This window comes from Rhizobium changzhiense, assembly GCF_013087625.1.
Lineage (GTDB): Bacteria > Pseudomonadota > Alphaproteobacteria > Rhizobiales > Rhizobiaceae > Rhizobium > Rhizobium sophorae.
Genome location: NZ_JABFCQ010000003.1, coordinates 746828 through 804498 on the forward strand (window position 1 = coordinate 746828; position 57671 = coordinate 804498).

Below are 57671 nucleotides of genomic sequence, written 5' to 3' on the forward strand. Positions count from 1 at the left end.
AACCGCAAATTGCATCGAAACCCGGGGGGATCAGAGGATGAAAGAAACAGCAACTGCGGCGGGACACGCCTGTTCGACAGACTTGCCCGGCTTGTGACCGGGAAAGCCCTCATGACCGACCATCCTCAGGCTCGTCTGCAACACATTCTCGAAGAGCTGGCCAAGCATGGCCGGGTTACGGTCAAAGAACTGGCGACGGAATTTTCCGTCAGCCCGGAAACCGTGCGCCGGGACCTGAAGCAGCTGGAAATGGAAGGGCACCTGCGCTGCATCTATGGCGGCGGCGTGACGCCGCGTCGGGATGCCGACCAGCCGATCTCGCAACGTATGCGCGTCAATGCCCGTGAAAAGGCAAAAATCGCAACCCTCGCTGCCAGGGAGCTGCGCGACCATACCAAGATCTTCCTCGATAGCGGCACGACGATGCTGGCGCTGTCGCGTTATCTTGTCGATCGGCCGCTGATCAATATCTACACCAACTCGCTGGATATCATCCAGACCTTGTCGGGGGTGGAATCCAATAACGTGGTCGCGGTCGGTGGCGTTCTAAGGCCGAGCTACCGGGCATTTCTCGGCACCGATACGCTCAACGTGATCCGCGAACATCTCTTCGATATCGCCTTCGTCAGCGCGGTGACGGTCGATGTCAATCTCGGTTTCATGGATCTCGGCGAGGACGAGGCGCTGGTGCGCCGGGCGTTGCGCCGCCATGCCAAGCAGGTCGTGATGCTCGCCGACAGCAGCAAGTTCGGCCGCCAGGGTAATTTCTGCACCTATAATTTTCGTGACGTTGATCTGCTCATCACTGATGCGCCTCCGCGGGCAGATTTTCTTGAAAAGTTGGAAGAGGCGCAAGTGAAGGTGATTTATGCTTGAAACCCGTAGTGAGCCGGCATCCCTGCCTGAGGTCGATGCCGAAGCCCTGCACCGGATGATGGAGGAAGTCTCCGTCTTCGGCGGCGGGCCGGGTGGTGCGATGACGCGGCTGACCTTGTCACGGGAAGACAAAGCGGCACGTGACTGGCTGGCGAACTGGCTGAAGAATTCGGGCCTGCGCCTGGAGATCGACCCGATGGGCAACATGTACGGCTTTCTCGATTGGGCCGGGCCGGATGCACCTCTGGTCATGAGCGGGTCGCACCTCGACAGTCAGCCGAACGGCGGCCGTTTCGATGGCGCCTACGGCGTGATTGCCGCCTGCGCGGCCATCGATGCCATCCGCAAGCACGTTGCGAGGACCGGCATCGCCCCAAAGGTCAATTTCTGCATCGTCAACTGGACCAACGAGGAGGGCGCCCGCTTCCAGCCGAGCCTTCTCGGCAGCGGCGTCAATGCCGGCGAACTGACACTCGATTTCGCGCTCTCCCGCAAGGATGGCGACGGCATTTCTGTCAGGCAAGCTCTTGACGACATCGGTTATGCCGGTACCTCCGGCCCCGTTATCCCCGATGCCCTGATCGAGCTGCATATCGAGGGTTCCGCCGAGCTGGAAAAGAAAGGCATGCGCTTTGCCGCCTTCAACCGTTTCTGGGGCAATGTCAAATACCGGCTCGCCTTCATCGGCCGCCAGGCGCACACCGGCCCGACGCCGATGGCCGAGCGCCATGACGCGCTCCTGGCCGCGGCTTACCTGATCGCCGAACTGAAGGGTTTTGCCGACCAAGCCGGGATCGACCTGCACACCTCCTGCGGTCGTCTTGAGGTCTATCCGAATTCCCCGAACGTCGTGCCCGGCGAGGCGGTGATGTTCATCGAACTGCGCTCCGCCAAGCCAGATGTGCTTGCCCGGGCTGAAGCACAGCTCAACGAGAAAGCTGACCTCTGCGCCAAGAAAGCGGATGTCGGCTTCGAGGTCCGCTCGATCGACCGCCGCCGCGCCGGGAAGATGGATGAAGGGCTGGTTGCCCTGGCCCAGGATACGGCTGCCGGCTTCGGCCTTGAAACCTTGTTGCTCGACACCGTCGGCGGACATGACGCGGTCAGCATGACGGCCGTTTCCCCGGCCGTTGTCATCGCCGTGCCGAGCGTCGGCGGCGTCATCCACCACCCGACGGAATTCACCACGCCGGAAGACCGGTTGCTGGGCGCGGAAATCCTCAGCGCCATGCTGTGGAAATTCTGCCTCAACGGCAACATCCTGAAAACCATGGACTGAAGGAGTGGGAGCATGAAGGCACTCGGGCAAGCATCCACGGTGGATGAGAAGGCGGCGGAAGCCGCCATCTGCGCCGTTCCGGGCTGGGCAAACGCCGATATGCGTTATGCGCCGGGCATTGCGGGCGTCGCTTCGCCGACGCACCGCGCCGTCGATAGCCAGAACTGGTTCGTTTCCAGGGGAGATGCGCCCGCCACCTATTTCCTGAAAATTCTCCATACGGACCAGTCGGATTTCATCGATCTGGACAGATCCGTTAGCGCCGCGCGTCAGGCTTCAACCCTGGGTCTGACGCCGGCGCCCCTTTGGCACAGCCCGGAAATGTCGGCGGTCGTTTTCGACCGACTGCCGGAAGCCTGGCATACCGCCAGAATGGACGACCTGCGCAAGCGCGATGTTCTGGAAAGCGTCATCGCCGCCAAGAGCACCCTGCATGGCAGCAGGCCGCTTGGCGAAACGTGGACGGTGTTCGACCGCATCCGCGTCGTCGAAAAAGCGCTTGCCGATGCAGGCATCGTAGAGGTTGCCGCAGACGGGTGGTGGATGCGCGAATGCGTCGGAGATATCGAAGCGGCGATCATCGCCACCGGCTTCGATGAAAAACCAGCCCATGCCGACGGTCTTGTCTCCAACATCATGATCGCGCCGGATGGTAGAGTGCAACTGGTCGATTTCGACGAGGCCCGCAATGTCGATCCGTTCTACGATATCGGCATCCTGCTCAACGAGGCCTTCCAGTTCGACGACGAAATGCTGCCGGCGCTCGAAATCTTCGAGGGACAATTTCGCCAAACGTCGCTCAACCGCTGCCGCCTTTACGCCATTGCTGACGATCTCTTCTGGGGCATGTGGGGCATGCTGATGGACAGGGTTTCGCCGCGCGGCGGTATCGAATTCCTGAAATATGCGCAATGGCGCCTGTTGCGCTGCCGGATGGCGCTTCGCAATCCGCGTTTCGAATTCATGCTCCGCACACTCTGAGAGATCAAGCCATGGAAAAACGATTGGGAGAAGCGGCAAACGGGGCGGAAGCGGAGATCGAATCCCTGCTGCGTGAGATTGAGCCGTGGTCGGGACGCGAACTCCACTACAGTCCGGTGCACGGCGGTATCAGCAATTCAAACTGGCGGGTCAGGGTCGCAGGCGAATTGGGCGGTTTCTTCGTCAAGGTTCCTGGCCGCGGTACCGAGATGTTCATCGACCGCAACGCGGCGCTGGATGCCAGCCGCCGGGCGCAGGACCTCGGCATCGGCCCGAGGATCTACGAGTATCTCGCTGACAGGGGTGTCGAGATTGCTGACTACATCGAAGGCCGCCGCGCTTGCACCAACCGCGATTTCCAGGATCCGACGGTGCGCAAAGCCGTCGTCGGGCTCTACCGCACCTTCAATGATTCCGGCAGACTGCCGCTGACCAAGACGGTCTTCGACATGATCGACGAGCACATCGAGCAAGTGCGCGAACTGGGCGGCGCCTTTCCGATCGATTTTGCCTGGCTTTACAAGCAATACCGGCTGGCGCGTGCAGCTCTAGAAGCCTCCGGCATCGATCTCGTTGCCTGCTTTAACGATCCCATGGCGGGTAATTTCATGGTCGCCGACGACAAGTCGCTGATGCTCATCGACTACGAATATGCCTCCAATAACGACCGTTGCTACGATATCGGCATCTGGTGCGGCGAGATGTTCTTCTCCGATGCCGTGGAGGCAGAAGTCATAGAGGAATATTTCGGCCGTTTCGATCCGCGAATGAAGGCCCGTCTTGCTGTGCACCGGGCGCTTGCCGATGTGAAATGGTCGACTTGGGCCATGGTCCAGAATGTCGTCTCGGCGCTCGATTTTGATTTCTACAAGTATGGCGCTTGGAAACACATGCGCGCTCGCGCGGCCATGCAGGATCCGCGCTGGGTCGAGTATCTCAAGGCCGTTTGATCCGGTGGACTTTCAGATGATCGGCGGAAAGCCTCACTCGGACACGAAAGCTTGTCTCGCCCTAGGGGGCTGCAGTTCGTCTTGAAGCGACCGCAGACATGAGGCGAGCGCGTGCTGTCATGTCGGATCATTTACCTGCCTGGGCCATCTCTCCGACATCAATATGCCGATCAGGCCCGATATCGTGGATGCCGTTGCGAAATGCACTCGACCCGGCAAAGACACGGCAATTTCCATGATCGGTGTCGTGCTCCCGTCCTGCATCGGGTCACCCGGCTTTCTTCGATTTCAGCTCTGCGGCCACGGACTTTTTCAACGCATCCATGATGTTCACGACATTCGAGGCCGGAGGCGCTTCCGTCTTGCCCTTGGCCGACTTCTTGGCAGGTTTCAACGCCTTCTTCTTCTCGGCAATGATCTTCAGCAGGCTTTCTTGGATCGGGTCGCTGACCATGTCCGGGGACCACCGGGAGGTCTTCTGCTTGATCAACTGCTGGACTAGCGGGATCAGCTCGGGATCAGCCTCTTCATCGATTCCTTCGAAGTAGGATTCCTCGGAACGCACTTCGTCGCCGAACCGCAGCGTCCAGAGAACGATGCCTTCGCCGCGAGGTTCGAGCACGACCGCGCGCTCGCGACGACCGATTACAAGTTTGGAGACGCCGAGGACTTTGTCGGATGCCATCGCATCTCGAATGACGGCAAACGCTTCATGGCCAACTGGGTCGTCGGGCACCAGGTAGTGGGGCTTCTCGAGATAAACCCATTCGATGCTCTCGGCCGGGACGAACTTGTCGATGTCTATGGTCTTCACCGTATCGAGTGCCACGGCGTCGAGGTCGTCGTCCGTCAGGATGACATAGTCGTTCTCGCCGCGAGCGTAGCCCTTGGCTTCGTTTTCGTCCTTCACTGGTTTGCCGGTCACGGAGTCCACGTACTGTGAGACGACACGATTTCCTGTTTCCTTGTTAAGCGTGTGGAAGCGAACCTTTTCGCTCTCGCTTGTCGCGGGACTCATCGCCACGGGACATGTAACCAGCGACAGCTTGAGATAGCCTTTCCAGTAGGCGTGCGGCATGGATGATCTCCTCAACTCGCCTTACGCTGCGCGGCGGGCGCGGGCGCCGACTTGCCCGAGGCGCGACGGGCGTTGTCGTGGCCGGCACCGGCGTTGGCATTGGCTGCCGACCGCTTTGGTTTGCTATCCCCGGCCATCATCATCCCGGCGCTCTCACGAAGCGCCGCAAGAAGGTCGTTCGGTTTCGACACCTTGATTTCCTTCCGCTTCGGAAGCGCCCTGCCTTCGATCTTCGCCTTCACCAGTTCCGCCACGGCAGCTTCATAGCGGTCGTCGAAGGTCGCGGGGTCGAACTCGCCTTTCTTTGTGGAGATGATGTGCTTTGCGAGATCGAGCATCTCGCCGGTGATTTGGATCTTCGGCATTTCTTCGAAAGCCTTCGCGGACGAGCGGACCTCGTAGTCATAGTTCAACGTCGTCGCGATCAGACCCTTGCCGTGCGGTCTGATGAGGACCGTGCGCATCCGGCGGAACAGCACGGTCCGGGCGATTGCGGCGACCTTCGACTTCTTCATGCCGTCCCGCAAGGCTGCGAAGGCGTCTGCGCCCATCTTGTCGGGTGTCAGGTAGTAGGGCTTGTCGAAGTAGACATCGTCGACGTCGGAGCAAGGGATGAACGCCTCAATTTCGAGCGTTTTATTGCTCTCCGGGATTGTGGCCGCGACCTCTTCCGGATCGATGATGATGTACTGGCCGTTCTCGATTTCGAAACCCTTGGTCTGGGCCTCCTTGGGAACCGGATCCTCGGTCTCGCTGTCGATGAAGATGCGGTTGACCCGATTCCCTGTCGCCTTGTTGATGGTGTTGAAGGTGATGCGTTCCGAGGTGCTGGCGGCGGTGTAGAGCGCGACGCCGCACGACACCTCGCTGAATTTGAGGAAGCCCCTCCACTGGGCACGATGACCACCCGCCATGAATGTGTACTCCCGAATCGCTGAGTCGCGAATCAAGACTCGAAGAGCGGATTCGTTCCGACTCGAAACGAATCATTTTTCAATGGCTTACCCGCGTTGCTTAGGAAACTGATTCCGGTTAGGGATCGCCATCCGACAAAGCACTATCGGCAGTGTTATCCATTGCCGGAACTTCATGATTCTTCAGTCGTTTAGGATGAGCAACTCAACAGGAGGAATTCCCAATGGCAAATACCAGCCGGGGCCGCGCACAAGATCGAGCCCGTGTCGCAGGAGGACAGGATCACGAGGTCCGGTACGAGGCGGAAAAGGAAGGAGTCTCGAAGTCGAAGGTCAAGGAGACTGTCAAAAAGGTCGGCAACAGCCGCAAGAAGGTCGAAGCTAGCTTGGAGAAGTAGAGATAAGTTCACATTCAGGAACTCGTGGCTGACGAAAGGCGGAACCGGTATCGAGGCGCTGCCATTCGTGGCGGTCTGTTTCGAACATGCGAGCGGCCGCTCCGACCGCACCTACGAGACATGCTGGCCGGGGAGGACCGGCGATGTGAGACGTACCACTTCATCGACGCGCATGACGCGGCTGCCTACCTTAAGTTTCTCGTGATCCGTCGTCGCTGACTTTCAACATTCGTCCGACGTCGCCTAGCTGGCTCGTCGCACGAGGAAATCCCCGGGCGCTCCGCTGGCTGCACACTGCTTCGTTCGATGATAATCTAGCCGGAAGCAGCGGGAAAGATTGGGCATGATACCTCTTGGCAAGCCAATCGAACAAATTCTGGGAATCGGCGCCCTTCTTCTGCTTGCGCTCGGTTGCGCTCTTGTGCTTCAGCCATTCCTGTCAGCCATCCTGTGGGCGGCGGTGATCTGTTTCTCGACATGGCCGGTCTACAGGAGGTGCGAGCGGACAGTCGGTGGCAATAAAAGCGTGGCCGCCGCCATGATGACGGTGCTGGTCGCCCTCGTTCTGGTCGCACCGTTCGCCGTTATGGTGCCGACATTGACAGACAGCGTAGGCAACCTGCTCACGGCTGTGAACCGGATTCTCGAGCAGGGCCCGCCGACGCCGCCGCGCTGGGTCGCAGGACTCCCGGTCATCGGCGAGAACCTGGCTGTCTATTGGGACAGATTGGCCCACAATGCGCCCGCATTCACCATTGAGCTCAAGAAGCTGATCGGCCCCGCCACAAACTTAGCGGTAGCCGGCGGGACGGTGCTCGGCGCCGGGCTCCTCGAACTCGGGCTGAGCGTATTCATCGCCTTTTTCTTCTTCCTTCACGGCCGGCGGATGGCGGCCCACGTGCGCGCAGTCGGCGAAAGATTCGCCGGCTCTCGGGCCCGAGAGCTGCTTGTTGTTGTGGGCGCGACCGTCAAGGGTGTCATTTACGGCTTGATCGGCACGGCACTCGCCCAGGCCCTCCTCGCCGGCATTGGTTTCTGGATCGCCGGTGTGCCTCAGGCGCTGTTGCTTGGTTTCCTTACGTTCATCCTGTCGTTTGTGCCGGTAGGCCCCCCGCTCGTATGGGGCTCGGTCGCGCTATGGTTTCTTGTTCAGGGAGCCGTTTGGTGGGGCATCTTCGTCGCAGCGTGGGGCTTGCTTCTCATCAGCAGCATTGACAATCTCATCAGACCCTACCTCCTCGGAAAGACCAATAACCTCCCTGTGCTGCTCGGCCTCTTCGGGCTCCTTGGCGGCGTCATCGCCTTTGGCTTCATCGGAATCTTTCTTGGGCCAACGCTGCTGGCGGTCGCCTACAGCCTCTTTCGTGAGTGGACCATGGCCGAAGTCGAGGAACGCAGCCACCCCACCCCACCTTCCGACTCCGACTGAGCGAATTTAAGTGAGAATTTAACTGCGGCTCGGTAGGACGGCCCGGACAGTCCTGTTGAGTTAGGATTTCGCGGTTCGAGTCATCAAGGTGGTCGGTGGCGCCCGCCGGCGGATGGGGACGATCCGTCACCGCACTCTCTTCCAATGCAAAGTCATGGCCCGCCGTTACCATCTGGCATGGCACGTACTACCGTACGGTTCACTCCCGTCAATGCCGCAGCCAGTGTTAGGCAGTGGCTGGAGGTTCATGGCATCGGCGAGGCCAGCGGACGTCTGCAGGCGAAGCCCTGGGGCAGCCTTCAATCTTGGAAGGTCGGGGGAGCGGTTCAGGTTGCGTATTATTCTGTAAACGATTTGGGCCACGGCGTGCCCGTCAAGTCAGGCGCAGCAAGCAAGCTCAATCGAGCAAATGACCCGTTCGTGCGCCCGTCGGGAATCTCGGCGCCAATGGAACTCATGCGTTTGTGGGGCCTGAAGCGACTGCGAGAGGAAGGTTCGTGGGCGCGCTCCACGTTGTTCCGGAGTTCCCGGGCATTCGAGCTCCGTTCGCTGATCCAAACCCTCGCGCAGTGATCGCGGGACTAGGCATGGCGTCCGACCTCGAAAGGCTCGTCGGACTGTATCCGGCGGGCGTTTGTGGGCTTGGTTATGGGCTCCGGCAGATTTTGGACGCTCAGGCCACAAGAGGCATTTCGATCGACATCGTGGTTGTAAGCGGTGGCGCTGGCCAGGATCCGACAGTCCGCCAGATTCTCGCAGACGCTACCGGCACGGTCATTGCCTCCTCGAGGTCCCCAGAGCCCGTCCTGCTTGGTACGGCGATCCTGGCGGCAGTCGCCGCCGGCCGCTTCTCATCACTATCCGAGGCAATGCAAAGCATGTCGGCTTTTGGCGCGGCGCATTCTCCGAACCTGCGCGATCCCGAGTGGCACCGGCGGCGATACGCGGCTTCAAACTGCTGCAGCAGGCCGCAGGGCGGCGGGGTAATCTTAGCTGCCGCCTGCGAGATCTGCCTAGCTTTGGCTTTCGGCCAGATCTCAGGCCGCCACGCTTGATAAGGGCTTCGATCTCTGTTCCAAATCTTCGGGTAGAACGCTTGCGATTGGCGGTGTCCTGCGCGCCAGAACTGCCGCTGGGGGTAACAAGCCCCGAGAGGCCGATGCAACCGGGTTGGCGATGTCGATGATCACCTTGACGGCGGCCGCCCACACAAACCCGGACTTCGCTCTTTATGCTTCATGCGCAGCTGTGCATTCAGCGAGTTCCTTCATCCCACGTGAAAGTTACAACGGGGCACCGGTTCGTTATGGTTCAGGCGTAGGATCGAAACTGTTCCGGTCCCCGGGAGCGGTATATTAGCCATTCAGTTGGGCCTGTTGATCGATATGTATAGCGAAGCGCCCGCCTTTTCGGCCGCGGCCCTCAGGCGCTTGTCTCTAGTCCATAGGGCCGCGCGCCGGTCGAGAAGTACTGATGCCAGCAAGTGGGCATCTGTGTAACCAATACCAATGCTGAAAATGCTGTGGCGATCGATCATTGTCATGACTTCTTCGTGCGTTGCGACAACCGCTGAGCGTTGAGCGGCTAGAAAAGCCAATACACTGTCGCGATCCCGAAGGCTGCCGAGCGCGAGTTCGCCGATTACGCTCGGGTGGCAAAGCAGGCGGTCGTCCTCAATAACCTTACGCAGCTCGGCATCGACATGGCGAAAATGATCAATCCAAATCGAGGTATCAGCTAGTATCACTTGGCGGCGGCGCTCCGGCGGCGCGGGGCTGCTTCGGCATCGGGCATGGTTCCTCCAAGCGCGATAAGGCGTTTTCCGGACTCTACACGAACAAGCGTCTCCAACGCTTGGCGCACGAGAGCCGCCGTTTCCTTGGTGCCAGTTAATGACCTGGCCTTTTCCATAAGCGTGTCGTCGAGGTTGATAGTCGATCTCATGACCTGGCTTCCTTGTTGAGGCGCAAAAACTAGCACCAATTGGTGAAACATTCCACGCCTAATTCCGGCCCCAGGTATTCGCAGTCCGATGAATGAGCCGCACGACACAGTAAATTCTCGGACAACCGGATGTCCGCGACCTAATCCGTTGGCAGTTGATGCAACAGGTTCGGACGTCGATTGCCATTGCTTCTCCGGCGCGTCACATTGCCTGCCACCTTGAGGAACTTCATGCATACTGGGAGCGCTAAAGCGAGCCGGAACCGAGCCGGCCGCCGCAGGAGTGGATCGGTGCCTGCGTGCCACTTGGGCAGCGAAGAATAGCGCGGTTCCATAAAAGGCGTTATGCCCCGAAGTCCGTCCTCTGAAGCATTTAACCCATCCGGGTAAGGCGTCGCCGGTTCAGATCCCTTCAAGGCAAACCACCGTAATCCGCCACTCGATGGGGTTGCGAGAGTAGCCTCTATCTCCCTCCCAATCGATTGGCGGCAGAAGTCCGAAAGCATGCGGAACAAGGGAAGATCGCGGCGGATCAACATCCCGCCACGTGCAGGGCGCAAAACTTGAGGGAGCGAACTGGGAGAGAGGGAGAGGCGGGAAAGGGATTCCGTGACGGGTTAGGAGGTTCGGAGAGAGGCTCCGGCCGGCCCGCCACGGAGAAATGAAATGGCAAAGGCCGTTCAGAAGATCACCCTGAACCGATCGGAAGATATTCCTTTCGACAAGCTCGAACTCTCGCAGAGCAACGTCCGCAACGTCAAGGCGGGTGTTTCCATCGAAAATCTGGCGGAAGATATCGCTCGCCGCAAACTCCTGCAAAGCCTCAGTGTTCGCCCAATCCTCGACAGGGACGGTAAGGAGACCGGCAGGTTCGACGTCCCCGCGGGCGGCCGGCGATATCGCGCTCTCGAATTGCTCGTCTCGCAGAAGCGCATGGCAAGGACGGAACCTGTGCCCTGCATCGTCAAGCGGGACGGTGAGATCTCCGCCGAAGACGATTCTCTCGCCGAAAACGTACATCGCGCCGATCTTCATCCGCTCGACCAATACCGTGCTTTCCAGACGCTTCGCGAACAGGGTCTCGGCGAAGAAGAAATCGCCGCTCGCTTCTTCGTCTCGGTTGCGACGGTCCGACAGCGCCTGCGGCTGGCTTCCGTGTCGCCGCGACTGCTTGATCTCTATGCTGGAGACGAGATGAAGCTCGAACAGATCATGGCTTTCTCGATTACCAATGATCATGTTCGGCAGGAGCAGGTTTGGGACACGATCTCGCGCCAACACATCCGGGACACTTATTACATCCGCAGGCTCCTCACCGAGACGACCATCCGCGCAGGGGATCGCCGGGCGGTCTATGTCGGCATCGAGGTCTATGAAGCGGTCGGTGGCATTGTGATGCGCGACCTCTTTGAGCAGGACAACGGCGGCTGGCTACAGCACCCGGTTCTGCTCGAACAGCTCGTTGTCGAGAAGCTGAAGGCGGACGCCGAAGCCCTGAAGGCGGAGGAGGGCTGGAAGTGGGTCGAGGCTGCTTTCGACTTTCCCTATGGCCACACATCGGGTCTTCGCCGCTTCCATGGTAAACATCGGGAACTCAGCGAGGAGGAACTTGCTCGTCACGATGCGCTGAAGGACGAGGCCGACAAGCTCGATGCCGAATATGCCAAAGCCGAAGTCTCTTCCGAAGATATCGAGCACCGGCTCGAGGAACTCGGAAGCGAGCTCGATCAGCTGAATGATCGGCCCTATGTCTTCGACCGTCAAGACGTCGCCCGCGGTGGCGCCTTCATCTCCCTTGCCGCCAATGGCGAGTTGAAAATCGAGCGTGGCTTCGTCCGGCCCGAGGATGAGCCGCAGGTCGAAGGACACAGCGATGACGCGGAAGCGGGCAACGGCGATATCGGCGGCAACGTTATTGGATCATCGTCCGCGGGTGGCATCTCGGTGAACAGCAAGCCAGTCTCAGGTGACCCGGTGGAGGACGAGGACGACACGCTGCGGCCGCTCTCCGATCGTCTGGTGCTCGACCTGACGGCGACCCGCACGGTGGCGCTGCGCAATGCGCTCGCCAGCGATCCGGTCATCGCTTTCGTGGCGGTTTTGCATGCCTTCGTCCTGAAGACCTTCTATCTCTACGGCTCGGATTCATGCTTGGAGCTGACGCTGCAGAGCGCCAAGTTCAGCCAGACTCAGGGTCTCGGCGATACGGTCTGGGCAAAGGAGATCGATCAGCGGCACGAGGCATGGGGCCAGGATCTGCCGAAAAACCCTGACAACCTCTGGGGCTATCTAGTCGCGCTCGACGAGATCAGCCGGCAGGTGCTCTTCGCCCATTGTGCTTCCTTGTCCGTCAACGCGGTCATCGAGCCATGGAATAAGCGCACGCGTGCGATCGCCCATGCCGAACAAATCGCTCGCTCGATCGGTTTCGACATGGTCGAGGCCGGCTGGGCGCCGACGGTCGACAACTATCTCGGCCGGGTCACCAAGGCGAACATCCTGCAGGCGGTTCGCGAGGCCAAGGGCGAACAGTCCACCCAACTCGTCGACCATCTGAAGAAGCAGGATATGGCGCGCGAAGCCGAGCGCCTGCTTCACGGGAGCGGTTGGCTCCCCGGACCGCTCCGGACATCAGTCGATGCGGCTTCGGCCGATAATCTTGCGGCGGCGGTCGACAAAGCAAGCGACGACACCTCTGAGGCAGGAAGCAACGATCTTCCGGCCTCTCTGACGGAGGATGCAGATCTCGGCGATCCGAACCAGGCGGCGCAGCAAAGCGCCGGCTATCTCGACGCCGCCGAATAGACTCCACGCCGGATCATCGCAGCCCGGCGTCATCGCCGGGCTGTTTATCCATCCCACTCCTATCTCACACGCCCGGCCACTGCGCCGGGCTCTTTCGTTTTCAGGAGACAACATCATGAACACGACCCTTCCTACTCCCAATCCGGTTTCGTCCGGCTTCAAGGTCGATATCTCGCGCGGCCAGCGCATCGGCCGGGTTTCGTCCGAATGGTTCTCGCGGCCGGACGACGAACGGTATCTGTCGCTTTCCGAACTCCACCATGCGGTCAAGGCGCGGGCCGATCATGCTCGTGCGCGAACGGTGGAAAGCTCTGCCATCAGGGTCGAAGCCACCCGTGACAACGTCGAGCGCCTCGAGCTCATTGTCCCCGGTGACCGGCAGCCGATCGCGCCGACCCATTGGAGCTACGGTCAGCTATGCAGCTTGGTTGGAGCCCCAGCGACCTACATGCGCCAACTACCCGCGCCGCTCGCGGCCATCAATCTGCAGCACGGCTTGCTCAATCACTGTGCCGAATTGGTGAAAACCCTGGAGATGGACGACGGCCGCGTCGAGCTACGGGCGGTTACCGGTCCCGAATACGGCCGTATCTGGGACCACGAACTGGTGTCGGCGGTGATGAAGATTGCCGGCAATGGGACCGGCGACACCATCTGGAAGGTTCCCGGCCTTCTCGACTGGTCGAGCATGACCCACAATCCCTTCGTGGACATCACCAAGGATACGACGACGCTCTACGCCAGCGATCGCGATGTCTTCGTATTTCTTGTCGATGACACGCATCCGATCGAGGCGGGTCGGTTGCCGAATGGCGAGCCGGATCTCTTCTTCCGCGGATTTTATGCATGGAATTCCGAGGTCGGATCGAAGACGCTCGGCATCGCGTCTTTCTATCTGCGCGCGGTATGCGCCAATCGCAACATCTGGGGCTCGGAAAATTTCGAAGAGATCAGCATCCGCCATTCCAAGTTCGCAGCCGAGCGTTTCGCGCATGAGGCAGCGCCGGCGCTGACAAGCTTTGCCAACTCCTCGCCGGCAGCCTTCGTTGCCGGCATCCGGGCGGCTCGCGAACGCATCGTCGCGCGCAACGACGAGGATCGCCAGACTTTCCTGCGCCGGCGCGGCTTCTCGAAATCGGAAACCGGCAAGGTCATCGACATGGTCCTGTCCGAAGAGGGGCATCCACCGGAAAGTGTGTTCGACTTCGTTCAGGGCATCACCGCGCTGGCGCGCGACAAGACCCATCAGGACACTCGCCTCGAACTCGAAGGCAAGGCGAAGAAGCTTCTTGAAAGTGCGAGCTGAGCCCGCCCCGGCCCGTATCAACGCCGTCAAGCGACAATGCAGGCGGCCGAGAACCTCACTCGAACTTCGCTGCTGACACAGAAAAATAGGGCCACTGGAAGACCAGGGCCCTTTACGGTGTGAAGGTCAATAACCTCCAGAGGGGAACAGCTGACGCGAGGGCAATGGGAGGAAAACCATCAGCTGCATCAGATGAAGGCAATATGCACATATTTTGACCGGTTGGTAAACATTTATTGTGCGGTGCAGCTATGCAGAAAAGGGGAGTCACACAATACGGACATGGACGGAGCCCATGCTGATGGCTTCTTCGTACGCTTCGCCAGCATAGGCGCGCCGATGCAGAGCTGCTAGCGATCACGGCAGGCGCGGCATTTCTCCCTCGGCGACGCGCCAGATCCATGGCGTCATCTCCCGTCTCGCGGCAATCATCTCATTCAGGGCGAGTTCGTAGTCTTCGTCGGCACCTGTCGGGACGCTGAACATCGCGACAGGCGCCGGGCGTTGTTCCGGCAGGGTGACCGAGACCACCGGTTGCTCTCGCGAAAGATTGAAGCGCAGGCCTTTCACGCTCTTTCGCTTCAGCCTTGAAAGCCGTTCCAGGAGATGTTGCTCATGGATGCTCTCGAACGGGATCCAGTTCTCGTTGACCACCATCATGGCGATCTCCTCAATGGACGCGATCCCCGCGGCCGATATCCCGAAGGTGGCGATCATGATCAGATGGTAGTGTTCACTCGACCGCCAGAGCTCGAGCTCCGTCTCGTATCTGGCGCTCAACCGCTTCCATGTCCCGTCCTCAATCATGAAGGGGAAGGGGAGATGGCGAACGACGATTTTCTGACCGCCGCGAGCAGGAGTGAACTCCTTCACCTCCGCCACAGTCATCATCAGCTTCCGCGGCCCGGGGCCGGGGCCGGGGGCATGGGCAGTGGTCAAAGCTGCTGCCCGCCGCGAGGCTATTCCCTCGCGGTCCTCCTGATAAAAAACTTCCGGCACGAATAGAATGTCACTCAACGGTTCGCCGCGCGCGGTCATCTGTGAGGCGGCGTTTATGAGGCTCGTCCGCACCCGGCCCCAGCCGCGTTTGCCGGCCCATGACGAGCGCCATTCCGTCAGTTCTCCCGCTTCCCAGAGATAGTGGAGGACGGCGCGCAACGTGAGCCTCTTTGTCTCATTGCGCAGCGCCGGCTCAGTTGCGTCCGTGGAGGAAGCGGGCGCGCTACGAGCGCCTTTCTTCGTCAGGGGAAAATCCAGCTGCAGCGCAGCCTTTCCACTCGTGTCGATCTGGATCGCGTTGCCGATCAAGGATCCCAACCCTGATAATTCGTAGGGCGGTTCGTAGGACGGACATGCGGAGTCATGGTCCCGCCCCGAAAGCGGCATGCGCTTGATGACATAAAGATCGTCTACGCGAGCAATGTACATGGGAAGCGGCGGCTCTTTGCATCGGCAAAGTGGCCGCAGCTTCTGCGCGTAAGCATGTTCGAGCCGGACCGGAAGCTCGGGAGCGTCCCCATCGAACACCTGTCCGCCAATCAAAAACTGTCGCACATCGCCCCCATGAGGGTCTCTCCGGACCGGCTGACTAAAACCACCTGCGAATAGGTAGCACGAACTCTTCCAATTATACTATCTTAAAATAGGCAGTATATCGGTTGTACGTCCGAGCGATTGGAAACGGGTCATCGCCAAAGCCAGGAGAGAGCCGCTGCGGCAAACCGGTCGCCGACGGGGACGACATCGGTGCCGTCATAAAGGACGACTCCGAAGGGGAATTTCTAAATTGGAAGTCAACAAGCTGTTGATTGGAAGTCATAGATCCGAAATCTGGAAGTTGGCAACCGCATGAACTTTCCGCTGCGGACCAGCAGGACGCAGGCGCGCGGCCGTAGCGGAAGGGTAAGAGACGAGCCGGGAAAGGTTGGCTTGCCGGGGCTGGAGAGTGGCAGGCAAGTCGGTCCATCCCTCGCTCTCAACAGGGTTCCTATGAATGTAATCACTTCTCCGACCGCCGATGAGGCTGCTTCTGCTCCCCTGTCATCCGATCGCGCCAGCCGCACTGGTCGCATTTTCAACGCAGCCAAAGTGGTGGTGCAGCTTCTCAGGCAGCGACCATCAATCTCGATCGACGGCAGTGGCATCACAGCAAATATCTTTTGCGCCAGCGACCCTGCGGATGAGCCTCCGATCCTCGCCCGGCTGATGCAGCGCCATCGCCTTATCGCTGTCGCCAGCCGGTCATGACGGAGGTTGGCCATGTTATCCGCTTCCGAACTGGCGGACCGTCTTGCGCGCAATGCCGAGGCGGTCTGCCGTCACTATCTCTCCGCCGGCCGTCGGGCCGGCAATTACTGGATCGTTGGTGATGTTGCCAACAGCAAAGGCCGGTCGCTTTACGTACGTCTCTCCGGTTCTCGTGCCGGACATTGGACGGATGCGGCGACCGGCCAGTATGGCGACCTTCTCGATCTCGTGCGGGAAACCTCCGGGCTGGTCGACTTCTGCGATGTCGCCGACGAGGCTCGCCATTTCCTCAGCCTTCCCCAACCCGAACCGGTTTCGTCCCGTAGGGGCGAGGCCTCCGACCACCCGCCGATCGATAGACCGGCGGCGGAACGTGCAAGGCGGCTGTTTCGCATGACACAGCCGCTCATGGGAACGCTGGGCGACAGCTATCTGCGCCAGCGCGCTATCCTGCGGGCGTCTCTCCATCCCGCCCTGCGCTTCCACCCGTCCTGCTACTATCGGGATTTCGTGACCGGCCTGACGACCAGTTACCCGGCGCTCGTCGCCGCTGTGACCGATCGCTTCGGGCAGATCACCGGCGTGCATCGCACATGGCTCGATCCCGACGGAGACGGCAAGGCGAAGGTCGAGGATCCCCGCCGCGCGCTCGGCGGTCTTCTCGGCAATGCCGTGCGCTTTGGCTTTCCGCCCCATCAGCTCGTGCCTGTCATGGTCGCAGGCGAAGGCCTGGAATCGATCCTGTCGCTATCCCATGTGATGCCCGCGATGCCGATGGTCGCCGCGCTCACCGCCAACCACCTCGCGGCCTTCTTGCCGCCGGCGGGGTGCCTGCGCCTGTATATCGCCGGCGATGCCGATGCCGCTGGCCGGTACGGGATCGAAGGGTTGAGCCGCCGCGCGCAGGCGCTCGGCATCCTGCCACTCGTGCTCGCCCCTGAACTCGGCGACTTCAACGAGGATCTGCGCTGGCTCGGCCCGGACCGGCTGACGGCGAACCTGCGGGCGCAGCTCGTTCCGGAGGATGCGATGGTCTTTCTGCCGGCATGAGATGGGCCGAAAAGGCCGGCGGCGGTAGGGGCGACGCAGTTGGGAAGGCCTTCCATGGGCACTTCCTTCGGGTGGGCGCGCGCCCGCGGGCCTGCCGAGAGGCGACCCTTACCACGCGGCGGCCTGGCCTTCAGCGGGTCACTCAGGTTTCTTCCCCGCGCCGGCTTTGCCGGCGCTCCTCGCGGGTCAAGAAACCTTCTCGTCCCCGCCCGGCGCTACGCTGGGCCGCGGCACGTCGCGCCGCGGTTCCGGCCCGTCTCCGCGTGAACAGGGTTCGCCGTCAGGCCGCGAGAGGCGCGGCCACAACCGACGGAGACCATCATGAACTTGCCCCTTCCCATCGACGACCGCTTCGAGCCCCACCACGTTTCTTCCCCGACCGACCGTTTCATCTACGAAATGCAGATCTACGGCCACCGCCCTTTTCAGGACGAGCCCGATCCGCGGCCGCTCCCGGAAGAGCCGGTCGTTCAGTCGGCGCTGACCGCGATCTTCGACGCCCTGTTCGAGATGCTCGGCGACACGCGGTTGGAACCCGATCTCGAAGATCTGCTCTGGTCGACGGTCAACCTCTTCCACCGGGCCGGCGAGCGCATCCAGCGCGAACTTCAGCGAAACGAGGATGCGCAACGTTCCGGACAGCGGGAGCAGGACGGCTCGGAGGTCAAGAGCGTCGAGCTCGAGCGCCTGATCGCCGAAGGCATCACGTTTCTCGAGCGCCGCAACGCCTTCGAGTTCATGCGCGACTACGCAGCCGACCTCTTCGAGGCGAAGACCGGTTCGGCCTGGCGGCCCCGCACCGGCTCCAAAGTCAGCCATGCCAACATGACGGCGGCAATGATCGACTCCAGAGACTTCCTTTCCGCCCGCCGCCGTGTCGAGACCGAGGTGCTGATCCCGACCGGGACCAAGATCGCTTTCTCCGGCGGCATGGACTACAACGATCACCAACGCATCTGGGCGAAGCTCGACCAGGCACACCTGAAGCATCCCGATATGATCCTGCTCCACGGTGGCGCGCCGAAAGGCGCCGAGCGTATCGCCGCCTGCTGGGCAGAGGCTCGCAAGGTGACGCAGATCACCTTCAAGCCGAACTGGACAAAGCACGCCAAGGCCGCTCCCTTTCGCCGCAATGATGAGATGCTCTCGGTCATGCCGACCGGCGTCATCGTCTTTCCCGGCTCCGGCATCACAGGCAATCTCGCCGACAAGGCACGTCGTCTCGGCATCCCGGTCTGGCAGGCCGCGGAGGATGGCGCCTGAGCGCCATGTCCTTCGTGCCTGACGATCCTTGCAATGTAATGCGTTCTGCATTACATTCAGCTTCATCCAGTAAGGAACCAAACATGGCCGCTACCAGTGCTCGAAAGGAAACGCCCGTTTCCATGCGCTTCCGCGATGATGATCTCGCGATCATCGATCGGGGAGCGGCGCTGACCGGGCTATCCCGGACCGAGTTCATGCGCCGCGCTGCGGTGCAGGAAGCGCAGACGGCTATCCTCAACGAGAGTGTCATTCGCGTTTCCGCTGATGCCTTCGAAGCTTTTGTTGCGGCGATCGAAGCGCCGTCGGCCGCTGCGCCCGCCAAGGTGGCCGAGCGCCTGCAGCGTCAATCGCCCTGGGAACATTGAGCTTTGGGCCTGTCGCAGATCGAACCGCTTGCGGAGCGTCATCGCCTGGAGTCGTTCAGCTGTGGCAAGCCTGCGCTCGACGCCTGGCTTGCGACCTTTGCCCGATCGAACCACCAGCACGGTTTTACGAGGGTGTTCGTCATCCATGACAACGACGTGGTCGTCGGCTATTATGGACTTGCCCCGACGGTCATCGCGCCAAATGTCGTGACCCGAAAGATCCGAACGGGCCGTCCACCCGATCCGATCCCGTGTCTACTCATTGGTCAGCTGGCAGTCGATCGCCGCCATGTCGGTCGAGGTATCGGCACGGCGCTCGTCAAGGATGCCTTTCGCCGCTGCGTCGCCGGCGCCGATCTGGTTGGCGGGCGAGCGATTGTCGTTCGTGCCGTCGATGAAGAGGCGGAGCGCTTTTGGCAGAGCTGGGGCTTCATTCCGTCGCTCGACAACCAATCCATCCTCCTGCGGTCGATGACCGACATCAGAGCATGGATAGGGGCCCTCTAGACAGATACTCGATCTGCAGCGCCTGGTCCCATGCGTCGCCATGCGACCAGCTCGGTCCCCCGAGCGTCGCAGAAATGTCATGCACAGACACTGTGTTCGAGGCGATCGAGATGATCTACGACAAGCTCGACGCCAGCGGGCGTCCCGAGAAGGTCGATCGGGCGGTGCTGGTTTAGTCCGACCACCGGACGTGTCAGCCATCGTTCGGCTTCTGCCTGCGATCCGAAGATATCCGTTGCCCTTACGAGGATCTTGGCGAATTTCCACAAGCGGCCGCTCTGTTCACGGCTGAGCGGCTTGGAAGGGTTGTCCTTCCGCTGCTGCCAGGTTCGCAGGCTCATACCCACCGTCTTTTCGAGGAACTCGCTCTTGCCGATGACCACGAGCCTGCCGACAAGCCGATCCAGCGCGGAAGCAGGCAGGCCGCACAAGAGCAGTTCGTGGGCGTCGAGCACATCGGTCAGGCGACGCGCTAGGATGCCCGAGCCGCCGAGCAATGCTTCGATTTTTTGCAGTTTATAGCCGCTTGCTGCTAAGGAAGGTGCGTTGACGGCCATGATCTTCCTCTCGCATGATCTATCGCTCACCATACGTCATGTGTCGCGGTCGATTCAAGGATCGAGGGTGCATCCGGCGTATTCGCCGGACCGGGCTCTATTTCGCCGATGCGCCGGCTCCACGAAGCCTGCGGTGCAGTCTTCGCGCCTGAACGCGTGACGATCCCTTGCGCGGCGATGACCAAGCTGTTCTGGCGAACGATCATGTCTTCTCCGCCGGCATCGTAGCTTCGGTCGGTCTATAGCCCTTCCGATGCTTCCGGCGTGCAAGATCGAGAAAATGCACCACGGCTTCCTGTTCGGTTCCGAATACGTCGGTCCTCTCACCGCCACGCCTGCCGATCCGTCCCCAGCTACGCACGACCGCGGTTTCGCCAAACAAGGTCAGCTGGATCCCAAGCATGTAATAGCGCGCCATATTCCGGCTGGCATCAATTCGCTGGAAATGCAGGTGGAACGACATTCGGCTCATGTCGGGAATCATTTCTGCGGGGACCGGCCCTGTCCAACGAGAGTTTTGAATCCTTTGCGGCCGATGGATTCCGTTTTGTGATGTGTTGGCGCGTCATGGGCACTGCAAAGAATCCTCGATGAAGCCGGTCCCGATCGGTCGAGGCGGCCTAGGCGCCGAGGGTTGGGTGTCCGGCGGAATACTGTCGGATCCGTCAACGGCGCTGCCGAGTGTGTGGCCAAGGATCACGTATTCGATCTCGGAGTGAACAACTCCATTCGGCATTGCCGCACGACCTGCAGGCGCGAATGCGATCACGCTCGGTCCCGCCGGGCGACAACGTATGATGAGAGCAGCTGGCGGGCGAATCTCGCTTGCGGTGGTAAAAGGCGCGCGGGGGGGTGCGCAGAATGGCGGCGAGGCATTCCGAGAGCTTGGCCCTCTCGCGCAGCGCCGGATCGGGCTGCCATGATGGTTTGTCCCGCCCTTCGGTCGCACGAGACCATTTCCGTTCTCCATGTCGCCTTTCTAAGGGACCGGCCGCCATCAGCGTCAACCCGCAAGGGGTTCCCCTGCGCTGGCGCTCCGGTGACGCCTGCGGCTCGGCCCCTTCTTCGGGCGCCATCGGGAATGGTCCCGAGCAACCGAAGGAGACAATACCATGGCCACCACGATCGCAACCCTGACGCAGAAGACCGACGGCAGCTTCGAAGGCATCTTCGCCACCATCCGGGTCAATGCCCCGATCGCCATCGTCCCGAACGCCAGCAAGTCGAGCGAGGAAGCGCCCGACTACCGCATCATCCACCGCAAGACCGGCTTCGAGATCGGCGCAGGCTGGAACCGCATCGCCCGCCTGACCGGCGAGGAATACCTCTCCGTTAAGCTGGAGGCTCCAGAAATCGGAGTGATCTTCGGCAACCTCGCACAAGCCCCCGGCGGTGAGCCGAACCGCAAGGTTATCCTCTGGAACAACCCGAACTGAACGACCAGCAGTCGGCCTCGAGGGATCGGGGCCGACTTCCGCGGTGTCGGCACCTGAGGCGGCCGGCTTTGCCCGCCGCCTGTTTTCTGGTGCCAAACGAAACGTGGATTGGCTGCTCAGATCGCCAAGTCTGCCATGAGGACCGTGCCGCCTCAAGGTCGCGCGGCCCCTCCAATATTGCCTCCACTGCGTTGCACTCCGCTCCGACAAAATCGTCTATGGGGCGGGCTACGCTCTTGAATACCACGATTGACCTCCGCATATCTTAGTCTCTGACGGGCTACAGCGGCACAGGCGACTGGACCGCCTCCGGATCTAAAGGCGGGCTCCTAAACGGTTCAGCGATAAGAGGGAGCCGTCGGAATCGGCATGAATTTTTCGTGCGCCCCCCGCCGCACTACAGTCCTGACCTCGTTCCGGATCTGGGACCTAGCTCCCGTTGATAGTGCGAGATGTCATGACGCCTCGTTGCGAAGGGCAGCAATGACACGATCGGCCATGAAAGCACAGCGGGCGCCATCGAAGGGGAAGAGGGCCGAGAATGCGCCGGAAAGCTGTTTTTCGATCGATTGCCGCATCAGCTTTCGCGCCCGGTGCAGCCGGGTCTTGGCCGTTTCCGGTCTTATGCCGAGGTAAGATGCGGTCTCGTCCGTGCTCATGCCCTCGACATCACGCAGCACGAACACGGCGCGAAAATCATCGGGAAGGTCGTCGACGGCATTTTCGAGGAGATGCCGCGCCTGGCTCCGCGACAGTTCCGCTTCTGGATCGGTTGCCGACAAGGAGGACGGAAACTGTAACACTTCGCCACCCGGCGCCATCGTCTGCATGTCGATTTCTTCGAGCCCGGTGGTGTTCTTTCGGGCCCGCACACGGCCCAGCGCCTCGTTGAGCGTAATGCGGGTCAGCCATGTCGAAAGTTGCGCCTTGCCTCGGAACGCCGCCAGATTGGTGAATGCCTTGATATAGGCGGCCTGGACGACATCTTCCGCCTCCGCATCGTTGCAAATGATGGCGCGCGCTGTCCGGAACAGGCGCTGGTTGTGACGCTGAACGATGGCGCGGATGGCGGGCTCGTCGCCTGCTTTTGCCAACAGCACGAGATCGGCGTCGGACAGTATCGACATCTGCTGCCGGTGTCGCTCGATGGTAACCGGAATGGCTGTCATGGGGAATTCTCCGCCCGCTCGCCCGTCTTTCGGTTGGAGCCCGGCCTACGGCCGGACGTCCAGCTTGCCCGTCATGGCGGGATGAAAACGACAATAAAAATCAATCGCTCCCGCTTGGGTGACCGTCATGCGGCCTTCCGATTTCGCCGGCAGGTCGATATCGAAGCTTGTTTCGCGAGCGGTTGCCGTGTGCCGGAACATATCATCGTTTCTCCAGACGATCACATCGCCGACATGCAGCTCGGGAGGCGGCGAGCTGAATTTCATGCCGGTGATGGTGATCTGATGGTCCGCCGCCGAGGCAACCCCGTTGCCTGCACAAAGCAGTGCAAAGAGCAGCGGGAGCCGTTGCGATGTCATCAGCAAGCCCATTGCCATGCCTATTTGATCATCGAAGCAAGATGCTCGGCATGCATCTGATGTTCCTTGAACAGGGTCAGGCCCGTTTCCAGCAGCGACTTGAGCTCCTTATTCTGAGCCGAAGGGATCAAGATGTGGGCAAGCGCGTCGTTGACCGACTTATGATAGGCGACTTCGTTTTCGACATAGGCCTTGTCGAATGCCGTACCGTCGAGTGCCTCCAGCGTCGTCAGTTTCTTGGTCGCCTGTGCCGACAAGGATTGGCTGACTGCGTTGTCTTCGGACGTCACCTTCAGCTTCTTGACGAGGGCGAGCGCTTGGTCGTTGACGGCCTTGTGGTCGCGCTCCATGGTCTTGGCGAATGCAATGACTTCGGCATTCTTGCTCTTCTTCAACGCCTGCTCCGCCGCAGTGACATCGATCTGCCCCGCCGTATAGGCGATGTGGGCGATCTGAGGATCGGTCGGCTTGGCGTCAATGGCGAACGAAGCCGTGCCAAGCGAAGCTGCCATCAGGGTGGCGCCGAGAATTCGTTTCAACATGATCTGTCTCCCTTGTGTCGTAACCGAATGGCTTCCGGCGGCAACGGTGGTGCGCCTTCGGAAGCGAACATTGGATGCAAGTTTGTCGAAAAGGTTCCCGGAAATTTCGGACACGAAGAGGCTGGCGTCGGTCCCCGACGCGTCAGTTTTTGCCGACGAAGCGCTGAAGAACGATAGCGTGATTGTGGTGCAGGTCTTTCGCAGCGTAGAGAAGTGTCGCGTCCGGTTGTCGATCCGGCGTTTCGGCTCCTCAACGGCGGACGGATTCTTTTCCAGCTCGTCCCGATACCGGTGCTGGAACTCGGCCCACTTGGCGGGGTCGTGGCCAAACCATCGGCGCAGAGCCGGGCTTGGCGCGATATCCTTCATCCAGATGTCGACTGCTGTATTCTGCTTGCTCAACCCGCGCGGCCATAGCCGGTCGAACAGGATGCGGATGCCGTCTTTCGGCTCGTAGATTCGTTTGATGTGCAAGGCCATTTGTCCACCCGCCGTAAGTTCGAAAGCCAATCTCGACGAATACGCGTGACAGGGTTTTGGTTCCAAACTGGAGGCCGAGGAAGAGGTGGTGGAAACCTGTTCAAACAGCATCCCTCCCACTCAACTTAAGCAATACGGTTGCCAATTGGCCACACCTGCCAGCCTCCGAACTGTCACAATTGATTTTTCGCGCGCAACTGGTATTGCTCGGTCGTGCACCGCTGATATTTTCCGATTCTCTCAATATTGCCAAAAGGATACTTGATGCGAAATTTGGCGCCGCTCGTCCTTGTCGCAGTTCTTAGTGCCTGCGCCCGGCCATCGGATGGCCCAACCGCCGGTGGCTTCTATAATGCCACCGCCCCTCAAAGTAACGAGCGGATCCCGGTGGTCAGGCTATCGGAAGCGCCGATGGGTCCGGTTGCGGTCACGCCGCTTGCCTATGCGGCCACCGATCCCGGGCTCAGCCTCATGCGCTCGAGCGGATTTGCCGATACGAGGCTGCGGCGCGGCGACGTCATCGAGGTCACGATCCTCGACACCGGCGAAGAGGGACTTTTCTCTTCAACTCAAAGCAAGACCCTCAATCTCGGCCGCTTCACCGTCGATTCCACGGGAAATGTGACCCTTCCCTTCGTCGGCAAACAGCGAGTGGTGGATTCCTCGACCGAGGCTCTGCAGACACGCATCGTCACCGGGTTGAAGGGGTCGGCGGTCAATCCGCAGGCCGTCGTCACCGTGGTCGACAGGCCTTCCAGCGGTATCACCGTCAATGGCGACGTGCGTGCCGCCGGTCGCTTCCCGCTCACCGCACGAAAGGAGCGTGTGCTCGATGCGGTCGCACTTGCCGGCGGCGCATCGTCTGCTCCGGGCTCGGCGACCGTCACGCTGATGCGCGGCAAGCAGCGCGCCACCGTGCCGCTTCAGCGCGTCATCGACGACAACAAACAGAATGTCTACCTGCTGCCGGACGACCAGATCTATATCGACAAGGATTCACCCACCTTCACCGCCTTCGGCGCCTTCAAGAGTGTCGGCGAGTTCGAATTCGAGCCGGGCAGGCTGACGCTTGCCCAGGCGCTCGGGCGAGCCGGAGGTCTGCTCGATGATCGTGCCGATGCGCGCAATTTCTATGTGCTGCGCAGCCAGCCGGTCTATACGCAGGTTGCGGCCGCAAACGCCAAGACCCCGGTGCCGGCTGTGGTGAGCACAAAGCCGGTGATCTACCGCGTCGATCTGAAGGACGTTTCCAATCTGGCGCTGATGCAGCGGTTCCAGATGATGGATGGCGATATCATCTACGCCAGCAACGCCAGCCTGGTGGACTTTGCCAAGCTCTTCAACGTGTACCAGAAAAGCGTGCCGACGGCCGCAGCACCGATCCCAGCGTCGAGCGGCAATTAAGCACCGACAACAGGACGTTTTGCGGAGCCGCCGAGCAGATGCAAGGCGGCTCGTGCATTTTCAGGTCTGTCCTGCGGAACCTGTCGGGACAGGCGGTTCGCCAATGCTTGCAGGGCTTCGGTTCCATCGCTTTCTCCGTCGTAATGGCTAAGCAGCAAGGACAGCAGACACCCGGCGGAGTAAAGATCGGATCGTTCGTCGAGCGGTTGGCCGGCCATCTGCTCGGGCGAAGCGAAATCCGGCGGGGCGGCAAAGGCAAGATCGAATTCATCGTGCCGGCATCCGGGCCTAAGCGCGATGCCGAAATCGGCGATCTTCAAACGGGAGAGATCGCCGTCGGCGAGAAGGTTGAGCGGTGACAGGTCGCAATGCACGAAACCTGCGGCATGGATGGCTTCCAGGCCTGAGAGCACCGAGGTCATGACTGAAGTCACCTCGCCGAGCGATAATGGCCTTTCCTGTAAAAGCCCCGCAAGGCGGCTGCCGATCCATTCCATAACCAGGGCAGGACGCCCATCGGCAAGACGCAGAACGGTCTGGGTCGCGGCAGTGTGGGGATGTCTGAGCGCCATGCCGATTTCCGCTTCCCGCAGCATCAGTTTCCGAAGGACAGGATCGTCGGCGTGGTCGGGCCGCGGCATCTTGATGGCGTGAAGCGTTCCGAGATCGCGATGGCGGGCGCGATAGACCTGGATGGCCGAGCCGTCATGGACCAGCGCTTCGAGCACGAAACTGTTGGCGACGATTTCGGGATCGGCATTGCTGAGGCGGGCTTCGCCTCGATCGAGCGCGTCCCTGACCCGGTCTACCAGCATGTCCCGGGTTTCGGGTGAACTCTGGTTCAAAACCTGCCGGAGATGCGAAAAGCGCCGCGCGATCTCCTCGAAATCCGCGGGATGATCATGCGTCATCGGTCTTCACGTCGATTACGATGGCGCTCAAGTTTTCGCGGCAATTGGCAATCAGCCCCTCCTGAACGAGAATATCGGCCGCTTTTTCGATTTTTGCGGAAAGGAGGATTTCGGCGATGTTCCGTTCGGGAACGGCGTTCGGTAGGGCCGCACTGCAGAGCAGGAGCCTGTCGCCGGCCTGCAATCCGCCGGGGCGCACTTCGGGAATGAGATGTCCTCGCATGCCGATGGCGCGCGAAAGCGTGCGTCGCAGGCCGATCTCCACGTGATCGCGGGTAAGGCAGCGCATCATGCCGTCCCGCAGGAGATAACAGCGTGCATCGCCGACCCAGAGCAGGGCGCTGCTCTCCTGAAACGTTGCCAGCACGACGATGCTGGCGGCCGAGGGCTCGCGATCCTGGGAAAGATAGGCCGATTGCAGCAGGCCGTGGGTGCGGCCGAGCTTGCCTTTGATCTCCTGTATCAGGGCTTCGATCGTCTGCTGCGGGGCGGTTTCGGCCAGCACATGCACGGCGATCTTGCCGGTTTCGGCAGCCGCGTTGCTGTCGCCGACGCCATCGGCGACAGCAAACAGCGATGGCGTTTCCGAAACGAGCAGCGCGTCGGCGTTGACGGCAAGCCGTGTGCCGGGATGCGTGGCATGGCTGTGCCGGAGCGCCAGAGGATGGCGCGGTTCGACAATGACGGGACGCGGCACTTCGGCTGTTTCAGCTTGCGGCGGTGCTGAAACCGCGTTGAAACTCTCGCGCAACAGCTTTGCGAAATGCGCAGGTTCCGGGGCGCCGCTGACGCCAAACCCCTTGGCTCGCCGCTCCTCCGGGTCGATCCGCCACCAGATCGTGCCTCGGCTGGACGCTCTGTCCTGAAGCGTCTCGTTTTCCGCGAGATCGGCCGGTCGCAAGCTCCGCAGCCGCTTCAGGCTTGCGGTGAAATGATTGATGTCGAAATCCCGTTTCGTCGAGCTTTCGGCGATCGCCTCGGCTGCCGTGAACCATGTGTCGTCGAGGTAAAGCTGGCGCGGATGCTCGGTGAAGCCGGGGAGTTGGGCCGCGATGACGAGGGGAAAACTCCGCCCGACGCGGTCGAGGCTGGGAAGCAGGACGCCGGCTATAGTTGCCGATCCCCACAGGCCGCGTTCGATGATGAAACGCCAGACAGGCATCGCGCGAAACCGGCGTTCCCAACCCTCGCCGAGTTCGTGGTGTGCCTCTTGCAGCCCCGCCTGCAGCCAGGCGTCGAGTGCCGCCTGTAGAGGGCTCGCCAGTCCCATGGAAACGAAATCGCCATGGCTCGGCAGCTTGCCGAAGAAGCCGATCCTGTCGGCTTCGGTTGGGCTTCGATCCAGGGTGGCGCGCTCGTTCATGACGAACCGGTCAGAATTGCGCCGGGCATGAGAAGGCGCCGAGCGCCTCCAGCCGGAATGGATTGAGCACCGAACCGAACTGCACGTCGAACTCCGCCGTCTGACCGTTCTGCTCGAATTTTGCCCGGAAGAGGTCGTCGCCTTGTATCGCGAGGTCGGCATCGTCGAAGAGTCGGAAGGGCGACCAGTCGCCGTTCTCCGTCAGTGCCTGTTGCCAGCCGCCCGGCTGGAAGGCGAGGCGCGAAACGTTGCTGGCTTCGGTCGACGGCCAGGTGATCGATTTCGATTGGATCGGACCATGGAAGTAGACCACGCGTTCGCCTTCGATCTCCAGCATCACGGCGCTGGCCGCCTCGGTCAGCGATACCGGCTTGACGTTGATGGATATCGACGGGTTCTCGCTGCCGGCCGGGAAGAAGGCGCGGTTGATCTTGTCGGCATTCTCGAACTGGGCGATCGCCGCACTTGGGATGCTGGCTGCTCCGAACGTGCCTTTCCAGCCCCATGGCGAGGCGCTGGTGTCGACGAAGGCTTCGAGCTTTTCCTTGAAGAAGGTCTTGAACAGTCCCTCCGGTCCGAAGAGTCGCACGAAATCGCTCATCGCCACGTCGCGCGGAGATTTCCGGTCGAAGGGATAACGACCGGCGACGACATTCGAGCAGAAGCCGGCGCCTTCGGCGGCCCAGGCATCGCTGATGCGCGAACGGGCCGATTTGACGGCCAGCGATCCGACATCCGCAGCCAGCCCCGCCATCCATGTATCGACGGGTGCCGGCAGCTTGCGGGCCTGCTGCAACAGGTCCTGGTTGGCGTCGGTGAGCTGGCTATCGACGTCGAAGACTTTCGCGACTTCGGCGGTCGACGTCGTGGCGCGCGAAAGCTGCTCCTGGACCCTCTGCAGGATCGGCTCGAGCTGGCCGATCTCCGACCGCGGCGCATCCTTCGACTGGTCGGGAAGCGGAGACTGGCCGGCCGGCGCCTTCAGCGCGTCGCGTAGGCGGCCGAAGGGATCGGGCGCGTTCGCTGCGCTCGCGAGCGCCGTGGTCGAGGTTGGCAGGCTGTCGCCGGCGGCCGAGGCGATTTCTGCCCCGGGCGGGCGCAGATCGGTGGCGGCGACGATCGATTTGGTGATCGTCTCGACCGGACCGGGCTTGCCCGCCAGGATGCGGGTGGTTTCCGCCGCATCGCCGATCGTCTGGGAGGGCTTCACCCTGATATCGGTGAGGATCGTCGACCAGCGCTGCTCGAACATGTCGAAATAAAGTTGCAGCGTCGCCTGGGCGACCGTATCGACCGTGACGCCGGCAGGATTGGGATCGCCGCGGACCCATTGTTCGTCGAGCGCCTCGCGCGCGGCGTCGGTGATCCCAGGCAGAACGCCGGTGCGGTAACCGGTCGCCGAGAAAAGGCCGGGAATGCCTTCGTTGAGCGGCGCCTTCGACTTCCGCTCGAAAGCCTGTTCGCCAAGCGGCCCCAGCGCGCCTGCCGGGCTCCAGGCCGGAAGCGCGCGGGACTCGCGATATCCCGCCAGGATGTCATAGGCGCGGCTGGCGATGTTCTGCGAACGGATGACCTCGCGCGCCTTGGCGATCAGCGCCTTGTCCAGCTCGATCGGTGGCAGAGCGCCGCGCGCCATGACATCGGCATGGGTGATCAGCGCCTGCCGGGCCGCGGCCCTGCCTTCGTCGGGATAGAGCCTCGTGAACATGTCCTCCGCCTCAAGCGAGGCAAAGTCCGCATTCACAGGGCCGAGACCGCCGAGCATGCCGTAGAGTTTCAGCGCGTCGAAGGTCCGGGTGACGTCGGTGGTCTCGGCCATCTCCTTCTGGAGCTGCACCAGCATGCGCGGCAGGAGCAGTGTGTTCAGCGCCCGCTGATAGGCCTCGCGCTGCCGGCTGGCGACCTTGCCTTCCTGGTCGAGGCCGAGGCTTATCGGCCAGACGCGGGTCTTGCCGAAGTCGGTGGTGACGGCGGCGAGATTGTCGAGCGCTGGCAGGATGCGCAGAAAATCCGCATCCGACACGTCACGAACCGGAACGCCACGCACCAGTTGTTCGTAGGCGTCTATACGTCTTTCTGCGCCGGCCAGTGCCGTGGTGTTCTGGATGTAGGTGGCCGTCCAGCTGGTCAGCACCACGGCAAGCAGCAGGACCGTGGCGGCATAGGCCGCGCGGCGGAAGAGCAGCTGCCGCCCCGAAAGCCGCTTGTCGCGGGCAACCAGCGAGGCCTCGCCGAAGATCACCTCCTTGAAGAGGCGCGAGAGGAAATAGCTGCGCCGCATGCGGGGAACGGCGACGGTCTCCTCCCTCTGGGTGCCGGAGGCGAAATAGATGCCGCGCAGCAGCGGCGCCTCCACCAGCTTCGAACCTGAGCAAAGCTCGGTGACGACCTCGTGCAGACGCTCCTTCAAAGAGGTGAGCTCGGCCGGGAAGCGGAAGATGCGGCCGCGCAATTCCGGATTGGGCTCCTGCTGCAGGCGTTCGATCAGCATGGCGTCGACGCGCTGCTGCAGCAAGGTGAATTCCTCCATGAAGCGTTCCGGCAGGTTCGCCGCCTTATAGCTCTCGTCGAGCCCGAACGTCGTGCCCCAGACCTGTTCGCGGTCGCTTTTGTTGAAGCCGTCGAAGAACTCCACGAAGCCGGTCAGGAGATCGGCCTTGGTCAAAAGCAGATAGACCGGCACGCGCGCATGCAGGAGTTCGTCGAGTTCGGACAGCCGCTGGCGGATCGCCCTGATCTCCTCGCGCTGGGCTTCGGGATCGCGCGTCAGGAGATCGCCGATCGACAGCGTCACCAGCGCCCCGTTGATCGGCTGCGAACGGCGGTATTTGCGCAGCAGGCCGAGAAAGCCTTCCCAGCCGGCCTTGGCGGTGCCGTTCAGATCGTCCTGCGTCGTATAGCGCCCGGCCGTATCGATGAGGATGGCCTCGTCGGTGAACCACCAGTTGCAGTTGCGCGTGCCGCCTATCCCCTGCACCGAATTGCTGCCGAGCGCATCGCCGAGCGGGAACTTGAGGCCGGAATTGCTGAGCGCCGTCGTCTTGCCGGAACCCGGCGCGCCGAAGATGACATACCACGGCAGCTCGTAGATATAGCCGAAGCGCTTTTTGGTAATGCGGCGGAGCAGTTGCAGCGCTTCCTTGAGCCGGCCGTGGATCTCGCCGACCTCAGCCTGCTGGCTGGCCGCGGCTTCCGCTTCCGCGTCCCGCTCGATACCATCGACGAGCTGCTTGTCGCGGCGGCGGTCGCGGATGGTCGTGAAGACGAGGTAAGTAAGCCAGGCGACGAGGATGATGCCGATCAGCGTCAGCCGCGCGCTGGCGCTCGCCAGCGGCTTGAAGTCGCCATAGGCGGCGAGATAGCCGTAGAACCAGATGACGACACAGATTGCCGCCACCCAGATGATCGAGATGAAGCGGCGGCCGATGAGGCCGGCATAGGCCTCCACATAGGAGCGGAGCGTATAGAAATAACTGAGCGGGTTCATCGCGAACCACCTCCTGCGGCAGGCGCCGTCGGTTCATCCGGCATGTCGGTCTGACGCGGTGTCGTCAAGCCTGCATCGTTCAACCGTTCGCTCGGATCGGTCAGGACCAGGATCTCGGTGCGGCGGTTCATCTCCCGGCCCTCCAGCGTATCGTTGCCGGCGATCGGATCGGTGTCTGCACGCCCCTCGGTCAGGATCGCACCTGGCCCGGTGAATGAACTGAGGATTTCGCCGACCGCCTTGGCGCGGGCTTCGGAAAGGTGCCAGTTGGAGGGGAACTGCACGGTGCGGATCGGCACATTGTCGGTATAGCCCACCACCACGGCGCGGAAGTTCTCTGCGGCCAGCGCGCCGCCGATCCGCTGGAGGAGGTCGTGGAATCTCTGGCTGACCTCCGCACTGCCGGTGGCAAACAGGCCGGAATTACTGATGCGCACCAGCAGCCTGCCATTCGAATCCGAAAGCGTGACCAGCTTCTTCTCGACCTCCGGCTGGAGGAAGGCGAGCAGATTGTCGAGCCGGCTCGGCGGTTTCACTTGCGGCGGTGGGGGCGGTGGCGGCGTTTCGGCGACGACAACAGGCGGCGGCTGCCGAGGAGGCTCCGGTACCTTGACCAGTACACTCGGCATATCGCGCGGCGGCAGCCTGGCGAGCCGCTCGAAGGTTCCGTCGGAGGCGCGATTGAGCGAGAGCGTGAAGAACATGTAACCGAGCGCCAGGATCAGCGTCAGAAGGGAAAGAAGTGTCCAGATCGCCGCCGCAGTGCGCAACGGCTGATGCCGGGCCGAAACGCCCTTCCAATGCGGGGAAAGCTCTCGTTCGAAGACGCCGTATTGGCCAAGCAGCGTCTTATAGAGACTGTCGCGGATGCGCCCAAGCTCCAACCCGCCGCGCGGCGAGACGCGGGTACGGCCCTCGAAGGCAAGCGACAGGCAGAGATAGATGAGGAGAAGCAGGTCCTTGTTGGCGCCGGGGCTCTGGTGGAAATGGTCGAGCAGGTCGAACACCCGTTCGCCGCCGGTCACGTCCATATGGAAGGTGGAAACAAGCCCCGAGCGGGCCCAGCCAGCACGAACGCCCCAGGCCTTGCTGAGCACGACATCGTCGACCGTCGCGCAGACGACGTAGTGGGCGGCGCGTGCGCGTTCGGGGCTGATGCGGGCGCTCGCCAGATCGCGTTCGTAGCGGCCGACAGCTTCGATCGCCACCTGGCGCAGCTCGTCGATATCAGGTTGTTCTTCGGTGTAGCGCAGGGCATGGGCAAGGTTGAGCAGCGGTGCGGCCGAGCGCACCAGCGTCGGCACGTCTTCGGCCCCGAAGCGAAAATCCCGGACGAGCGTTTCGACGGACGCGGCACCCTTCGGAAGCGATCCCGCCGGCGCCTTTGCGCCCTCGCTTTCGGGAAAGTCGAGGACGTCATCCAGCATCTCCGCCATCTTGCGGGCGGATTGCTTCTTTTTCGCGCCGTCCTCGGTGAGTTCGACGATGGTCGGCAGGTTCTGCCAGGTGGAGGCGGGTTCGGTCTTCATTCTCTAAGGGCCCACAGTTCTATTTCGAGCCCGGGAAAATCGCCGGCGAGATGCACGGCGATGGCGCCCGAAGTGTCGAGTTGTTTCCAAAGCGGGTTCTTGGTGTCGAGTTCGAAATAGATGGTGCCAGAGCGATAGGGGAGCTGGCGCGGCAGCACCGGCAGCGGCCGGACGGGAATGCCTGGCAGCGCGACGTTGACGAGGTCGGCGATGCGCTCGACCGGGCCGATCTTGATCTGCGCCGGCAGCTTGCGGCGCACGTCTTCGGCCGGCATCTCGGCCCGGACCGCCAGCACGAAGCCGGCATCCCTCAGCAGCGAACGGTCGTTGATCGTGCCGATCCTAACGCCATGCCGCCGTTCGGCCAGCTCGATCGCCACGGCTGCCTGTTCGAGCACGGACGACAGCGAGGCGCGCAGATCGTCGAAGACGGCCGCGAACGTCGCCTTCAGGTCCTCGTGCCGGTAGGCCGGGAAGTCACTGGCGCGCTTGCGCTCGGTCGTGAAGGTGGCGAGCTCGCCGGCAAGCTGGATGCAGTTCTCATAAAAGATGATCGGGTGGATCCGCGTCGCATTGGCCGAAATGTGTTTCAGCATCGGATCGGCGCGATTGAGGATCTGCAGCAGCAGATAGTCGCCGACCTCAGCGGTCCCTCGAATGGTAGGATCGCCGATCCGTTCGGCGATGGCCTCCGCGCGGTGGCGCACGATGCCGAGCAGTTCGGTGATCAATTCGTTCAGCCGTCCCGCCGCCGTGCAGTTGAGGCTCGGCACGATATAGTCCGGATCGAGGATCACCGCCCGGTCGGAACGCACCTCGATGATACGGGCAAGTCCGATGAGCTCGTAGCCGGCGAGTTCGTCGCCGGTCTTCAGATACCGCAGGCTGAGGCGACCGACATCGATCGGCGCCATGAAGTCGGTCTCGACATTGGCATCGGGCGCTTCATAGGGCGAGGCTACGAGCCGGACGCTGTTGCGTGCGGCACCGCCGTTCAGCGCCACATCGGCCTTGCCCGGCTGGCGGGCGGGAAGCGCCAGATAGACGATCGTATTCTTGGTGTTCTCGTCGAGATCGAGCGGCGGCGGCAGATCGGTATCGATGGGGGCTTCGAACGGCGTTCCATCAGGCAATACGCCGCGCAGGTTCGACAGCGCGAATTGACCGATTGCCAATGCGCCGCGGTCGATGCCGATCTCCGCCACCCCCCAGGGATAGGGCGACAGGCCGTGCGTCGCGGTGCGCACGAGCCGCTCGGTCCAGCGGTCCGCCTGCTGAAAATGCTGCACGCGAAGGAACATGCCTTCGCTCCAGGCCACCCGGTTCTCATTCCTCATGATGCGCGTCTTTTCCTTCCTGCCCGTCTTGCGGACGAGGCCCTGCGTCTCTGCCGTTCATCGCGCCGGTCATGGCATCGCGAAAGAAGTCCTGAATCGACCGGCTTTTGCCGTCTTTTTCGAATTGCGTCCGGTAAGCCCGCCAGTAATTCCCGTCCCGGCGCCAGGCGCCCGTCTCGACACGCGCTTCCAGGCTGCGCGGCTCCAACTGGCCCGCTGCCTGAACGAGAGCCTCGAGCGCGGAATTAAGCGTAAGCTGCTGCCCGAGCAGCGCCTCGATGCGGGCAAGCAGCGCCTCCTCCGTGCCGCCGGCGAGGAAGTCCGGCTGCCTGTCGAAGGACGGCGCATGCATCTCGAAAACGGCATAGTTGTTCTCGACAGCCTCCTCGAGACGGCCGAGCAGCGGCTCCAGCCGATCCGCGAAGGCTTCGAACCGGCCGATCGTCAACGATGGAAATTCCTCGGCTTCGGGCTGCGGGTCGTTGTCGTTGACGATCTCGATCACCGGCGCGGCTCGGCTCTGGGCGATCGGTACGGCGACATGGGTGGCGGACCCGTGTTCCAGATGGCTGCCGTATTCGGTCTCTTCCGCATTCCAGTCTTCCGGTAGAAGCTGGGTGGCTGAACGGATCTCCGGAGGGCCGCTCCAGCCGATCTCGACACTGCGGGATGAGGCCGCTCCCTTGTTCCCGGCCCTTTCTGGAAGGCCCCAATCATCGACCGCACGCTCGCCAAGGATGCCGTTTGCGGTGTGACCGCCCGGAGCGATATCGGCCAGGATTGCGGAAATGGTCAGCGGTTCGTCGCTCAGCAAGAGACCGGCATCGGGATCCTCGATCTCTCGGTCCTTGTCGCCTGATATGTGGACGGAAAAGGCAAGTCCGCCCATTTCCAGCCGCGACCTGTCGGAAAGCCGAACGATCTGGCCTTCATGCACGGCGACGCCGTCGACCCGGGAGCCGTTTGCGCTCTGGTCGCGCAGCACGAAGCCTTCGCGGTCACGCTCGATGATGCAATGGAGCTTGGAAACGGAGCGCCGATCCTCCGGCAGCCGCCAGTCGCAATCCGGCGCCCGGCCGAGCGTTCGCCGGCCACGTTCGAAGAACCATTTCGGCCGGCCTGACGCCGCCGCGTCGCTGGTGATCTCTTTCAGTTCAAGCCGCATCCTCGCCTCCTCACCGCGCCTGGACCGAGAGGCGTTCGACGATCACCGCATCGCCGCTGTCCTTTGCCGCCGGCGCGACCCTCGCCCAGCTGTTCCAACCCAAGCGCGGCGGATCGCCCGCCTGTCCGAGCTGGCAGAAGGGAACGTCCTCCTTCTTCAGGATCGCCTGTATGTCGAATTCGAGCGCCGCGCCGACATAGAGCCGCGTCAGGGCGAAGAGCTCGGTGATGGCGCGGCCGCCCGGGGCGAGCGAGAGGTAGTCGGCATAGCCGAGCGGACCGATGACGATGCGAAAGCCGCCGCTGAAATCGTGGATCGCCGCACCTGCCGTCGCATTGACGCCAAGCTGGACGCCTTGGGGCTGGCCCATACGGCTGCGCTCCTCCACCGGGATGGTCAGCCAGCGGCCGCGGAACAATTCGATCTCTACCGGCAGGCCGCTGAATTCACGCAGCATGGCGCGGAGATTGACGGCATTGCGGTTGCGCGCGGCAAAGAAGCCCGAGAAACGCAGGATCAGCTCCTCGTCGACGCCGCTCTTCTCGACGAGAGGCTTGGTGCCGAAGCCCGTGAGTGACAGGAGCGTGGTGACGAAGGCGTTGTTTGCCCATCTGCCGCCCCATCGCAGCCGCCGGGCGATGCGGTATTTCTCGCAGGCGTCGGCGAAGAGTTCCGCCATCCGCGCGCTAAACATGTCGAAGAAGCCCGCCAGCGCTCGCGACCGGTTGCGCTCCTCGCGCATGACGAGATCGTTATAGGCCGACGGCATCGAGCCGAGCGCCCCGACGAGGCCGGCAAGCGCACTGCGGACGGTAGCACGACCGCCCTTGCGCTTGTATCCGCTGACGGCAAGAGGCGCCGGCGAGACGCCGACATGCGAGGCGACATCCAGCCGTCCTTCCCCCACCGAAACCTGCGCGACGCGAAAGGCCGTCACCGGCTCGAAGCGGCCGGGGTCGCGTTCGAGCAGATCGGCAAGGGCGTCTGGTTTGCGGGCGACAGGGAGATCCATGATTTAAGAGCGGTCCTTCCTTAGAGCAGCGGGCGTTCGGCGGCGCGTGCCGGCCAGCGGGCGATCGGCCTCGATTGCCCCTTCATGCCGATCACGAGCCGGGTGAAGCTGTTGACCGAGGTATAGAGACTGAAGAAACGGTCGAGCACGCTTCCGAACAGGAAGGCCGAGGGGCGGTCGATGGCTGCCGGATCGAATTCAAGCGCGATCTCGGTGCCGGGCACCATGCCGCCGCTGCCGAGGCGGGCGGTCGAATTGGTGGCCTTGATCCTGACGAGCGCATCGACGAATTGTTTGGTCTCGGGGCTATCCCGGAAGGCGTAGAGCGACAGGATATCCTTCAGCGCCGCACCGTCATTGTCGAAGAGTGACAGGTGGTTGAGGATGAGATGCGACATCAGCCGCCAGTTCCGCCCTTCCTGATCGTTCATCCTGACCGACGGCGTCGGCGGGATCAGGGCTTCGACGCTGGCGACAGCCTCATGGCCGGAAGCGAGCTGCAGGAATGGATGGCCTCCGCCGAAGGGAAGCTGTTCCGGCAGGTCGCGGTTGAGGCAGAGCGTATCGACGCTTGCGACCGCATCGACGGGGCCTGAAGAGCGGCGCTGCCTGTCGACGAAGGCGATGTCCATGTCGCTGGTCCTGTCGTCTTCATCGAAACGGCGATAGGCCTGCCAGTAGGTCGCGCTCGTGCCTGCCCGTTGCGACCGTCCGAAGAACGGCTGGCAGAATTCTTCCTGGCCGCGCGATCCGGTCAACAGAACGCGATCGATCGAATAGATCTCTCGGGTCTTCTGGCGCCGCGCATCGGGCAGGAGACGGTATTCCGTGCGGGTGCCGTCGATGGCGATCGGCTCGCAGACCTGACGGAAGAGATTGACGATAGGCGTTGCGTTGAGCGCGAAGTCGCGGACCGACACCGCGCGCTCCAGCTTGGCGTCGCTTTCCTTGAGATAGATGAAGAGCTCCAGTGTCTCGCCCGTCCAGGCATCGAGCCCTTCGATGTCGAGAAAGAGAAACTTCCTGGGCAGGGCGAAGAATTCGGTCAGCAGCCGGTAGCCGGTGAAGCTTGGGGCCGGGTAGGGCAGCATGGCCTCTTCGGGCTCGAAGCCGACCGGTTTGAGGTTCCCAGCCGGCAGGAAGACCGGCGATCGGTCGTCCGCATGTTTGGCAAGGGCGATGCCGAGCGTGTGATTGGCAAGCAGTTCGTAGATCGCCACCGCCTGCTGCCAGGGGGACGGAATGTGCAGGCGCAGTCGGCTCATGCAAAGGCTGCCGACAGGCTTTCGAGCATCGAGAGAGCGGATGGACAGCCTGAGGCAACCGGCAACGCCGGCATAGGGCGAAAGCGGCGCATTGATCGGCTGGCCGGAGAGATTAGCACCGGTGATTTCGATCGGCGCGATCTCGACATCCTGGGTGGTGCGGAAGCGGCAAGCTTCCCCTCTCACCGGCTCGGCCAGGACTTCCGTATGGCGCGGCACGGTCTGGACCGAGGCGAGCGTATCACTCGGCCGGAACTTGACGATGCTCATCGAGGGCAGCGGCGCCAGATAATGGGGGTAGAGCGTTTCGAGGAGGCCGTCGGTCAGCTCGGGAAACTCGTCGTCCAGCTTCTGGCGGACGCGGGCGGCCGAATAAGCAAAACTCTGGATCAGGCGCTCCACATGCGGATCGTCGGCGACGTCGCCGGTCATGCGCAGGCGGCCGGCGATCTTCGGGAAGGCATCGGCAAAGCGTGCGGCCCGGCGGCGGAGCGCCAGCAATTCCTCATTGTAACGGTGCAGGAAACCTTCAGCCATGCGCCGCCTCCACGAGGAAGCGCTGGGTCGAGGGATCGATGGTCGACTCGAAGCTGATCGGCGGCATGCCTTCATGCAGGCGGAAGGTCGCCTGGATGCGCATGCGCAGCGCCCGTTCGGTCATCGTCCGGCTTTTCAGGATCGTCACCCTCACATCGGCGAGCCGTGTCTCGAACAGCGCGATCCGCCGTTCGATCACTTCGGCAAGCTTGAGCTTGGCTTGGTCGGTCATCAGATTTGCGGAGACGATGCCGTCGACGCCATAGCTCACCAGGGCGTCCTTGAGTTCGGAAAGTGCCGCCGGTGGCGTTGCCGGGCAGCGCCGCGTGTTGAGCAGCGCTTCGAGATCGCGGCGGATAGCCTCCCTGACGTCGCGGACCTGATCGACGAAGCTCATCGGCGGATCGACGGCGCGATCCGGAGCCTCGTCGATCAACCTGTCGAGGATCGAGCGGGCAAGGACGCGGTCGCGCAGCCGGTAGCGTTCGAGGGGATCAACCATGCGCAACCTGCCTGCCAGCAGCCGTTGCCGGCACGATCTCCAGACTTTGGGTGTCATGGAAGGAAACCAGTTCGTCGCCGGCGAGGTAGCAGCGCTGGCCGCGGCCGGTGGTGATGCCTGTGGGTTCCTCGATCCATTCGGTCTCACGGCCAAGCCTGAGTGTCGCATCCTGGCCGGTGCCATGATAGACCGCCGGCAGAAGGACCGACGCGGCTGCGCCGTCGATGAGCGACAGCTCGGCGCGGCGGAAGGCCAGATCGCGCGGACGGGCAATCGGCTCTATCGAGAGGGCTGCGATCTTGGAAAAATCGATCCACAGATAGCCGCCGCCGGTCATGATGACTTCCAGGGCATGCGGTGTCCGGTCGTCGAGGTCGCGGAAGTCGGAGACCGCCTTGCCGTTCCAGATCAACGGACGTTCGCCCCTCAGCTTCTCGAGCGCATCGAGCGTGGTCCTCGCCTCATCCGCATCCCCGCCGCGATGGGCGATGCCGAGGCGGACGGCGAGCTTGTCGAGTTCGCTCGGCCCCTGTGGAAATTCCGGCAGGGCGCCGCTTTCGAACCAGGCGTCGCGCGCCGCCATCGCCCGAAGCTCGTTGCGCAGCAAGGCGAAGCCCATCGTCGCGTCGGGTGAGAGGGTGGCAGCAAGGCTGCACTGATTGTCCGCCCGCTGGTAATCGCCGGCAAGCACGAGAAGATCGATATAGAGATGCCGCGCCTCCTGATCCGAGGGCTTGACCTTCAGATGAGCCTTGACCTCCTCGATCGCGTCATCGAGGGCGTTGTCACTGAGCGATTGGGCGATGCTGGCGGAAAGCGTCATGCGGACATCCTCTCGGGTATGGCAACGGGGCGGCTCAGGATCTGGCCCGTGGTCGCGGTCTCGGCGATGAGATGGAAGCTCGTGGCAACGTCATCGAGCTGGAAATGCGGCTGCAGCCTGACCGTGCACGAGAAACTGCCGGGCTTGCCCGGAATCTCGGCGACGCCGATGCCGGCCGAGCGCAGGGGAAAGCGGGTACGCAGCGCGATGTCGGCATCGTCGTTGCCGAGCGTATAGGCGGTCAGCCAGTCCGCGAGCTTCCGCTCGATCGAGATCGCATCGGCAAGCTGGCCGATTTCGTCGCGCATGATGACCTTGAGATAGTGCGAGAAGCGCGACGCGCAGAGCACATATTGCAGCATGGCGGCGAGGCGGGCGTTCTGGCGTGCATGTTCGTTGGAATAGTGCGGCGGCGCATGCAGCGACTGGTTGGAATTGAAAATCGCCGAAGAGGAGAGATAGGTGGTCGCGGCAGGGATGATGCCGAGCTCGCAGAGCTGCTGCTCCTGGCCGCTGGTCAGGTGGATTTCCACCGGTGCCTGGGCTGATAGTCCGTTGCTTTCGGTGCCGAAATCGTAGGGCGGCAGTTCCGCTGCACTCAGCAGGCCACCGTCGATAGCGTCCTGCATGACGCCGCGGATATCCGCGAACCATCCGGAATCGACAAAATTTCGGATGACGACGGTCGCAAAAGCGAAAGCGGCGTTGCCCCAGAGAAGCGAACTGCCGTCGCTAGCAATGCTTTCGCGGAAGGGAAAGCCGTCATTGCGATTGCGTGCATGAGGCGTGAGCGGCGAGCGCATCAGGATGCGCGGGGCGACAAGTCCGAGGAAACGCGAATCCTCACGCGCGCGGAGACCGTTCCAGCGGATGCGGGCCGTCTCATTGGCAAGCCAGGAAAAGTCGTTGACCCGGTTCAGCTCGTGAAAGTCTTCAAGCCCGATTGCCAGCGGTGAGGCGCCTGCGACGAAGGGGCAGAAGGCGGCGGCTGCCACCATGCCGATCTGCGACAGCGTGCTGACCGGATCGCCGCCGGCCGGATCGGCCGGAGAAAGATAATAATCGCCGACCAGCAGACCGAAGGGTTCGCCGCCCGGCATGCCGAACTCGCGGCTGTAGATCAGTTCGAAGAGGTGGCTTTGGTCGAAGTCGCTGGCGCGCTCCATGCTGCGTGTGAGCTCGCTCCAGCTGACGCCGAGAAGCTTGACCTTGACCTCGCCGCTGCGGCTAGCCTCGCGCACGAGCATGGCAAGGCCACGCCATCTCGCCTCCATCGCCTGAAAATCGGGATGGTGGAGGATGGCATTGACTTGCCTGTTCAGCGCTTCGTCGATCAGCGTAATCAGCTGATCCGCCCGGCGCCGCCATTCGGTGCTGGAACCCATCGTCAACCTGACACAAATGTTTCGAACGCAAGGATGGTTGCGCGGCGGCAAGCCGCCGCGCCTAACCCTGCTTTCATCAGTTCTTCGAGGGAATCCGGGCGACCATGCGCAGCGAGGTGGTCAATTCCTCCATCTGCAGCCACGGGCGCATCCAGGCCACGGCGTTGTAGGCGCCTGGCCTGCCGGGGATTTCCTGTACGGTGACTTTTGCTTCCCGCAGCGGATATTTCGCCCGCGACTCTTCGCCGGCGTCGTCATTGGCGTTGACATAGTTGGAGATCCAGCGATTGAGCCAGGCCTCGCAATCCTCCGCTTCCATGAAGGAGCCGATCTTATCGCGGCCCATGACCTTGAGATAATGGGCGAAGCGCGAGGTCGCCATCATATAGGGCAGACGGGCTGAAACGGCGGCATTGGCAGTCGCCTCGGGCCGGTCGTAGAGCTTCGGCTTGTGCGCGGTCTGCGCGCCGAAGAACACGGCATAGTCCGTATTCTTGTAATGGCAGAGCGGCAGGAAGCCGAGCTTGCCGAGTTCGGCGTCGCGGCGATCGGTGATACCGACTTCCGTCGGGCATTTCAGATCCAGATCGCCGTCGTCGCTCGAGAAGATGTGCATCGGCAGCCCTTCGACCTTGCCGCCGTTTTCCGCCCCGCGAATGGCGGTGCACCAGCCGTTCTTGGCGAAGGCCTCGGTGAGACGCGTACCCATCACATAGGCTGCGTTCATCCAGCAGTAGGAACCGTGCGACAGCTCGCCGGTCTTGGAACCGCCGGTTTCGTCGAAGTTGAACTCCTCGATCGGGCTGGTCTTCGGGCCATAGGGCATGCGGGCGAGCACACGTGGCATGGCGAGCGTCACGAAGCGGGAATCATCGCTCTCGCGCAGGCTCCGCCACTTGGCGTATTCCACCGTCTCGAAGATCTTCTCGAGATCGCGGGGTTTTGCGAGCTCCCGGAAATCCTCGAAGCCGAACATGCGCGGGCTGGCGGCCGAGATGAACGGCGCGAAGGCGGCTGCGGCAATCATCGAGATGCCCTGCAGCAGCTGGACGTCGTCGAAGGAATTGTCGAATTCGAAATCGCCGATCAGTGCGCCCATCGGTTCGCCGCCCGGCGTGCCGAACTCGTCTTCATAGACCGACTTGAAGAGCCGCGACTGGTCGAATTCGACGGCCTTTGCCAGATCCTTGGCGACATCGCGCTTGGATGCATTGAGCACGCGGATCTTCAGATTGGCGCTGGTCTCGCTGTTCTTGACAAGATAGTTCAGGCCGCGCCAGGCGCCTTCGAGCTTGGTGAACTCAGGCGACTGCATGATGGCGGCGAGCTGGCTTGATATCGCCTTGTCGATTTCGGCAATGGCATTGTTCAAGGTGATCGTCAGGTTGCGATCATAGGTGACGGTGCCCTTCAGGGCTTGATCGGTAAGGGTGCGCAGAAGGTCCTGGGCACGGTCGGGCTCGGTCTGGCGGGTTGCCGCAACGACCTTCGAGAGCAGGTTCTCATCAGGCGCGAAGCCTACGTCTTCCTTTGTTTGCAATTGCGTTTCGGCGGTCATCTATCGATCCTTTTTGCGAAAGCGGCGGCCCTCGAAGCATGAGGGGTTCCCTTCGAAAGGGGCCGCTGCCGGACAACGACTCTTCAGGAATGGAGCGCGCGGGCCGCGATCGGTCCGCGATCCCAGGCACTCAGTTCAATGCGTCCTTCGCCTCTTCGGCTTTGTCGCCGCTAAGCTGGGCGACCAGCTGCGAAAGATCGGCCTTGTTCTGCAGGATGTCCTCGAGCAGGCGCTCGAGCTCTTCGGAGCGGTCCGCCTTGCTCATCAGGTCGCGCAGCTGGTTGCGCGCGTTGAGCAGGGCCTTCAGCGCCGGCACCTGATCGACGACCGCGCCGGGTTCGAAATCGGCCATGCTTTCGAATTTCAGCGAAACGGGAAGCTCGGTTCCGTTTTTCTCGAGGGTGTTCTCGACCGAAATGGTAAGGCCCGGCGTCATGCGGCGCATGACGTCGTCGAAGTTGTCGCGGTCGACCTGTACGAACTTGCGCTCGCCGAAAGGCTTGAGCTGCTGCGTGGGATTTCCGGAGAAGTCGCCGAGCACGCCGACGACGAAGGGCAGTTCCTTCACCACCATCGCGCCTTCGGTTTCCACTTCGTATTTGATGTGGACTCGCGGTTTGCGAACCCGTTCCAGTTTCTCATGCACACTTGCCATCGAGATTCTCCTTCGTCCTATCGGCGGATTGTCCATTGAGGATGCTGCGGCGTGCCGTTAGCCTCCCTTGTCGGCTACGGGCTGGATGCCGGCTGCCGTCAGCACCGCGTTGCGCGTCTGCTGTTCGGGCAGGAGCTCGGCAAGAAGCTCGAAAAAATCCATGCGGCCGCGACGCACCAGCGTCTCGATCGACATGGAGATCGGTGAATGGGGCTCCGTGCGGCGGAAATAGCGCGCAACGGCGATCAGAAGTTCGAAGGCCTCTTCCCGCGAACGAATCGGCTCGGCACTGACAGGCTGCAGGCCGATGGCCTCGGACACGTCGGTTTCGCTCGCCGGCAGTGGCTCGGATCTTTGCGAGGCAAGGGCTTGCGGAGCGGCCAAGGGCGCTTCGGTCGGCGCTTCGATGCCAGCGAGCATCCGGATTGCGGATGCCGCCTCCTGCAACACATTGCGTGTATTCGAACTCGGTGGCGCCTGGTCGCCGCAGTGTTCGTCAAGTATTTCGACCATGCGATCGAATGCGGCGATGCACCCGGTCAGCACGCCGAGATAGGCTGACATCTGAGCGACACCGGCTTCCGCCGCCGCCTGCTGCAATTCCTTGCGCCGTTCGGTTTCGTTCGGCCGCTGCGAAAGCTGGAAATCCCAAAGCGAAAACTGGGCGAACTTTCCGCCCGGGATCAACGATGTCAAACGAATAGCCTGGATGAGCGTTCCTTCGCCGCCAACACCGTTCAGGCCCGCGAAGGGCGCGAACCGTTCCTCGAAATCACTATCTCCGATCGAATGCAAAGCGTCGAAATACTTGTCCAAAAGCGACACGGTTGCGACGTAGACGTCATGCAATCCTGAGAACCCCCGCAGCCGCAACTGCGCCTCTGCGAGCCATGCCAATACTTCGATGTCCTTGCTTCTGGAAGAAAGGATCTGCAATCCAAGATTGCTAACATCATGCCAGGCAGGTGCAATCGCAATAGTCTCACCTGGGATAATACTACGTTCGGCTGTACGAGCGGCGTTTCTCGCGTCTTTAATCTTATAGTATATTTCGCGTGATACAGTATTAATCCGCACGTTTTCTCCGCACGGGCGATCTTTTTCAAGTGGATCTATAATTTCTCTAACGTTCACGCGGTTAAATTCCTAAAAATGCAGAGAATACTGCCGAGAATGGCTATTTTGGGCGGCTCATATTGGCTTGTCAACCACAGAAGGATGATGACTGATTTATGACGACTTTCGATATGCTCATTTTTCAAAATAGAGTCGTTTTTCTTCTGGACAAGGGTTTATGAGCGCCCTAGTTGTTTCTTCGCATCGGGAGAGCGTACTGAATTTCGACGTAAAGACAGGACTGGCGGATGCCCCATATCGATCTCAATCGTCTGATTAGAACGCTTGAGCCCAATTTACGTGTCGGTCTTGAGACAGCGGCTTCGCTTGCCGTGCGGCATCAGCATGCCGTGGTCGATATCGCGCACTGGCTTCGCTCCCTTCTTGATATCGCAGGATTTTCTGCCGTTTTCGAAGAGCTCAAGCTCTCCTCGGAGATGCTGCGAACCGAGCTCGACGCGGCAATCGCCGACATCCCGCGGGAGGATGGCGCCTCGCTCGCGCTCTCCCCGAACCTGCTTGCCCTCGGGCGGGAATCCTTTCTGGTTGCATCGCTGCAGTGCGGGCGGAATGTCGTGCAGCTGGCCGATCTGCTTGCCGCGCTGATCAATGAGCCGGCATTGCGGGCCGTGATGCGGGGCATTGCCCCGTCGATACGCAATCTCGACAGAGCGACGCTCGAGAAGTTGCTGGAGACGGCGGCGACGGGCCCGTCGGGTGAGCTTTCTATGCCCGCCGCCTCGTCTGCGAACGTCTCGGGGGACAATGAATTCCTGCGGCTCTACACCCATGACATGACCGCGGATGCCCGTGCGGGCCGAACCGACCCGGTCATCGGTCGCGATGGTGAACTGCGACAGTTGATCGATATCCTGATGCGCCGGCGGCAGAACAATCCGATCCTCGTCGGCGAGGCGGGTGTCGGCAAGACCGCGGTGGCGGAAGCATTGGCGCTGGAGATCGCCGCCGGTAACGTGCCGGCCCGGTTGAAGGACGTGAAGCTGCTGCTCTTGGACCTGAGCCTCTTGCAGGCAGGCGCCGGCGTCAAAGGCGAGTTCGAACGGCGTCTGCATGGCGTAGTCGATGCAGTGAAGACCTCGCCCGAACCGATCATTCTGTTCATAGACGAGGCGCATGGGCTGATCGGCGCCGGCGGGCAGGCGGGAAAAGGTGATGCCGCCAATATCCTGAAGCCCGCTTTGGCGCGCGGTGAACTGCGCACGATCGCGGCAACGACCTGGGGCGAATACAAGCGCTTCATCGAAAAGGATGCCGCACTTACTCGCCGATTCCAGACCGTGCATGTCCGCGAGCCGGACGAAGAAGCCGCAATCCGCATGCTGCGCGGCGTGGCGGAAGGCCTGAAAACCCATCACAAGGTCCGCATCCGGGACGAGGCGATCGTCGCCGCCGTCCGGCTTTCGGCGAGATATCTGCCGGACCGGCAGCTTCCCGACAAGGCGATCAGCCTGATCGACACGGCTGCCGCGGCGGTTGCGCTTGCACGCCAGACGACGCCGGAAGCTCTGAAGCTGCTCGCCGACGAGCGCGATCTTCTGGAAACCGAGGCGAACTGGCTTGCACGCGAACCGGAGACGCCGGAAAAGCGCGCCCGGCTTGGCGAAATCGCAGCGAAGCAGCAGCAGATCGCGTTGGAGATCGAGGCGCTCCGGTCGAAATTCGATGAAGAAAACCGGCTCGTCCGGGAGGCCGACCGGCTGGAGGAGTTTTTCTCGCCCGACGACGCCGTCGTCCCGCTGGCGCCGGCCGACAATACGGGCGACGGCACGAATGTAGCGCCTTTCCCATCGCAGACCATGACTGCCGAGAGCGCACGCGCGGCGCTTGCGGCGACGGAGCGGAGCCTGGCGACAGTCGCGGATCAAACGCCGCTCCTGCCGCGCGTCGTCGACAAGGAGATCGTTGCCGCCGTCGTTGCCCGCTGGACCGGAATTCCGGTCGGCAAGCTGCTGTCGGACCAGATCGAGACGGTCAAGACGCTCGATGCCCGGCTGAAGGAGCGGGTGCTTGGTCAGGATGCGGCGATCGAGCGGATCGCTTCGGCCATGCGGGCGGCCCGCGCCGGCCTTTCCGATCCGCGCCGGCCGCCGGCCGTCTTCCTGCTGGTCGGCATGTCCGGCACCGGCAAGACCGAAACTGCGCTTTCGCTCGCCGACATGCTCTATGGCGGCAGCCGGTACCTCACGACCATCAACATGTCCGAGTTCAAGGAGGAGCATAAGATTTCCATGCTCCTCGGCTCGCCGCCCGGTTATGTCGGTTACGGCGAAGGCGGCGTGCTCACCGAAGCGGTGAGGCGCAGGCCCTATGGCGTGCTGCTGCTCGACGAGATCGACAAGGCGCATCCGGGTGTTCAGGAAATCTTCTACCAGGTGTTCGACAAGGGAACGCTGCGCGACGGCGAAGGCCGGGACATCGATTTCAGGAACACCACCATCGTCATGACGGCGAATACCGGTTCGGAGATGATCGCGGCCCTTGCCGCCGATCCCGAGACGATGCCGGAGGCGGATGCACTGGAAGGCTTATTGCTGCCGGAGTTGCAGAAGCATTTCAAGCCGGCCTTCCTCGGCCGCGCGACCGTGCTGCCCTTCATGCCGCTCGGCACTGAGACGCTTTCCGGCATCGTCGATATCCAGATCGGCCGCATCCGCGAGCGGATCGGGACGACCTACGGGACGACGCTTTCACTGTCGCCGCAAGCCCGCGACGCGTTGATTTCGCGCGCCCGCACCAGCGAGATGGGCGCTCGCGCCATCGAGGTCATGATCGCGCGCGACCTTCTGCCCGTTCTTTCGACGTTTTTCCTCGATGCCGTCGCGGCCGGGAAAAAAATTATGGGGATCACGATCGGTTACGACGGCCAGGGCTTCGGCCTGAATGCCGAAGAGGCCGCCCCGCAGGAATTCGACACGCCGGGGGAAAACCGGTTGTCGGATGAAGTAACCCCGAGCCGCAAGCGCACTCGGGGAGCAGGAAGAAGAAAGGCAACTACGCCTTAGACGCAACTAGGCACTCAACCGCCAATAGGAGAGCTGACAGCATGCCGATTTATCTTCAGATCGACGGTATCCAGGGTGATGCGACCCACGAGCAACATCGCAAGTGGATGGACATCGAAGCCATCCACTGGAACGTCGCCCGCAACATGAACACCTCCGCCGGTTCGGCGGCAAACCGCGAAGCTTCCGAGCCGACCGTTTCGGAAGTCATCCTCACCAAGGTCAGCGACTCCTCGTCGACCAAGCTCTTCCAGGAGGCCTGCTCGGGCCGCACCGGCAAGCGCTCCGTCATCCATCTCGTCACCACGGGCAATCCCGGTGACACCTACATCGAGTATTCGCTCGAGAACACGCTGATCGCCAGCTACTCGATCGATTCCAACGGCGACCGCCCGGTCGAGACGATCAAGCTGAACTTCACCAAGATGGAAGTGAAGTACACGCCTTACGACGACAAGCACTCGCCGCAGTCGCCGATGATCGCCTCTTACGATCTGGCGACCACCAAGGCCGCTTAAGTCACCCCATGCGTTCCGGCGTCGGCACCTGCCGGCGCCGGCGTCTGCCGGGGCGAATCCGCGTCGGCAATCTGAACCCTTTGATTTTGTGAGCTGGTGGATGACGTCTTCGCTCGGCAATGGCCGCAATTTACGCAATGCGTGGAAGCGCGATGGCTGGACAGGCCCTGTCATGGCCATCCTGCTGCTTGTCTGCATCGCGCCCGCCCAAGCGCAGCAGCCCGATATCTGGCGGATGAACAGCCAGCAGCTCCTGGAAGCGCTCAGGGGCGATGCCGCGCCGGAAGTCACGAATCCGGAGCTTCGCCGGCAAATCTCGTACGAGCGTGGCGCGGCCTACGTGGCCGGCGTTGCCGATGCGACAGATGGAAAGACCTGGTGCATGGAAGGCGGTGTCCTCATTCACGAGTTGACGGACCGCGTCTTCACCCATCTGCAAACACTGGCGCCGGAGGCGCTGCAGCAGAATGCTGCGATCTCTGTGTCCGCCGCGCTCAGCAAATCCTTCCCCTGCAAAGAAAAATGATTTGGAGCCGACATGGTCAACGTAGCCTTTGATACCCTCTACGCCAATTATCCGAGCAGTGCCTCTCACCGGCCGAACTATCTCAGCCAGCAGGATCTTTTTCGCGAAATCGGTTGGGACGCGCTTCTGAACAATCCGCTCTACGCAAATACCTGCGCCGTGCGCGTCAGCCTCGCCTTGGTGAAGTCCGGCATCAATATCTCCCCGAAATCCCACAATATCCTCAAAGGCCCGCACGCCAACAAGGGCCTGGAGGTCTCCATGCGCCGGCTCGCCGATCTCTTGGCGACCTCTCGGTATCTCGGCAACTACGAGTCTTACACCTCCGCGACAGCGCAATCCGGTATTGGAGCCCGCAAGGGCGTCGCCGCCTTCAACGGCATACCCGGCTACCGGGGTGGCGGGCATATCGATCTGGTCATCGGGGCTGCCGACGCGGCTCAGTGCGCCTCTTCCTGCTACTACCAATCGCAGTCGATCTGGTTCTGGCCGCTCCTTTCAAGCCGCACGTCCTGAGGTCTGAGGTCAGCTCCATGAACGATCAGCCCTCTGCCACCGATTTCATCCAGGCGAACCGTATTCTGAAGATCGTCTCGCCGCTCGGCGAGGACCAGCTTCTGCCGGAACGGGTGACGATCGAGGAAGGTATTTCCTCGCTCTTTGAAATCAAGCTGTCGGCCCGCGCCAAGAAGCCGTCGGTCAAGCCGGAGGAGCTGATCGGCCGGCTGATGGATGTCTCCGTCGAGGTGCAGCAGGGCGAGGATGGCGGCGGCGTGCGCCGGCCGTTCAACGGCTTGGTGACCGAACTCAACGAGGGGCCGCCGATCACCCGCGGCCTCAGATCCTATTCCATGGTGCTCAGGCCGCAGATGTGGCTGCTGTCGCGCCGTTCCGACTGCCGCATCTGGATGGACAAGACCTCGGTCGATATCGTCGAGACGCTGTTTTCCGAGCACGGCATCCCGGCGCCGGATACCTCGGGAGTGATCACGCCACCGCCGCCACAGCACTATTCGGTGCAGTGGAACGAAACCGACCTTGCCTATCTCACGCGCCGTTTCGAGGAGGACGGGCTATTCTACTGGTTCTCCCATGAGGACGGCAAACACAAGCTGCATGTGGCCGACGGTGCGAGATCCTGGCTCGGCCCGTCGCCGTCGGCGCAGGGCGAAGGGCGGGTTCGCCTGGCGCAGGGCTCGGCCGACCGCAACCACATCACCGAGTGGAGCCGGCGCTATTCCTATGTGCCGGGCCAGCGGGCAGGCGCCGACTGGAACTTCGAGACGCCGCGCATGGTGCCTGGCACCATGACGCCGTCGCTCGTGCAGATGCCGGAGGCGACGAAGCGCGAGCTTTACGAATATCCGGCGCGCATTTCTTCCGTCGCCGAGGCGGAGCGGGCGGAAAAACTCAGGATGCAGGCCTCCGAAGCAGATCACGACCGCGTATTCGGCGGCTCCACATCCCGCATCCTGGAGGCAGGGCGCCGCTTCACCCCCTATGAAGTCGCCCATCCCGACCACGTCTATGAGGAGCACGTGGTGGTCAAGGCGGTGCATACCGTCGTCGACCGCTCCTACGAGACGAACAGCAACGAGCCGGAATACACGAACACATTCGAGGCGGTGCCGTCGCGGGTACCGATGACGCCGCATCGCGAGACCAAGCGGCCGCGGATCGAGGGTACGCAAGTGGCGATCGTCGCCGGCCCTTCCGGCGAGGAAATCCATCCCGACCAGTACGGCCGCATCAAGCTGTGGTTCCCCTGGGACCGCAAGGCCAAGAAGGATGGTTCCGACACCTGCTGGGTGCGCGTCAGCCAGGTATGGGGCGGCGGAACCTGGGGCGCCCAGGTCATTCCGCGCATCGGCATGGAAGTGATGGTCGCCTTCGTCGACGGCGACCCCGACCGGCCGCTGGTCACCGGCGTGGTCCCCAATCCTTCCAATACGGTCCCCTACGACCTGCCGGCCAACAAGACACGCATGGTCATGCGGTCGAACACGCATAAGGGTACCGGCTTCAACGAGATGACGTTCGAGGATGAGAACGGCAGCGAAAACATGTTCTTCCATGCGCAGAAGGACCAGACGACGCGCGTGCTGAACGACCGCACCAAACGCGTCGACCGTCACGAGGTCTCGGCGATCGGCGCCAACCGGACGGTCGAGGTGGGCGGTAACCAGAAACATGAAGTCGGCGGTTCGATGAACACCGTTGTCGGTGGCACGGGGCCGATGGCCATGGCGCTGATGGGGGCGGTCAGCGGTCTCTCCGGACATACGGCGGGGCTCTTGGCGCAGGCCGGCCAGATTGCAGGCGGTGGCGGGCCGGGGCTTGCGGCCTTTGCCGGTACGCTTGCGTCGTCAGCGCTCGGTTTCTTAGGTGCCGGTGGTCTTGGCAGCCGTGAGGGGGTCGTCTCGGGACCAAGCCCGCGCGCCGATGCCGGTACGGCGCTGGCCGGCTCCGGCACGGGTGTCGGCGACGCGGCTTCAGGCCTCTTCCCTCTGCCCGGCATCATGAACACCATCGTCGGCTCGTTCAAATCGGACACGATCGGCATCGCCCGCGCTGAGCAGATCGGCATGAGCAAGGTGACCAATGTCGGCCAGACATCACTGGAGAGCGTCGGCAAGTTCAAGAAGATCGCGGTCGGCGAAGAATTCGTCATCGAATGCGGCGATTCCAAATTCATCATGAAGGCCAATGGCGAAGTAATCATCCTCGGCAAGACGTTCAACTTCGTCGCCACCGAACACTTCCAGATGCGCGGCAAGCCGATCGATCTGAACTGAGGAGGTTCGCTTGGAACTGATCAACCGGCTTCCCTTTCCGGCCATGGCCTTCCGACAATTTGATGCGAACGGGGATTTGGATTGTGTCGTGTCGGTTCGTGGCACTTTCGTTCACCGCCAGGGTGATCCGCTCGCCATCGCCTCGAAACAGGAAGACTTTCAGTGGGAGGACGCCTATGACGCCGATCCCCATGCCAGCCCTCTCCTGCGTCAGACCGATCTCACGCCAGAGAAGGTCGGAACCGACATCACTTTTCTCGGTAATGCCTATGCGCCGGGCAGCGCTCCAGCACCTTCGTGGCAGATCGGCCTGCAAGTCGGGCAGTTTTCCAAAAAGCTTGAAGTCCATGGCGCGCGCTTCTGGCGCCCCGTCGTCAAGCAAAAATGGGCGGGCTTCTCGGCAAAGGAAGCAAAGCGAGTGTTGACGGATTGGCAACTGACCGAAGCCGAACCGGCGTCTTCGGTGCCGATTTGCTGGAGCAAGGCTTATGGCGGCCAAATTCCCGGCACCGGAGACCCGGAAAACGAAACGCCCGCCGATGTCGAAGCGCGCAATCCGCTCGGTTGCGGCATCGTGAATCTCGACATGCCGTGGGATCACGCGCCTGTCGCAGCGCCACAAATCACGTTGCCTGGCGAGAAGCTGAACTGGCGCGAGCCAACCGTGCCCCAGGGACTAGGTCTCGTGTCGCCTTGGTGGCGGTCCCGCCAGCAACATGCCGGCACCTATAACGATACTTGGCTCAACGAGCGCCACCCGCTTCTGCCTAGGGATTTCGACGCACGCTTCTGGCAATGCGCTCATCCGGATCTCGTTGTTATGCCGCATCTGGACGGCGACGAAGAGTACCGGCTGGATGATCTGCACTCCCGCTTTGCGCAAGCAGTGGGGCGGCTGCCTGGGGTGAGCCTGGGAGTCCACCATTCGTGCCAGGGAACCGACGACTGGCATGTGCTGACGCTTGACGGTGTTCATTTCGACTGGCGAGACGATGATCGCGTGCTGTTGACCTGGCGGGTACGCTTTCCGCTGCCAGAGGCAGCGGACGCACGGCTCATGCTGACCCGGGTCAAGTTGAAGGCTGAGGCAGACGAAAATCGCGCGAGAGCAACGGCATGAGCATACCGCGCGACAACTATATCGGCGAGCCGAACTACCCCTCACCATGGACGACGGACAGGCCGCTGGAAGGTCTTCGTGATATCGATGACGCGCGTATTGTGTCACTATCGCCGGATGTCTGTCTTACGCCGGTCGGTTCGTCGGTTGTGCCTATCCCCTATCCTGTCGTGGATTACTGCGGGCACGACGAAGACTATACGCCCTCCGTTCTTTTTACGGACAAGAAGGCAATGGTGTTGCGCTCCTGCACCACGCATGTTCATGGCGACAAGCCGGGAACGAGGAAGGGCATAAAGTCAGGGACCGTCGAAGGTGTATGCGATCCGATCGGATATGCTTCGCAGGTGCGGGCGGAGAAATCCCATGTGATCCGTCATCTCGATCGCTTCTGGATGAACAACAAGAATACCCAGGGCGAGGCGATCTTCGTTCGCGGGACGAAAACATTTCCTGCCCCTGTCGACGACGATCCCGTTCCGGGATCCCTGCGTTGGAGCAGCGGCGAAGGCGAAGTCATGAGTGATTCCTCGCCGGAGCCGCTCGTAATGGGTGCGCAGTATGCCCAGGCGGCACCGGCGACTGTGCCTCAAACGGTTCCTACTCCGGTCCGACCTGCCCCCGTGCCGCGGCCGCCGGGACAGGTCATACGGCCGAACGTCCCGCAGTGGAACAGACCTCCACCGACGCCCAAGATAAAGATTGGCAGATGGGTAGGTAGGCTTGGCAGATTTGGCCGCATCGCAACCGGAATCGGTGCTTTCATTGAAGGTATGTGGCCGAGCCCAACGGCGATGCCGTGGTACGATGAAATGCCGCAGGATGATTTCGAACGCGAGCTTTTCCGTAAAGCCAGGGAGCTTGAGGAGCAGGGCGTAGATGTTGAAGACATAGAGGAATGGTTCCGGTCGGAACGCACGGAAAACGCCCGTCGCAGACGCCAGCAACCTGAAGAGAGACCTCGGGAAGAGCCGACCCCTGTTCCCGATACGGTGACGGTAACGGAGGAAGAAGAGAACCGGCGCTGCCCGTGGATCATGATATGCTTCAAGCCTAGAACCAGCGACTACGATCCAGCTGAATTCGCTCGTCAGCTGAGGGAGCAGCAGACGGGAATGCAGTCATTGACGCCGACAGAATTTCTTGGTCATCGTGCAGCGGTTGTTGCCGCGGGAAGTACCGATCCGTTTCGTAATACGCCTGCCGCACGCCAGGCACATCGCGATGTCTGGACACGGTTTCGATCCGGCCCCAATCCCTATGGCAATACACCTCTTGCCGCGCTGCATCAGCTTGATATCGTGGCCGGTGGCTATGGCGACAGGTTCGCGCGTGTCGGTCCGCAGCGCGAAAACGGGATTATGGGCAATCTCTGGGCTCAAGGGCGCGGCGTACAGGGAGGAGATCGCTTGCGGCGCCTTGAGGACCACGCTCGTCTGCTGCAGCAGAATCATTGCCCGAGAATGAATGCTCGCTTCCGGGTTTGTGAGGTGGGTAGTACTGGTGGTGGTGTCAGTTAGCGATCTCACTAGGAGAGAACATGCAGCAGGACTTCGCGGAGATTATATCCAAGGTGGGCCAGCCGTCCCACATTCGGCCAGTGCCGGCCGATGTCATTGAAGCCTATCGCGGGCGCGTGCCCGATGGGCTTCTGGAATTCTGGGCAGAGGTCGGCTGGTGCTCCTTCCAGGATGGATATTACTGGGTCTCGGACCCAGGTGCTTTCAGTGGTCTGCTGAAGGACGTTTTCCGGAATGATCCCGAATTCGCGCAAGCCGACTTCGTGATTTTTAAATACGACGCCTTTGGAAAACTGTACGGCTGGCAGAATGACACAAAGGTCATTACGCTTGATATTGCCGCTTATAATCCTGTGTTCAGTTCGCAACATGATGAACAGAGGCCCGATACCGGCGAACACTGGAGCGATGATCGCTACGTCGCTAACTCGATCAGCCTTGCAAAGGAGGAACGATCATATTTTGCCGAACAGGACCTGAACGATTTCGAAAGGGCACTGAATGCTCTCGGGCCTCTGAATCCAGGAGAGATTTATGGGTATTCTCCCGCGTTCGCCCTCGGTGGGCAAGGAACTCCCGAAACTCTTGTTAAGGCGCCCATCATCGAGCATCTTCTGATGCTGAACCAGTTTGTTCATATAGGCGTCGAACGTTACGTCCTCGACACAACCGATCCGAATAATCCTTACGGGCGGCTTGAACGAGTGCGCGAAATCGGATCCCCAAGATAGCAGAAGTATCGGGCATTCCAGTGAGCGATAAGCTGACAAAGCCATTCTCGAACTGGGGGTCTACATGAGCTTCGCCGATGAATCATTGCCAACAGTTCATCTGCTTCTTTGGAAATGCGCACATTTGGGTCCGGATTCGTGCGCTTTCTATGGGCTGCTGACGGATGAATTCGAGCAAGCCGATTTTGTAATCTTCAGATACGACGCGTTTAAAACTGTGCAACTGGCGGAAGGAAGCGGAAATCATCGAGGTGCCATTGATATGGTCATAGTTGGGAGTAGTTGGTTTGAAGCAGCAAGAGTTTGTATCGGCGATCGAGGCGGGCCTGACCTCGGGACATGGCGCCAGTTTTTCCGATACCGAGTTTTCTCCCGACGAGCGCCTTCGCAGCAAGAAGACATATGCAACGCAAATCATCCCCTTCAACCTTCATGTCAAGAACAAGACTTGGCGCGGCATTCACTTCAAGAACTGCTCCATAGCCGGCCTCGCCTTTACCGGCGCGATGTTAGAAGATTGCACCTTCGAAAACTGCCAGCTTGCGATCCAGAATTGGGATAGCCGTTACAGCAATTGCAAGTTCATCTCCTGTGACATGAGAAGCTTCTCTTTCGGAGCGGACCAGGCCTCGAATGCGAACGCGTTTCAGGACGTGGTTTTCGAGAAATGCAGTATGCAGGCAAGCGGCGTGGACTTTGCCGTTTTCGAACGCGCATCGTTCCTGAATTGCAAGCTCGACCGTGCCGAATTCCGGCAGGCCACCATTCTGCGGAGCCAGTTTACCGGGAAGCTCGACGACGTCGTTTTCGGCCGGGATTACACCGACAAACCGAGCCGCCTGCAGGGCGTGGATTTCAGCAAGGCGACAATCCACTACAGCATCTTCCCGAACACCGAGGTTTCCGATGTCACCGCACCCGAAAATCCCAAGATCCACGTGATCAGCCGCTACAAGGACTTCATCGCGGATCTCGACCGCGTGATCCAGGCGAATCCTGATCTGGGCGACGTGGCGCTCGCCGGCATTTTCACCAGCGAATACACCGCCAATTCCAACTTTGGCATTGTCAATGAGGACGACTTCAGGGAACTGCTGAAGCCGAAGGGCATGGAGCGCTTAGCGCTGATGCTGACCGATCCGAGCTGGGGTAATTAGTTGGTAGGGTGCTTGAGTGCGCCGCCTTCGGGGCGAGCCAAGATTAAACCTACGCTCGATCACAAAATTAATATATCGGATGGTGATCGCCTCAGACTACGCTTTGCATTGGTTCGACGGGCACCTGCTGTCGTCTTCGAGACCGTCCTTGATGCCACCATCGATCGCAACATTCCGAACCCGGTCAAAGTCCAGGCCGTGGATGACGAAGTCTGTTGGGAAACCCGTTTCAGGAACCTAAGACGTGGCTGAAAAATCAAACTACAACATTTTCGAGATCAAGTGGTTCGACGAGTTCCTCTCGGCTTACAAGATCGACAACATCATCAACCCGAGCGAAGCTGAGATAGAGGGCTATCGCGGGAAGCTGCCGGATTTTCTTCTCCGTTTCTGGGCGGATCATGGCTGGTGCCGTTGGTCCGACGGTCAGTACTGGCTTTGCAATCCTTCCTTGCCGAAGCCGGTGCTGGACTATGTCTTCCGCGGCGATCCGGAGCTTAATCCAGAAAAGATGTATGCCTTCGGCTACACCGCCTTCGGTGAAATCGATATCTGGTATGGCGACGCCATGATCAGGGTGAATCTTCTGATGAACAAGGTGCGTGTCGATCCTCGCGGATATAATGAGGAACACCAGCGCGAATGGACCGATGAGGTCATGCTGGGCCTGCGCTTCTCAGGGCGATTCGCCCCGGTCACGCCGCCGTGGGAAGATGAAAATCGGAAAAACATGATGCCTCAGGCTTTGGAAACGCTGGGGCGTCTCGCATGGGGCCAAATCTACGGTTTTGCGCCCGCACTTAGTTTAGGCGGCCGCAATATTTTGAAGAATCTTCAGAAGATGCCATTGGTCGAGCATCTTGTCTTTCTGGCTTCCATGGAACCGCCAACCTATTACGACTACACACCACCCGCTCGGGGAGAACGTGGTCTTGGTACGGTGACGCCGCGCCGAACGATCGGGCCACAGAACCGATGAGGCCGCGGCTAGTAGATTCCGCCGAGGCGGAGAGTATTGGTTCATTTTCTGATCGCGGTTTGAGATACGAATGACCGCAGCAGAGTTTCTTGAGGCGCGAGGCAAACCCCACGAGGCAAGACGGATTTCCGAGGCCGAAGCGAAAAGCGCCCTTGGGCGCGTTCCGGAAGACTTGCGAGAGTTCTGGATGCAATATGGCGTGGGCTACTATGCAAACAGGAACTACTGGCTGTGCACACCGGCTCTCTTCGAGGGCTTCCTCCGCCAGATACTGGCCAATGTGCCGGAATTGAATGCCGATGACCTCGCCGCCTTCGGATATTCTAGCCTGGGAACCGTCAATCTCTGGCACAAGACAGGACGGCACTTCACATTTTCGCTCGATGTCGCGTTGCTGATGGATTTGACGAGCCGAAGCCGAACCGATCCGCCGCCCCATGATCTGGAGGAGATCTATCGCGCGGCCGGTGTGGATATGCCCGAAAACGCGGTCGAGCTGTTTCTGGAAGCCAGGTCTGCGCCGGAAGACATCTGGAACATATTGTTGGCGGCAACCAGCACGGATTCATACAACGCGATTTATGACGACAACGGTAAAGCGCTCACACCGCAGCTTCGCCGAGGCCTCGGCGAGCTTTCGCAGAACGAGATCTATTTTCGGGGTAGGACTGCAGGGGAAAATACGATTGACCATTATCAAAAACTGAAAATTTCCGCGGCTGTCTCGCGCGTGCCTGACGAGATTTACTATTCATTCGCAGTCGAAGTCGGAGGGCAGCAGCAAATTGTCTCCCAAACGATCCCCGCCGGTAGCGTACGGTAAATTTGCCTCGGCTTACGGCTGGCCCGCAATGGGCGGGAGCGTATTTGCGCTGCGTTCGCCGGCGCCCGGCGGCGCTGGTTGCTCTGAGGAGAAATTATGGTCGTACCCGTCAAATTCGTTGTCGCTTGCGCCGCAGCCGACGACATCTTCGTTATCGCGACGATCCCTGACGAACTGCCGGAGGATGCGGAGTTTACCCGTCTTTACTACCTGTGCCCAGAAACGGAAGAGGTGTGGCACTACCGGGATTGGCCCAACGAACAGGTGGTGTCGCTATGCCTGCGCCGAGAGCGGGAAGGGGTGAGACGCGCAGCCTGCGCCTTGACGGGGGAAGGAGACATCGAGATCGCGAACTCCGCGGACGAGACCTATGAAAAAATCTCCGGCGCGGGTCTGATGGGAGCGCGCGCGCTGGGCGCGGTGACGCGGATCAGAGAGATAGGCTCTACCTTGTTTGTCTGCGGCAATTACGGACAGGTCTATCGGCGCGA

52 protein-coding genes and 1 pseudogene (1 of these 53 cut by a window edge) are annotated in these 57671 nt (G+C 61.4%); 27 read left to right on the forward strand and 26 right to left on the reverse strand.

What is annotated here, in order from left to right; genetic code table 11:
• Positions 1–111: 111 nt before the first annotated feature.
• From G9X68_RS18550 to G9X68_RS18565, 4 genes are read left to right on the forward strand one after another with little or no spacing between them, the layout of a single operon-like run.
• Positions 112–876, forward strand: coding sequence for a DeoR/GlpR family DNA-binding transcription regulator (locus G9X68_RS18550; RefSeq protein WP_065277039.1), 765 nt, complete (start codon positions 112–114; stop codon positions 874–876).
• Entirely contained in the window at positions 869–2155 is a 1287-nt protein-coding gene (locus G9X68_RS18555; protein WP_171603614.1) for a Zn-dependent hydrolase, read from the forward strand. Before G9X68_RS18550 ends, G9X68_RS18555 begins: the two co-directional genes overlap by 8 nt.
• Positions 2156–2167: 12 nt before the next feature.
• Positions 2168–3136, forward strand: coding sequence for a phosphotransferase (locus G9X68_RS18560; RefSeq protein ID WP_171603615.1), 969 nt, complete (start codon positions 2168–2170; stop codon positions 3134–3136).
• A gap of 11 nt (positions 3137–3147) precedes the next feature.
• Positions 3148–4086, forward strand: a complete 939-nt coding sequence (locus G9X68_RS18565; protein WP_171603616.1) for a choline/ethanolamine kinase family protein — start codon at positions 3148–3150, stop codon at positions 4084–4086.
• A 268-nt stretch (positions 4087–4354) separates the two neighbouring features.
• Here G9X68_RS18565 and ku (G9X68_RS18570) read toward each other — a convergent pair whose 3' ends face one another.
• On the reverse strand, positions 4355–5164 hold the full coding sequence (ku, locus tag G9X68_RS18570) for a non-homologous end joining protein Ku (protein ID WP_171603617.1): 810 nt from the start codon (positions 5162–5164) through the stop codon (positions 4355–4357).
• 11 nt (positions 5165–5175) lie between these two features.
• Complete coding sequence (ku, locus tag G9X68_RS18575; RefSeq protein ID WP_171603618.1) at positions 5176–6078, reverse strand: non-homologous end joining protein Ku; 903 nt, start codon at positions 6076–6078, stop codon at positions 5176–5178.
• Between the two features lie 224 nt (positions 6079–6302).
• On the opposite strand from ku (G9X68_RS18575), the gene G9X68_RS18580 reads away from it, so the two are divergent.
• From G9X68_RS18580 to G9X68_RS18590, 3 genes are all read left to right on the forward strand, one after another.
• Positions 6303–6476 carry a DUF3606 domain-containing protein gene (locus tag G9X68_RS18580; protein WP_171603620.1) on the forward strand — a complete coding sequence of 58 codons (174 nt, stop codon included), beginning with the start codon at positions 6303–6305 and terminating at the stop codon, positions 6474–6476.
• 343 nt (positions 6477–6819) lie between these two features.
• Positions 6820–7905, forward strand: a complete 1086-nt coding sequence (locus G9X68_RS18585; protein ID WP_171603622.1) for an AI-2E family transporter — start codon at positions 6820–6822, stop codon at positions 7903–7905.
• 497 nt (positions 7906–8402) lie between these two features.
• The gene (locus G9X68_RS18590) at positions 8403–8960 is read left to right on the forward strand and encodes an FGGY-family carbohydrate kinase (protein WP_240603596.1); all 558 of its coding nucleotides are present in this window, start codon (positions 8403–8405) and stop codon (positions 8958–8960) included.
• A 308-nt stretch (positions 8961–9268) separates the two neighbouring features.
• On the opposite strand, the gene G9X68_RS18595 is transcribed toward G9X68_RS18590, so the two are convergent.
• Together G9X68_RS18595 and G9X68_RS18600 are read right to left on the reverse strand one after the other, a co-directional pair.
• A complete protein-coding gene (locus G9X68_RS18595) occupies positions 9269–9652 on the reverse strand; it encodes a PIN domain-containing protein (RefSeq protein WP_171603624.1) in 384 nt (127 codons plus the stop codon).
• Complete coding sequence (locus tag G9X68_RS18600; protein ID WP_116680580.1) at positions 9649–9849, reverse strand: type II toxin-antitoxin system VapB family antitoxin; 201 nt, start codon at positions 9847–9849, stop codon at positions 9649–9651. The genes G9X68_RS18595 and G9X68_RS18600 overlap by 4 nt, the downstream gene beginning before the upstream one ends.
• A 666-nt stretch (positions 9850–10515) precedes the next feature.
• Between G9X68_RS18600 and G9X68_RS18605 the strand changes: the two genes are divergently transcribed.
• Positions 10516–12654: a ParB/RepB/Spo0J family partition protein gene (locus G9X68_RS18605; protein WP_171603626.1), complete on the forward strand. Its 2139-nt coding sequence runs from the start codon at positions 10516–10518 to the stop codon at positions 12652–12654.
• 115 nt (positions 12655–12769) lie between these two features.
• Positions 12770–13960, forward strand: a complete 1191-nt coding sequence (locus G9X68_RS18610) for a DUF932 domain-containing protein (protein WP_171603627.1) — start codon at positions 12770–12772, stop codon at positions 13958–13960.
• 357 nt (positions 13961–14317) lie between these two features.
• On the opposite strand, the gene G9X68_RS18615 is transcribed toward G9X68_RS18610, so the two are convergent.
• Entirely contained in the window at positions 14318–15514 is a 1197-nt protein-coding gene (locus G9X68_RS18615; protein WP_171603629.1) for a DUF1173 family protein, read from the reverse strand.
• Between the two features lie 705 nt (positions 15515–16219).
• On the opposite strand from G9X68_RS18615, the gene G9X68_RS18620 reads away from it, so the two are divergent.
• The 4 genes from G9X68_RS18620 to G9X68_RS18635 all read left to right on the forward strand — a co-directional run bounded on the left by G9X68_RS18620 (position 16220) and on the right by G9X68_RS18635 (position 19395).
• On the forward strand, positions 16220–17257 hold the full coding sequence (locus G9X68_RS18620) for a DUF7146 domain-containing protein (RefSeq protein WP_171603630.1): 1038 nt from the start codon (positions 16220–16222) through the stop codon (positions 17255–17257).
• A gap of 321 nt (positions 17258–17578) precedes the next feature.
• Complete coding sequence (locus tag G9X68_RS18625) at positions 17579–18520, forward strand: DUF2493 domain-containing protein (RefSeq protein WP_171603632.1); 942 nt, start codon at positions 17579–17581, stop codon at positions 18518–18520.
• 83 nt (positions 18521–18603) lie between these two features.
• The gene (locus tag G9X68_RS18630) at positions 18604–18888 is read left to right on the forward strand and encodes a type II toxin-antitoxin system TacA family antitoxin (RefSeq protein ID WP_171603634.1); all 285 of its coding nucleotides are present in this window, start codon (positions 18604–18606) and stop codon (positions 18886–18888) included.
• A 3-nt stretch (positions 18889–18891) separates the two neighbouring features.
• Positions 18892–19395: a GNAT family N-acetyltransferase gene (locus G9X68_RS18635; protein ID WP_171603635.1), complete on the forward strand. Its 504-nt coding sequence runs from the start codon at positions 18892–18894 to the stop codon at positions 19393–19395.
• Positions 19396–19472: 77 nt separating this feature from the next.
• On the opposite strand, the gene parS is transcribed toward G9X68_RS18635, so the two are convergent.
• The 3 genes from parS to G9X68_RS18650 are packed head-to-tail and all read right to left on the reverse strand — an operon-like array spanning position 19473 to position 20436.
• Complete coding sequence (gene parS / locus G9X68_RS18640) at positions 19473–19952, reverse strand: type II RES/Xre toxin-antitoxin system antitoxin (RefSeq protein WP_171603636.1); 480 nt, start codon at positions 19950–19952, stop codon at positions 19473–19475.
• A gap of 26 nt (positions 19953–19978) precedes the next feature.
• Positions 19979–20158, reverse strand: coding sequence for a hypothetical protein (locus G9X68_RS18645; protein WP_171603637.1), 180 nt, complete (start codon positions 20156–20158; stop codon positions 19979–19981).
• Entirely contained in the window at positions 20155–20436 is a 282-nt protein-coding gene (locus G9X68_RS18650; RefSeq protein ID WP_171603638.1) for a WGR domain-containing protein, read from the reverse strand. Before G9X68_RS18650 ends, G9X68_RS18645 begins: the two co-directional genes overlap by 4 nt.
• A gap of 628 nt (positions 20437–21064) precedes the next feature.
• Between G9X68_RS18650 and G9X68_RS18655 the strand changes: the two genes are divergently transcribed.
• Complete coding sequence (locus G9X68_RS18655) at positions 21065–21388, forward strand: DUF736 domain-containing protein (protein WP_171603639.1); 324 nt, start codon at positions 21065–21067, stop codon at positions 21386–21388.
• Positions 21389–21843: 455 nt separating this feature from the next.
• Here the strand turns inward: G9X68_RS18655 and G9X68_RS18660 are convergent, their stop codons facing one another.
• From G9X68_RS18660 to G9X68_RS18675, 4 genes and pseudogenes are all read right to left on the reverse strand, one after another.
• Positions 21844–22557: an RNA polymerase sigma factor gene (locus G9X68_RS18660; protein ID WP_171603640.1), complete on the reverse strand. Its 714-nt coding sequence runs from the start codon at positions 22555–22557 to the stop codon at positions 21844–21846.
• Between the two features lie 45 nt (positions 22558–22602).
• Positions 22603–22929: a cupredoxin domain-containing protein gene (locus G9X68_RS18665; RefSeq protein WP_171603641.1), complete on the reverse strand. Its 327-nt coding sequence runs from the start codon at positions 22927–22929 to the stop codon at positions 22603–22605.
• A gap of 8 nt (positions 22930–22937) precedes the next feature.
• Positions 22938–23459 (reverse strand): DUF4142 domain-containing protein, encoded by a 522-nt coding sequence (locus G9X68_RS18670; RefSeq protein ID WP_171603642.1) that lies wholly within the window; start codon positions 23457–23459, stop codon positions 22938–22940.
• Positions 23460–23601: 142 nt separating this feature from the next.
• Positions 23602–23939 (reverse strand): annotated as a pseudogene (locus G9X68_RS18675) (DUF488 domain-containing protein).
• A gap of 264 nt (positions 23940–24203) precedes the next feature.
• Between G9X68_RS18675 and G9X68_RS18680 the strand changes: the two are divergent.
• Positions 24204–25343, forward strand: a complete 1140-nt coding sequence (locus tag G9X68_RS18680; protein WP_171603643.1) for a polysaccharide biosynthesis/export family protein — start codon at positions 24204–24206, stop codon at positions 25341–25343.
• Here G9X68_RS18680 and G9X68_RS18685 read toward each other — a convergent pair.
• From G9X68_RS18685 to tssA, 14 genes are all read right to left on the reverse strand, one after another.
• Positions 25340–26254 (reverse strand): serine/threonine-protein kinase, encoded by a 915-nt coding sequence (locus tag G9X68_RS18685; protein ID WP_171603644.1) that lies wholly within the window; start codon positions 26252–26254, stop codon positions 25340–25342. The two genes, G9X68_RS18680 and G9X68_RS18685, sit on opposite strands and share 4 nt — an antisense overlap.
• The gene (gene tagF, locus G9X68_RS18690) at positions 26244–27617 is read right to left on the reverse strand and encodes a type VI secretion system-associated protein TagF (protein WP_171603645.1); all 1374 of its coding nucleotides are present in this window, start codon (positions 27615–27617) and stop codon (positions 26244–26246) included. The genes G9X68_RS18685 and tagF overlap by 11 nt, the downstream gene beginning before the upstream one ends.
• A gap of 10 nt (positions 27618–27627) precedes the next feature.
• A complete protein-coding gene (gene tssM, locus G9X68_RS18695) occupies positions 27628–31104 on the reverse strand; it encodes a type VI secretion system membrane subunit TssM (RefSeq protein WP_171603646.1) in 3477 nt (1158 codons plus the stop codon).
• The gene (gene tssL / locus G9X68_RS18700; RefSeq protein WP_171603647.1) at positions 31101–32633 is read right to left on the reverse strand and encodes a type VI secretion system protein TssL, long form; all 1533 of its coding nucleotides are present in this window, start codon (positions 32631–32633) and stop codon (positions 31101–31103) included. Before tssL ends, tssM begins: the two co-directional genes overlap by 4 nt.
• Complete coding sequence (gene tssK, locus G9X68_RS18705; RefSeq protein WP_171603648.1) at positions 32630–33970, reverse strand: type VI secretion system baseplate subunit TssK; 1341 nt, start codon at positions 33968–33970, stop codon at positions 32630–32632. Before tssK ends, tssL begins: the two co-directional genes overlap by 4 nt.
• Entirely contained in the window at positions 33960–35135 is a 1176-nt protein-coding gene (locus G9X68_RS18710) for a type VI secretion system-associated FHA domain protein (protein ID WP_171603649.1), read from the reverse strand. Before G9X68_RS18710 ends, tssK begins: the two co-directional genes overlap by 11 nt.
• 10 nt (positions 35136–35145) lie before the next feature.
• A complete protein-coding gene (gene tssG / locus G9X68_RS18715; RefSeq protein WP_171603650.1) occupies positions 35146–36147 on the reverse strand; it encodes a type VI secretion system baseplate subunit TssG in 1002 nt (333 codons plus the stop codon).
• Positions 36148–36167: 20 nt separating this feature from the next.
• The gene (tssF, locus tag G9X68_RS18720; protein WP_171603651.1) at positions 36168–37949 is read right to left on the reverse strand and encodes a type VI secretion system baseplate subunit TssF; all 1782 of its coding nucleotides are present in this window, start codon (positions 37947–37949) and stop codon (positions 36168–36170) included.
• On the reverse strand, positions 37942–38451 hold the full coding sequence (gene tssE, locus G9X68_RS18725; RefSeq protein WP_171603652.1) for a type VI secretion system baseplate subunit TssE: 510 nt from the start codon (positions 38449–38451) through the stop codon (positions 37942–37944). The genes tssF and tssE overlap by 8 nt, the downstream gene beginning before the upstream one ends.
• Positions 38444–39274 carry a type VI secretion system accessory protein TagJ gene (locus G9X68_RS18730; protein WP_171603653.1) on the reverse strand — a complete coding sequence of 277 codons (831 nt, stop codon included), beginning with the start codon at positions 39272–39274 and terminating at the stop codon, positions 38444–38446. Before G9X68_RS18730 ends, tssE begins: the two co-directional genes overlap by 8 nt.
• Positions 39271–40659 (reverse strand): type VI secretion system contractile sheath large subunit, encoded by a 1389-nt coding sequence (tssC, locus tag G9X68_RS18735; protein ID WP_171603654.1) that lies wholly within the window; start codon positions 40657–40659, stop codon positions 39271–39273. Before tssC (G9X68_RS18735) ends, G9X68_RS18730 begins: the two co-directional genes overlap by 4 nt.
• 76 nt (positions 40660–40735) lie before the next feature.
• A complete protein-coding gene (tssC, locus tag G9X68_RS18740; protein WP_171603655.1) occupies positions 40736–42217 on the reverse strand; it encodes a type VI secretion system contractile sheath large subunit in 1482 nt (493 codons plus the stop codon).
• A gap of 130 nt (positions 42218–42347) precedes the next feature.
• Positions 42348–42872 carry a type VI secretion system contractile sheath small subunit gene (tssB, locus tag G9X68_RS18745; RefSeq protein WP_171603656.1) on the reverse strand — a complete coding sequence of 175 codons (525 nt, stop codon included), beginning with the start codon at positions 42870–42872 and terminating at the stop codon, positions 42348–42350.
• Between the two features lie 57 nt (positions 42873–42929).
• Positions 42930–44006, reverse strand: coding sequence for a type VI secretion system protein TssA (tssA, locus tag G9X68_RS18750; protein WP_171603657.1), 1077 nt, complete (start codon positions 44004–44006; stop codon positions 42930–42932).
• Positions 44007–44236: 230 nt separating this feature from the next.
• Here tssA and tssH point away from each other — a divergent pair, with 230 nt between their 5' ends.
• The 12 genes from tssH to G9X68_RS18810 form a co-directional block, all read left to right on the forward strand.
• On the forward strand, positions 44237–47011 hold the full coding sequence (gene tssH, locus G9X68_RS18755; protein ID WP_171603658.1) for a type VI secretion system ATPase TssH: 2775 nt from the start codon (positions 44237–44239) through the stop codon (positions 47009–47011).
• 41 nt (positions 47012–47052) lie between these two features.
• Positions 47053–47529, forward strand: coding sequence for an Hcp family type VI secretion system effector (locus G9X68_RS18760; RefSeq protein ID WP_003575677.1), 477 nt, complete (start codon positions 47053–47055; stop codon positions 47527–47529).
• Positions 47530–47701: 172 nt separating this feature from the next.
• A complete protein-coding gene (locus tag G9X68_RS18765) occupies positions 47702–48055 on the forward strand; it encodes a Rap1a/Tai family immunity protein (RefSeq protein WP_171603659.1) in 354 nt (117 codons plus the stop codon).
• Positions 48056–48067: 12 nt separating this feature from the next.
• Entirely contained in the window at positions 48068–48571 is a 504-nt protein-coding gene (locus tag G9X68_RS18770) for a type VI secretion system amidase effector protein Tae4 (RefSeq protein ID WP_171603660.1), read from the forward strand.
• A 17-nt stretch (positions 48572–48588) separates the two neighbouring features.
• On the forward strand, positions 48589–50850 hold the full coding sequence (tssI, locus tag G9X68_RS18775; RefSeq protein WP_171603661.1) for a type VI secretion system tip protein TssI/VgrG: 2262 nt from the start codon (positions 48589–48591) through the stop codon (positions 50848–50850).
• A gap of 10 nt (positions 50851–50860) precedes the next feature.
• Entirely contained in the window at positions 50861–51970 is a 1110-nt protein-coding gene (locus tag G9X68_RS18780; RefSeq protein WP_171603662.1) for a DUF2169 family type VI secretion system accessory protein, read from the forward strand.
• Complete coding sequence (locus G9X68_RS18785) at positions 51967–53490, forward strand: PAAR-like domain-containing protein (protein ID WP_171603663.1); 1524 nt, start codon at positions 51967–51969, stop codon at positions 53488–53490. Before G9X68_RS18780 ends, G9X68_RS18785 begins: the two co-directional genes overlap by 4 nt.
• Before the next feature lie 20 nt (positions 53491–53510).
• Positions 53511–54221, forward strand: coding sequence for a GAD-like domain-containing protein (locus G9X68_RS18790; protein WP_171603664.1), 711 nt, complete (start codon positions 53511–53513; stop codon positions 54219–54221).
• Positions 54222–54508: 287 nt separating this feature from the next.
• Entirely contained in the window at positions 54509–55378 is an 870-nt protein-coding gene (locus G9X68_RS18795; RefSeq protein ID WP_171603665.1) for a pentapeptide repeat-containing protein, read from the forward strand.
• A gap of 244 nt (positions 55379–55622) precedes the next feature.
• Entirely contained in the window at positions 55623–56357 is a 735-nt protein-coding gene (locus G9X68_RS32340) for a GAD-like domain-containing protein (protein ID WP_171603666.1), read from the forward strand.
• A 70-nt stretch (positions 56358–56427) separates the two neighbouring features.
• On the forward strand, positions 56428–57180 hold the full coding sequence (locus G9X68_RS18805; RefSeq protein ID WP_171603667.1) for a GAD-like domain-containing protein: 753 nt from the start codon (positions 56428–56430) through the stop codon (positions 57178–57180).
• 96 nt (positions 57181–57276) lie between these two features.
• Positions 57277–57671: the 5' end (the start) of a beta propeller repeat protein gene (locus tag G9X68_RS18810; protein WP_171603668.1), read on the forward strand. Its footprint extends 619 nt past the window's final position; the window shows 395 of its 1014 coding nt (coding positions 1–395); it begins with the start codon at positions 57277–57279; its stop codon lies beyond the right edge, outside the window.

What these genes read in the sequence shown, in the direction of transcription:
- tssK (WP_171603648.1), bottom strand. Translation starts at nt 33,970, where the DNA reads ATGAGGAATGAGAACCGGGTGGCCTGGAGCGAAGGCATGTTCCTTCGC.
- G9X68_RS18560 (WP_171603615.1), top strand. Translation starts at nt 2,168, where the DNA reads ATGAAGGCACTCGGGCAAGCATCCACGGTGGATGAGAAGGCGGCGGAA.
- G9X68_RS18805 (WP_171603667.1), top strand. Translation starts at nt 56,428, where the DNA reads ATGACCGCAGCAGAGTTTCTTGAGGCGCGAGGCAAACCCCACGAGGCA.
- G9X68_RS18605 (WP_171603626.1), top strand. Translation starts at nt 10,516, where the DNA reads ATGGCAAAGGCCGTTCAGAAGATCACCCTGAACCGATCGGAAGATATT.
- tssI (WP_171603661.1), top strand. Translation starts at nt 48,589, where the DNA reads ATGAACGATCAGCCCTCTGCCACCGATTTCATCCAGGCGAACCGTATT.
- G9X68_RS18620 (WP_171603630.1), top strand. Translation starts at nt 16,220, where the DNA reads ATGTTATCCGCTTCCGAACTGGCGGACCGTCTTGCGCGCAATGCCGAG.
- tssL (WP_171603647.1), bottom strand. Translation starts at nt 32,633, where the DNA reads ATGAAGACCGAACCCGCCTCCACCTGGCAGAACCTGCCGACCATCGTC.
- G9X68_RS18710 (WP_171603649.1), bottom strand. Translation starts at nt 35,135, where the DNA reads ATGCGGCTTGAACTGAAAGAGATCACCAGCGACGCGGCGGCGTCAGGC.
- G9X68_RS18580 (WP_171603620.1), top strand. Translation starts at nt 6,303, where the DNA reads ATGGCAAATACCAGCCGGGGCCGCGCACAAGATCGAGCCCGTGTCGCA.
- G9X68_RS18630 (WP_171603634.1), top strand. Translation starts at nt 18,604, where the DNA reads ATGGCCGCTACCAGTGCTCGAAAGGAAACGCCCGTTTCCATGCGCTTC.
- G9X68_RS18760 (WP_003575677.1), top strand. Translation starts at nt 47,053, where the DNA reads ATGCCGATTTATCTTCAGATCGACGGTATCCAGGGTGATGCGACCCAC.
- tagF (WP_171603645.1), bottom strand. Translation starts at nt 27,617, where the DNA reads ATGAACGAGCGCGCCACCCTGGATCGAAGCCCAACCGAAGCCGACAGG.
- tssC (WP_171603654.1), bottom strand. Translation starts at nt 40,659, where the DNA reads ATGGGTTCCAGCACCGAATGGCGGCGCCGGGCGGATCAGCTGATTACG.
- G9X68_RS18770 (WP_171603660.1), top strand. Translation starts at nt 48,068, where the DNA reads ATGGTCAACGTAGCCTTTGATACCCTCTACGCCAATTATCCGAGCAGT.
- G9X68_RS18730 (WP_171603653.1), bottom strand. Translation starts at nt 39,274, where the DNA reads ATGACGCTTTCCGCCAGCATCGCCCAATCGCTCAGTGACAACGCCCTC.
- tssG (WP_171603650.1), bottom strand. Translation starts at nt 36,147, where the DNA reads ATGGATCTCCCTGTCGCCCGCAAACCAGACGCCCTTGCCGATCTGCTC.
- G9X68_RS18600 (WP_116680580.1), bottom strand. Translation starts at nt 9,849, where the DNA reads ATGAGATCGACTATCAACCTCGACGACACGCTTATGGAAAAGGCCAGG.
- G9X68_RS18650 (WP_171603638.1), bottom strand. Translation starts at nt 20,436, where the DNA reads ATGATTCCCGACATGAGCCGAATGTCGTTCCACCTGCATTTCCAGCGA.
- G9X68_RS18765 (WP_171603659.1), top strand. Translation starts at nt 47,702, where the DNA reads ATGGCCATCCTGCTGCTTGTCTGCATCGCGCCCGCCCAAGCGCAGCAG.
- ku (WP_171603617.1), bottom strand. Translation starts at nt 5,164, where the DNA reads ATGCCGCACGCCTACTGGAAAGGCTATCTCAAGCTGTCGCTGGTTACA.
- tssC (WP_171603655.1), bottom strand. Translation starts at nt 42,217, where the DNA reads ATGACCGCCGAAACGCAATTGCAAACAAAGGAAGACGTAGGCTTCGCG.
- ku (WP_171603618.1), bottom strand. Translation starts at nt 6,078, where the DNA reads ATGGCGGGTGGTCATCGTGCCCAGTGGAGGGGCTTCCTCAAATTCAGC.
- G9X68_RS18555 (WP_171603614.1), top strand. Translation starts at nt 869, where the DNA reads ATGCTTGAAACCCGTAGTGAGCCGGCATCCCTGCCTGAGGTCGATGCC.
- tssB (WP_171603656.1), bottom strand. Translation starts at nt 42,872, where the DNA reads ATGGCAAGTGTGCATGAGAAACTGGAACGGGTTCGCAAACCGCGAGTC.
- G9X68_RS18585 (WP_171603622.1), top strand. Translation starts at nt 6,820, where the DNA reads ATGATACCTCTTGGCAAGCCAATCGAACAAATTCTGGGAATCGGCGCC.
- G9X68_RS18645 (WP_171603637.1), bottom strand. Translation starts at nt 20,158, where the DNA reads ATGATCGTTCGCCAGAACAGCTTGGTCATCGCCGCGCAAGGGATCGTC.
- tssM (WP_171603646.1), bottom strand. Translation starts at nt 31,104, where the DNA reads ATGAACCCGCTCAGTTATTTCTATACGCTCCGCTCCTATGTGGAGGCC.
- G9X68_RS18625 (WP_171603632.1), top strand. Translation starts at nt 17,579, where the DNA reads ATGAACTTGCCCCTTCCCATCGACGACCGCTTCGAGCCCCACCACGTT.
- G9X68_RS18610 (WP_171603627.1), top strand. Translation starts at nt 12,770, where the DNA reads ATGAACACGACCCTTCCTACTCCCAATCCGGTTTCGTCCGGCTTCAAG.
- G9X68_RS18660 (WP_171603640.1), bottom strand. Translation starts at nt 22,557, where the DNA reads ATGACAGCCATTCCGGTTACCATCGAGCGACACCGGCAGCAGATGTCG.
- G9X68_RS18670 (WP_171603642.1), bottom strand. Translation starts at nt 23,459, where the DNA reads ATGTTGAAACGAATTCTCGGCGCCACCCTGATGGCAGCTTCGCTTGGC.
- G9X68_RS18685 (WP_171603644.1), bottom strand. Translation starts at nt 26,254, where the DNA reads ATGACGCATGATCATCCCGCGGATTTCGAGGAGATCGCGCGGCGCTTT.
- G9X68_RS18565 (WP_171603616.1), top strand. Translation starts at nt 3,148, where the DNA reads ATGGAAAAACGATTGGGAGAAGCGGCAAACGGGGCGGAAGCGGAGATC.
- parS (WP_171603636.1), bottom strand. Translation starts at nt 19,952, where the DNA reads ATGGCCGTCAACGCACCTTCCTTAGCAGCAAGCGGCTATAAACTGCAA.
- G9X68_RS18680 (WP_171603643.1), top strand. Translation starts at nt 24,204, where the DNA reads ATGCGAAATTTGGCGCCGCTCGTCCTTGTCGCAGTTCTTAGTGCCTGC.
- G9X68_RS18665 (WP_171603641.1), bottom strand. Translation starts at nt 22,929, where the DNA reads ATGGGCTTGCTGATGACATCGCAACGGCTCCCGCTGCTCTTTGCACTG.
- G9X68_RS18790 (WP_171603664.1), top strand. Translation starts at nt 53,511, where the DNA reads ATGCAGCAGGACTTCGCGGAGATTATATCCAAGGTGGGCCAGCCGTCC.
- G9X68_RS18785 (WP_171603663.1), top strand. Translation starts at nt 51,967, where the DNA reads ATGAGCATACCGCGCGACAACTATATCGGCGAGCCGAACTACCCCTCA.
- G9X68_RS18655 (WP_171603639.1), top strand. Translation starts at nt 21,065, where the DNA reads ATGGCCACCACGATCGCAACCCTGACGCAGAAGACCGACGGCAGCTTC.
- tssE (WP_171603652.1), bottom strand. Translation starts at nt 38,451, where the DNA reads ATGGTTGATCCCCTCGAACGCTACCGGCTGCGCGACCGCGTCCTTGCC.
- tssF (WP_171603651.1), bottom strand. Translation starts at nt 37,949, where the DNA reads ATGGCTGAAGGTTTCCTGCACCGTTACAATGAGGAATTGCTGGCGCTC.
- tssH (WP_171603658.1), top strand. Translation starts at nt 44,237, where the DNA reads ATGCCCCATATCGATCTCAATCGTCTGATTAGAACGCTTGAGCCCAAT.
- G9X68_RS18550 (WP_065277039.1), top strand. Translation starts at nt 112, where the DNA reads ATGACCGACCATCCTCAGGCTCGTCTGCAACACATTCTCGAAGAGCTG.